This is a genomic window from Pseudomonas sp. OA65 (assembly GCF_017498305.1).
Classification (GTDB): Bacteria; Pseudomonadota; Gammaproteobacteria; order Pseudomonadales; family Pseudomonadaceae; genus Aquipseudomonas; species Aquipseudomonas zanjanensis.
In genome coordinates this window covers 1-57,135 of record NZ_JAGDEZ010000036.1, presented here as the reverse complement: position 1 = coordinate 57,135, position 57,135 = coordinate 1, and the positions used below count along the sequence as shown (strand labels likewise).

The window sequence follows — 57,135 nt, the reverse complement described above, 5'->3', positions numbered from 1 at the left end:
TCAAGCCGATCGCCCGGGCGCCGTCCTGGGTGGCAGGGGTGTTTGCCTGGCGCGGCACCGTGGTGCCGGTGATCGACCTGTGCGCCCTGACGTTCGGCCGGAGCGCCGAACCCCGGACCAGCACGCGGCTGGTGCTGGTGCGTTATCAAGGCGATACACAACAAACCGGGCAAGTCCTGGGATTGATCCTGGAGCAGGCGACCGACACCCTGCGCTGTGATCCGGGCGATTTCAAACCCTATGGCCTGGACAATCGGCAGGCGCCGTACCTCGGGCCGGTCCGCGAAGATGCCCTTGGGTTGCTGCAATGGGTGCGGGTCAATGACCTACTCGACGAATCCGTTCGGGCGCTGCTGTTTCCTGCTACGCCGCTTAACCTCGACGACCTCGAGGCAACGCCATGAACAACGACCAACGGTTTTTCGATTTCCTCAAGGAGCGCATCGGCCTCGATGTGACCTCCGTCGGCACCGCGATTATTGAGCGGGCCGTGCGCCAACGGATCAGTGCCGTGCCTGGGCGAACCGCCGAGGAGTATTGGCAGGCCCTGCAGCATTCGGCCCCGGAACAGCAGGCGTTGATCGAAGCGGTGATCGTCCCGGAGACGTGGTTCTTCCGCTACCCCGAGTCCTTTGCGACCCTCGCCAGGCTGGCCGTCAAGCGCCTGGCCGAGATCAAGCACCTACGTGCGCTGCGCATCCTCAGTTTGCCGTGCTCCACCGGCGAAGAACCCTATTCCATCGCCATGGCCTTGCTCGACGCCGGCTTGGGGCCCCATCAATTCAAGGTGGACGGCATGGACGTCAGTCCGCTGTCGGTGGCGCGAGCCAAGGATGCGCGTTACGGCCGGAACTCCTTCCGTGGCGCCGACCTGGGTTTCCGCGAGCGGCACTTCGACGCCGAAGACGAAGGCTACCGCCTCAGCGAGCGGGTGCGCGAACAGGTGCGTTTGCAAGTGGGCAACCTGCTGGATCCGGCCTTGCTGGCGAACGAGGCCCCCTACGACTTTGTGTTCTGTCGCAACCTGCTGATCTATTTCGACCAGCCGACCCAGCAGCAGGTGTTCGAGGTGCTCAAGCGCTTGACCCATCAGGACGGCGTGCTGTTTATCGGCCCCGCCGAAGGCAGCCTGCTGGGGCGATTGGGCATGCGCTCGATCGGGATTGCCCAATCGTTCGCTTTCAGTCGACAGGGGGCGCCGGAACCCCAACCGTTGCCGGCCTTGATACCACCGCCGCTACCGATTCGTCAGCCACCGCCTCGCGTCATCCCGCCAGTGGTTCGGCCGCGGCCGTTTGCCGCGACCGTGACACCGATTGCCCCACCCAACAGCAGCGACGCCGCGAGCTTGCTGGCCAATATCGCGGCCCTGGCCAACGGCGGCAAAAGCGCCGAGGCCCGCGCGGCGTGCGAAGAATACCTGCGCAGCCACGCGCCGAATGCCCAGGTGTTCTATTGGTTGGGCCTGCTCAGCGACATGGCCGGTAGCGCGCTGCAAGCCCAGGGTTTTTATCGCAAGGCGCTTTATCTTGAACCGCAACACGCCGAGGCCCTGGTGCATCTGGCGGCGCTGCTGGCTTCCCAGGGAGACGCGGCCGGAGCCCGTCGATTGCAGGAACGCGCCGCCCGCAGCGGGCGCACGGCAGACAGTGAGCACAAACGATGAGCGGTTCGGCTTCCTACACCATCACCCATGACGATGCCCAGGCCATCGACGATTGCTGGAACCGCATCGGCGTGCATGGCGATAAATCCTGCCCGCTGTTAATCGAGCATATCCATTGCCGCAATTGCTCGGTGTATTCGGCGGCCGCGACTCGGCTGCTCGACCGTTATGCCTTGCCGCAGGATCAGCGGGATTTGTCCCAGGCCCCGGTGGACAACGATGTGGTCACGCGCTCGTTGCTGATGTTCCGCCTCGGCGAGGAATGGCTGGGCCTGACCACGCGCAGCCTGGTGGAAGTGGCGCCGTTGCAGCCGATTCACTCGTTGCCCCACCAACGCTCACGGGCCCTGCTGGGCGTGGCGAATGTGCGCGGGGCGCTGGTGGCCTGCCTGTCGCTGGTGGAGCTGCTGGACCTGGAGCCCGGCGCGGCGGCGGTGGTCGGTACGCGGGTCATGCCGCGCATGTTGATCGTCGCGGCCAAGGGCGGGCCGGTGGTGGTGCCGGTGGATGAGGTGGACGGCATCCACGCCATCGATGAACGTATTTTGGCGAACGCTTCGCCGTCGGCAGGCAAATACACCCGTGGCGTGCTGCCGTATAAGGGGCGCAGCTTGCGCTGGTTGGATGAAGAACAGTTGCTGACCGCCGTGGCCCGGAGCCTGTCATGACCCCCGACCAAATGCGCGACGCCTCGCTGCTGGAACTGTTCAGCCTGGAAGCCGAAGCCCAGGTCCAGGTGCTGAGCACCGGCCTGCTGGCCCTGGAGCGCGATCCGACCCAGGCCGAATACCTTGAGTCATGCATGCGCGCGGCGCATTCCCTCAAGGGCGCGGCGCGCATCGTCGGAGTGGACGCCGGCGTCAGCGTCGCCCACGTGATGGAAGATTGCTTGGTCAGTGCCCAGGAACGACGCCTGGTACTGAGCGCCGAGCATATCGACGCCTTGCTGCAAGGCACCGACCTGCTGACGCGCATCGCCACGCCGGGCAACAACGTCGGCGCCCCGGACATCGACGCCTATGTGGCGTTGATGGGGCGCCTGCTCGATCCTAACGCTGCACAACAACCAGCGCAGGTACCGCCAAACATCGAGACGCCTGTCGAACCCGTCAGCGTCGAGCTGTTCGTACCGGAACCGCTCGCAGCAACGGAGCCGGCTCCCAAGCGCAAACGGGTCACCGAAGGCGGCGAGCGGGTCTTGCGGGTCACGGCCGAACGCCTCAACAGCTTGCTCGACCTGTCGAGCAAGTCCCTGGTGGAGACCCAGCGCCTAAAGCCCTGGCTGGCGGCGATGCAACGGCTCAAGCGCCAGCAAAGCACCGGCTTGCGTGCCCTTGAAGAGTTGAACGTGCACCTCAAGGACCATGCCCTGAGCCTGCAAGCCCAGGAAGCCCTGGGCGATGCTCGCCGCTTGCTCGCCGAAACCCAGCAGTTGCTGGCGCAGAAAACCGCCGAGCTCGATGAGTTCGCCTGGCAGGCCAGCCAGCGGGCGCAGGTGCTGTACGACACAGCGCTGGCCTGTCGCATGCGGCCGTTCGCCGATGTGCTGTCGGGCCAGGCACGCATGGTCCGTGACCTGGGCCGCAGCCTGGGCAAACAGGTGCGCCTGGAGATCGAAGGCGAGAAAACCCAGGTCGACCGCGACGTGCTGGAACAGCTCGAAGCGCCACTGACCCACTTGCTGCGCAACGCCGTGGACCACGGCATCGAAACCCCGGAACAACGGGTACTGGCCGGCAAGCCCGCCGAAGGCCTGATCCGCTTGCGCGCTTCTCATCAAGCCGGCCTGCTGGTCTTGGAGCTGGCGGACGATGGCGCCGGGGTGGACCTGGAGCGGGTGCGCCGCAGCATTGTTGAGCGCGGCCTTTCCCCTGAGCCAACCGCCGCCAGCCTCAGCGAAGAGGAACTGCTGACGTTCCTGTTCTTGCCCGGTTTCAGCCTGCGCGACACCGTCACCGAAGTGTCCGGGCGCGGCGTTGGCCTGGATGCCGTTCAGCACATGGTCCGGCAGTTGCGCGGTGCGGTGGTGCTGGAGCAGACGGCGGGCGAGGGCAGCCGCTTTCACCTCGAGGTGCCGCTGACGCTATCGGTGGTGCGCAGCCTGGTGGTGGAAGTTGGCGGTGAAGCGTACGCCTTCCCCCTGGCCCACATCGAACGCATGTGCGACCTGGCGCCGGACGACATTGTCCAGGTCGAAGGGCGCCAGCATTTTTGGCACGAAGGCCGGCATATCGGCCTGGTCGCCGCCAGCCAGTTGCTCAATCGCCCGTCGACGCAAAACGACAACCAGACCCTCAAGGTCGTGGTGATCCGCGAGCGCGAGACGATCTACGGTGTGGCGGTGGAGCGCTTCATCGGCGAGCGAACCCTGGTGGTGCTGCCCCTGGAGGAGCGCCTGGGCAAGGTCCAGGACATTTCCGCCGGGGCCTTGCTCGATGATGGCTCGGTGGTGTTGATTGTCGATGTCGAAGACCTGCTGCGTTCGGTAGACAAGCTGCTCGATACCGGGCGCCTGGAGCGCATCGTCCGGCAAAACCAGGCCCAGGCACCGCGCAAGCGGATCCTGGTGGTGGACGATTCCCTGACCGTGCGCGAGCTGCAACGCAAGTTGTTGCGGGGTCGCGGCTATGACGTAGCAGTGGCGGTGGATGGCATGGATGGCTGGAATGCATTGCGCTCGGAGGATTTCGACTTGTTGATCACGGACATCGACATGCCACGCATGGACGGCATCGAACTGGTGTCGCTGTTGCGGCGCGACAACCGCTTGCAATCGCTGCCGGTGATGGTGGTGTCCTACAAGGACCGCGAAGAAGATCGCCGCCGCGGCCTCGACGCCGGCGCCGACTATTATCTGGCCAAGGCGAGTTTCCATGACGACGCCTTGCTCGACGCCGTGGTCGAATTGATCGGAGGGGCACGCGCTTGAAGATCGCCATCGTCAATGACATGCCCCTGGCGGTCGAGGCCCTGCGCCGCGCCCTGGCGTTCGAGCCGACGCACCAACTGGTCTGGGTCGCCGCCAACGGTGCCGAGGCGGTGCAGCGTTGCGCCGAATACACTCCGGACCTGATCCTGATGGACCTGTTCATGCCGATCATGGATGGCGTGGAGGCTACCCGGCGGATCATGGCCGACAGCCCATGCGCTATTGTGATTGTGACCGGAGACAGCCAGCAGAATGTCCACCGGGTGTTCGAGGCCATGGGCCATGGCGCGCTGGATGTGGTCGATACCCCGGCCCTGGGCGTCGGTAACCCGGCGGACGCGGCGGCGCCGCTGTTGCGCAAGATCACCAACATCGGTTGGCTGATCGGTGAGCGCAACAAGCGCGAGCGCCCCGCACCGACGGCCCAGCGCGCGGCGGTGTCGCGCAAGAGCCTGGTGGCCATCGGGTCGTCGGCCGGCGGGCCCGCGGCGCTGGAGGTGTTGCTCAAGGCCCTGCCGCGAGACTTTGCCCCGGCGATCGTGCTGATCCAGCATGTGGACGAGGTGTTCGCCGCGGGCATGGCCGAATGGCTGGGCAGTGTGTCGGGCCACACGGTGCGCCTGGCCCGGCACGGCGAGACGCCGCAGAGCGGCACGGTGTTGCTGGCCGGGACCAATCATCACCTGCGCCTGTTGAAGGACGGCACCCTGGCGTACACCGCTGAGCCGGTGAACGAGATCTACCGGCCCTCCATCGACGTGTTTTTTGAAAGTGTCGCCCGGTACTGGAGCGGTGACGCGGTGGGTGTATTGCTCACCGGCATGGGCCGCGACGGTGCGCAAGGGCTTAGACTCATGCGCCAGCAGGGCTATGTGACCATCGCCCAGGACCAGCGCAGCAGCGCGGTGTACGGCATGCCCAAAGCGGCGGCCGCCATCGACGCCGCCGTCCATATTCTTGCCCTGGACGCCATTGCGCCACGGCTGTTGGAGATTGTGACCCCATGAAGAACCCCGCGAGCCTTACCCCAGGCCGTACCCAGGTAAGCCATCATGACTGATTTGCAGCTCGACGAATTCAAGCGCGATGAGAACGCCGCCATGGTCTTGCTCGTCGACGACCAGGCGATGATCGGCGAGGCGGTGCGGCGCGGGCTGTCGAATGAAGAGAACATCGACTTCCACTTCTGTTCTGATCCCCACCAGGCCATCGCCCACGCTGTGCGGATCAAGCCGACGGTGATTCTCCAGGACCTGGTGATGCCCGGCCTCGACGGCCTGAGCCTGGTGCGCGAGTACCGTAACCATCCGTCCACCCGCGATATCCCGATCATTGTCCTGTCCACCAAGGAGGACCCGCTGATCAAGAGCGCGGCGTTCGCCGCCGGGGCCAACGACTACCTGGTCAAATTGCCGGACAACATCGAATTGGTGGCGCGCATCCGCTATCACTCGCGTTCCTACATGATGCTGTTGCAGCGCGACGCGGCCTATCGCGCGTTGCGGGTCAGCCAGCAGCAATTGCTCGACACCAACCTGGTGCTGCAACGCTTGATGAACTCCGATGGCCTGACCGGGCTGTCCAACCGCCGGCACTTCGATGAGTACCTGGAACTGGAATGGCGCAGGGCGATGCGTGACCAGAGCCAACTGTCACTGCTGATGATCGACGTGGACTACTTCAAGTCCTACAACGACAACTTCGGCCACCTGGAAGGCGACGAAGCCCTGCGCAAGGTCGCCACGGCCATCCGCGAGGCGTGCAGTCGGCCGTCCGACCTGCCCGCCCGCTACGGCGGCGAAGAGTTCGCCCTGGTGCTGCCCGGCACCTCGCCAGGCGGCGCCCGGCTGATGGCCGAGAAACTGCGCCAGAGCGTCGTCGCCCTGAAAATCCCCCATGCCACGCCCGACGGCGGCGAGATCCTGACCATCAGCATCGGCGTCTCGACCTTCACCCCCCAGCAGGGTGGCGATAGCCGGCAACTGATCTCGGCGGCGGACAAAGGGTTGTACCTGGCCAAGCACAATGGGCGTAATCGGGTTGGGGTTGAGTAAACTCTGCCTGGCGAGATTGCTTTTGTGGCGAGGGGATTTATCCCCGCTGGGCCGCGAAGCGGCCCCAAATACCAGTCAACTCAATTTGCCTGGCACACCGAGTTGTCGGGTTTTAGGGCTGCTTCGCAGCCCAGCGGGGATAAATCCCCTCGCCACAGGGGTATGTGTAGAACCAACCGCTGAACCTCATTGCCCCTAAAGCCGCCAGGCGGGCTGCCGCTGGCGCTTGATTACGTTATACTCGCCGGCTTTCAAAAGTTCGCCAACGAGTGCTGCCCGCCATGGAAATCAACCCGATCCTTAACACCATCAAGGACCTGTCCGAGCGCTCCGAAACTATTCGGGGGTATCTTTGACTACGATCAAAAGCATGAGCGCCTGACCGAAGTCAATCGCGAGCTTGAAGATCCGAATGTCTGGAACAACCCTTCGTACGCCCAGGAACTGGGCCGCGAGCGTTCTGCGCTGGCGCAGATCGTCGAGACCCTGGATGAGCTGTCCAGCGGCCTGGCCGATTGCCGCGACCTGCTGGACATGGCCGTTGAAGAAAACGACGAAGGCGCGGTCGGCGATGTCGTCGCCGAGCTGACCCGCCTGGACGAGAACCTCGCCAAGCTGGAATTCCGTCGCATGTTCAGCGGCGAGATGGACATGAACAACGCCTACCTGGACATCCAGGCCGGTTCCGGCGGCACCGAAGCCCAGGACTGGGCCAACATCCTGCTGCGCATGTACCTGCGCTGGGCCGACAAACGCGGTTTCGACGCCACCATCATGGAGCTGTCGGCCGGTGAAGTCGCCGGGATCAAGGGCGCCACCGTGCACATCAAGGGCGAATACGCCTTTGGCTGGTTGCGGACCGAGATCGGCGTGCATCGCCTGGTGCGCAAGAGCCCGTTCGACTCCGGCAACCGTCGCCATACATCGTTCTCGGCCGTGTTCGTTTCGCCGGAAATCGATGACAACATCGAGATCGAGATCAACCCGGCGGACCTGCGCATCGACACCTACCGTTCCTCCGGGGCCGGTGGCCAGCACGTCAACACCACCGATTCGGCCGTACGGATTACCCACGTACCGACCAACACCGTGGTCAGTTGCCAGAACGAACGTTCCCAGCACGCCAACAAAGACACCGCGATGAAGATGCTGCGGGCGCGCTTGTACGAGCAGGAAGTGCAGAAGCGCAACGCGGCGTCCCAGGCCCTGGAAGACACCAAATCGGACATCGGCTGGGGTCACCAGATCCGTTCGTACGTGCTCGACGCCTCGCGGATCAAGGATCTGCGGACCAGCATCGAACGCAGCGATTGCGACAAGGTGCTCGACGGCGATATCGATGAATACCTGATCGCCAGCCTCAAGCAAGGGCTGTAACGCGACACCCATGCGGCGGGCAGCCACGCTTCCATAGGAGGCGCGGCTTGCCCGCAAACTCCGGCCCGGGCCGGGGGCAACGAACCTGTGATGGAATCCTTAAAGACATGAGCGACCTAGAACTCGACCCGCAAGCCCTGCAACAGGAAGAAAACTCCCTGATCGCCCTGCGCAAGGAAAAGCTTGCTGCCGAGCGCGCCAAGGGCCAGGCCTTCCCCAACGACTTCCGTCGCGATTCGTACTGCGACGCCTTGCAGAAGAAGTACGCGGACAAGACCAAGGAAGAGTTGGCCGAGGCGGCGATTCCAGTCAAGGTGGCCGGTCGTATCATGCTCGACCGTGGTTCGTTCATGGTGATCCAGGACATGACCGGGCGCATCCAGGTCTACGTCAACCGCAAGACCCTGCCGGAAGAAACCCTGGCCGCCGTCAAGACCTGGGACCTGGGCGACATCATCGCCGCCGAAGGCACCCTGGCCCGTTCCGGCAAGGGCGACCTGTACGTCGAGATGACCAACGTGCGCCTGCTGACCAAGTCCCTGCGCCCGCTGCCGGACAAGCACCACGGCCTGACCGACACCGAGCAACGCTATCGCCAGCGCTACGTCGACCTGATCGTCAACGAAGACGTACGCCAGACTTTCCGTGTGCGCTCGCAAGTCATCGCCCACATCCGCAGCTTCCTGATGAATCGTGACTTCCTGGAAGTCGAGACGCCGATGTTGCAGACCATCCCTGGCGGTGCGGCGGCCAAGCCGTTCGAAACCCACCACAATGCCTTGGACATGGAAATGTTCCTGCGTATCGCGCCGGAGCTGTACCTCAAGCGTCTGGTGGTCGGTGGCTTCGAAAAAGTCTTCGAGATCAACCGCAACTTCCGTAACGAAGGCGTTTCGACCCGGCACAACCCCGAGTTCACCATGCTCGAGTTCTACCAGGCCTACGCCGACTACGAAGACAACATGGACCTGACCGAGGAACTGTTCCGCGAACTGGCGCAACTTGTTCTCGGGACGACCGACGTGCCGTACGGCGACAAGGTGTTCCACTTCGGCGAGCCGTTCGTGCGCCTGTCGGTGTTCGACTCGATCCTCAAGTACAACCCTGAACTGACTGCCGATGACCTGAACGACATCGATAAGGCCCGCGCCATCGCCAAGAAGGCCGGCGCCAAGGTGCTCGGCTTCGAAGGCCTGGGCAAGCTGCAAGTGATGATTTTCGAAGAACTGGTCGAGCACAAGCTGGAGCAGCCGCACTTCATCACCCAGTACCCGTTCGAAGTGTCGCCGCTGGCCCGTCGCAACGACGAGAACCCAAGCGTGACCGACCGTTTCGAGCTGTTCATCGGTGGTCGTGAAATCGCCAACGCCTACTCCGAGCTCAACGATGCCGAAGACCAGGCCGAGCGTTTCATGGCCCAGGTGGCCGACAAGGATGCCGGCGACGACGAAGCCATGCACTACGATGCCGACTTCGTGCGTGCCCTGGAGTACGGCATGCCGCCGACGGCTGGCGAAGGCATCGGCATCGATCGCCTGGTGATGTTGTTGACCAACTCACCGTCGATCCGGGATGTGATCCTCTTCCCGCACATGCGGCCCCAAGCGTAATTGTTTCAAATAAAAAGCCGCCTCGATGGGCGGCTTTTTATTGCCTGTCTGGTACAAACGTATCAATTGGTTACTTTTTCAAAGAGCGAGGAAGACCTGTCGTGAATCGTGCAATGGCTTCAGAAGGTGCAGCGGGCGTCGCCACGGCTGTCGCTGAAAGTGTTCAGTACCAGGGCCGCAAGGCCAGCCGACAGGGCAGTGAGCAGCGTCGCCAGGAGATTCTCGATGCGGCCATGCGTATTGTCGTGCGCGATGGCGTACGTGCGGTGCGGCACCGCGCGGTGGCTGCCGAAGCGGGCGTGCCGCTGTCGGCCACTACGTACTATTTCAAGGACATCGATGATTTGCTCACCGACACCTTCGCCCAATACGTGGAGCGTAGCGCGGCGTTCATGGGCAAGCTGTGGGCCAACAACGAAGGCCTGCTGCGGGAAATGGTCGCCTATGGGGACGGCAGCGCCCAGTCGCGCTCGCAACTGGCGGACGACATCGCGCGGATGACCGCCGACTACGTGCGGCATCAACTGGACAGCCGTCGCGAGTACCTGATGGCCGAGCAGGCCTTTCGCCAGGAAGCCCTGCTCAACCCGCGCCTGGCGGAGTTGGTGCGTTCCCACCAGCAGATTTTGCTGCACGGCACCTGTCAGTTTTTCCAGGTTTTAGGCTCTCGCGAGCCGCAACAGGATGCCAAAGTGTTGACGGCGATTATCGGACGGATGGAATATCAGGGCTTGCTCAATGGCGCCGAGCCGGTAGCCGATGAAGACATGCTCGGCATCCTGACCCGTTACATGCACTTGGTACTGGCGTCGGTGTAGTCCCTTGTGGGAGTAGGTTATGTGGGAGCAAAGCTTGCTCGCGATGAACGATAACGCGGTTTCTTGATAGACCGAGGTGCCTTCATCGCGAGCAAGCTTTGCTCCCACACACACCTGCTCTCACATGTAAGGACAAGGTGCTGTGCCATAGGGAGTTCAAATGAAAGCCTGGCCTGCCGTTGTATTGGCCGTGTCGTTGCTACTGCTTAGTGGTTGCCTGGTGTCCTTCAAGACACCGTTGCCTGACAGCGAAGCCGCGCCCGCGGGCCTGCTCGGCCAGTGGACCAGCACCAATGCCTGGGGCGAACCGTTGAACCTGGAGCTGACGCAGGTCGGCAAGCACCGCTACCAGGCCATCAGCTACTTCAGGGCCAAGCCCCATGAGCGCGAAGCCATCCCCCTGACCGTTTCCCGTCACGGCAGTCGCTGGTACCTGTCGGCCAAGGTGCCGGCCCGCTACGGTGGACATTTCCTGATCGCCGGTTTCGAATTGACCGATAAACAGGAACTGGTGGTCTACAACCTGGACCTGGAGCAGATCAATCAGGCCATCGGCCAGAAGATCCTCAGCGGCCAGCCGAACCAGAGCGAAGAGGGCGACGGCGTATTGGTGGACAGCGACATGAACAAGGTTTTCAGCTACCTCGACGACCCGGCCAATTCCGATGTGTTCTCGGAAGCCGTGCGTTACCAGCGACTGGCCAAATCCCAATAATTGCTACAAGCGGACGTTTTTTCACAGGAGTTCCGGGTGGACGATTACCAGCAGACGATACGCACCTTGTCCGATCGCATTGTGCTGGCGCAAACGCCGATTCGCATTCTCGACGCGGTGAAGTGGGACGAGAACATTCGTAAGGGGTTTCTCAAGGCCAAGGGCAAGGAAATGCCCGCGGTGGATCGCGACTATTACCTCAACCGGCCGCTGTCCTTCGATTCCAGCAAAGTGAAGCTGGAGTTCCAGAACATCGAGCGCGACATCACCCGCCAACTGGGGCAATTCAACCCGGTGGGCCAGATCATGCGCCGCATGTGCAAGGAATACCGCATGGTGGTGCGCATGCTCGAAGCGCGTGGCACCGAGGATTTCGGGCTGATCTCCCAGGAACTCTATGGCGCCGCCTCCGATGCGTTCCACGCCGGCGACCCGACCCTGGCCGACCTGGGCTTGATGCTCTCCGACTACCTGAACAACATCGATGGCCGTGGCGACCTCAAGGACGAGCCGAAAGTCCTCAGTGCCAAGGAAGCCGTCAGCCTGTTGCAGCATCGCCTCAACCGGGTGTTCGGCGAAGCCGAGGAAACCATCCGCGTGTTCGAGTCCGACGGTATCGTCGCCGACGCGGCGGCGGGCGCCGACTACATCAAGATCCGCACCGATGCGATGTTCAACGAGCGCGACGTACGGGCGCTGGAGGTCCACGAAGGGCTGGTGCACGTCGGCACCACCCTCAATGGGTTGAACCAGCCGATCTGCACCTTCCTGTCCAAGGGCCCGCCCTCGTCCACGGTGACCCAGGAGGGCCTGGCGATCCTGATGGAGATCATCACCTTCGCCTCTTACCCGAGTCGCCTGCGCAAACTGACCAACCGCACCCGGGCCATTCACATGGTGGAGGAGGGCGCCGATTTCCTGCAGGTCTTCGAGTTCTTCCGCGAGCAGGGTTTTGAAATGGCCGAAAGCTACGGCAACGCCAGTCGGGTGTTCCGTGGCTCGGTGCCCACCGGGCTGCCATTCACCAAAGACTTGTCCTACCTCAAGGGCTTCATCATGGTTTACAACTACATTCAGCTGGCCGTGCGCAAAGGCAAGCTGGAGCAGGTGCCGCTGCTGTTCTGCGGCAAGACCACCCTCGAGGACATGCGCACGTTGCGCCAGTTGGTGGACGAAGGCCTGGTCGTACCGCCTAAATATTTGCCCGAGCAGTTCCGTGACATGAACGCCCTGTCGGCCTGGATGTGTTTCTCCAACTTCCTGAACCACCTGAGCCTGGACCGGATCGAAGCGGATTATTCCAATATTCTTTGAGCATCACACTGTCCGAAAAATGTGGGAGCGAGCCTGCTCGCGAAAGCGATTGAACATTCAACATCAATGTTGACTGCAGTACCGCTTTCGCGAGCAGGCTCGCTCCCACAGGAATGGTGTTCCAACCCTGATTTTTTGCGAGGCTTCACCGGATGCGAACCCTCGGCATCATCTGCCTGCTGCTGGCCCTGGGCGGTTGCAGCTCCCTGCTGTTCTACCCCGAACGCGGCCTGCCGTTTACCCCGGCGCGGGCCAAGCTCGAGTACCGCGACGTCACCCTGACCACCGCTGACGGTCTCAAGCTCCACGGCTGGTGGCTGCCGGTCAAACCGGGGGTGGAGGTCAAGGGTACGGTGCTGCACCTGCACGGCAACGGCGGCAACCTGGCCTGGCACCTGGGCGGGAGCTGGTGGTTGCCAGAGCAGGGCTACCAAGTGTTGATGGTCGATTATCGGGGTTATGGCGTGTCCGAAGGCGAGCCGAGCCTGCCGGCGATCTACCAGGACATCGACGCGGCCTTCCAATGGCTCGACCAGTCGCCCGAGGTCCAGGGCAAGCCGCTGGTGCTGCTCGGCCAGAGCCTGGGCGGCGCGCTGGCGGTGCATTACCTGGTCGAACATCCCCAGCGGCAACGGCAGCTCAAGGCCCTGGTGCTCGATGGCGTGCCCGCCAGCTATCGCGACGTCGGGCGTTTTGCCCTGAGTACCTCGTGGCTGACCTGGCCGTTCCAGGTGCCGTTGTCCTGGCTGGTGCCGGACGGTGACAGCGCGATCAGCTCCGTGGCGCAATTGAATGGCGTGCCGAAATTGATCTACCACAGCCTCGACGATCCCATCGTGCCCCTTTCCAACGGCATCCGCTTGTATCAAGCTGCGCCGCCGCCGCGGGTCCTGCAGTTGACGCGCGGTGGCCATGTGCAAACCTTCGCCGACCCGACCTGGCGCACCGTGATGCTGCGCTACCTCGACGATCCCCAGCACTTCGATGGCCTGCGCCGCCTGGGCGAGGTCCCGAACTACCCGAAATCACCCGTTGAACCACCAGAGAACCCGCAATGAGCGAAGAACGTAACGCCATCCCCCTGATCATCACCGGTATCTGCAGCATCCTCGGCACCGTGGGGGTGCTCTGGTACTACGGTTACCTGCACTTCGCCAAGCCCGAGGATGCGTTGCTGCTCAACCAGTTCACCATGCTCAAGACCGTGCCGGGCGAGGACTACAAGGTGTCCCTGGAACCGGCCCCCCAGGTCGCCCAGTGCATCGACGGTGTGCTGGTCCTGTTCGACACCGAACAGAAAGGCCTGACCGGCGTGTTGATCAACGAGAAGAAACGCGCGGTACGTTGCATGGGGCAGGAAACGCCGCAGAAGCTTCAGCCGTAATCCAATCCCAACGACACCACAAATCCCCTGTGGGAGCGGGCTTGCTCGCGAAGGCGTCAGGTCAGTCGACATAGGTGTTGACTGAAGCACCTCTATCGCGAGCAGGCTCGCTCCCACAGGGAATATGACCGACTCGACACAATGTGTACGGCCATGAAAAAGCCCCGCCTGATAGAAACCAGGCGGGGCTTTTTTGTTGCACTCAGCCGATCAGTTGGCGCTCATGGTCGAGCGCGGGGCCACTGGCTGGTTGTCGTTGGAGATGGTCACTTCCACGCGACGGTTCATGGCTCGGCCCGAGACGCTGGTGTTATCCGCCACCGGGAATTCCTTGCCATAGCCCTGGGTCACGATGCGAGCCGGGTCTACGCCCATTTTCACCAGGGCGGTACGCACGGAGCTGGCGCGGCGTTCGGACAGCGATTGGTTGTAGGAGTCCGAGCCGGTGCTGTCGGTGTAGCCTTCGATGATCACCTTGCGGTCCGGGTTTTCCTGGAGGAACTGCGCCAATTTGCTCACATTCGTCATGCCGCTGGCGCGCAGGTCGGACTTGTTGGTGGCGAACAGCACGTCGCCGAAAGTCACCAGCGTACCGCGTTCGGTCTGCTTGGCGTTGAGGCTGTCTTGCAGTTGCTTGATCTGCGCGTTGCGCGCGTCGAGCAGGGCACGGGCGCGTTCGTCGCCGGCGTTTTTCAGTTCGGCTTCGGCGTTGCGCAGGGCGATGGTCTGCTTGGCCACTTCGACGCGCTGGTTGGTCAGGTAGGCCAGTTGGTCGACCTTGGCTTCGTCTTCCCTGTCCAGGTAGGCCTTGTCGGCCTTGGCCAGGAAGTCCGCCGCGTCCTTGGTTTCCAGGGCCGCCACTTTGGTCGCCGCCGGGTCGGCTTGCAGGCCGTTATAGTTGGTGCGCGCCTGTTCCAGGTTGGCGTTCGGGTCGTGGGAGCAAGCGGCCAGGGCTACGCAGGCAGCAAGCAGGGCGGGCATCATGAAATGTTTGTGCATCATAGTCTGTCGTCCTTTTATCAATGAGAAGTACGTCGTGGCGTGAACGGTTTACTGAACCTTGTTCATGCCTTCCTGACGCAGTTCCTGAACCCCTTTCTGAGAATCCTTGAGGGCTTGCTCGGCCTTGGCGGCCTGGGCCTTGCGCTCGGCGACGCGGGCATCCCACTCGGCTTGTTCGGCCAGTCGCTTGGCTTCTTCGTAGTTTTCGTCATGCATGGCGATTTCGGCTTGCTTGAGCTTGTCCTGGGCCGATTTCATTTCCACGGCGGCAAATTCGGTACCACCGGCGCTGACGGCGCTGTTGACCGCCGATTGGGTCACCGCGTACTGCTCCGAAGGTGGATTACCGGCGCAACCGGCGAGAATGAAGCTGCTACCGATCGCCAGGGCAGCCAACTTCAAGCCGCGCAGGCCACTGGATGAGGGTTTGGCAGTGCAGGTATTCATAGGCTTCAACTCCATTGGAAAACTCCTGAAAAAAACGACAAATCCATGCTGGGACCGAAGCCATGACGTCTGGTTTGGTGTTGGCGCCAAGGCGCGTTTATTTAAACGACCGTTCCAGTATGGTTACTCGGTGTGACCCGAGGCGTTTTTCAAAAGTTCAGCGAGGATGGCCATTCGCCAAAAGAATTACTGACTGATCGGTCAGCGACAGAAAAGCTGAACTTTCAAGGCGCGCAGCGGTATTCCCGGCGTAGGTGGGAAAGGCCCCGCGCCGGAAAACCGCAACCTGGAGTGAAGGGAATCAGTGTTTGGATTTGTCGTTCTGCGAGGAAAGTTCGTGCAGATGCCGGCGCGACAGGGCGAGGAATCGTGGGGTCGGGCCCACGTCTTCGTACAGCGGGTCGCCTTCTTCATCGGTGGCGACGACCTGCGAGCCCTTGATGTAGGGAAAGCTGGCTTCCAGCTCCTCCAGCGCCGCCCCGATCAACTCGCCCAGCAGCTCTTCGGGCTGGCGCTTGGGGTACATGTCGCAGATCGCTGCCAGGCGTGCGGCGGCTTCGACATCCAAATGGATCGTGTAACCCGTCTGGGTCAGGTGGCCCTTGGCGTTTTCTTCCCAATGCTGGGCAAGTTCACGAATTTTCATGATGACCTCAATCAGCCTGCTCGTGGCAGGCGCGGTGAGTGACAAGCCGTTGCGTGGCTTACCCATGAGACTAGCTTTGTTGTGCAAGGTTTAAAGTCCCTTCGTCGCTTGTCATAAGCGGCGGGCATCGGCACTCTCTAGGCCAAGAGCTGTCCGGACTTTTTTGCTGGAGAAATGCTGATGACCGATATCGATGCCCGCTTGCGCGAGGATGTCCACCTGCTCGGCGAACTGCTGGGCAATACCATCCGCGAACAGTACGGAGACACGTTTCTCGACAAGATCGAGCAGATCCGCAAGGGCGCCAAGGCTGACCGGCGCGGTTCCGTGGATGCCGAACTCAGCGCCAGCCTCAACCAACTGAGCGAGGACGAATTGCTGCCGGTGGCGCGGGCGTTCAACCAGTTCCTCAACCTCGCCAACATCGCTGAACAGTACCAACTGATCCATCGCCGCGAAGAATCGCAACCGGCGCCTTTCGAGGCACGGGTCCTGCCTGAGTTGCTTGCCCGGCTGCGGGCCGAAGGCCATGGCGCCGAGGCCCTGGCCCGACAGTTGGGACGCCTGGAAATCGAACTGGTCCTCACCGCCCACCCCACGGAAGTTGCCCGCCGTACGCTGATCCAGAAATACGACGCCATCGCCGCGCAACTGGCGGCCCAGGATCACCGCGACCTGACCAGCGCCGAGCGCGCGCAGATCCACGAGCGCCTGCAACGCTTGATCGCCGAAGCCTGGCACACCGAAGAAATTCGCCGTACCCGGCCGACCCCGGTGGACGAGGCCAAGTGGGGGTTCGCGGTGATCGAGCATTCGCTGTGGCAGGCCATCCCCAATTACCTGCGCAAGGCCGACCAGGCCCTGCATGCCGCCACCGGGCTGCGCCTGCCGCTGGAGGCCGCGCCGATCCGCTTTGCCTCGTGGATGGGCGGCGACCGTGACGGCAACCCGAATGTCACCGCCGCCGTGACCCGCGAGGTGCTGTTATTGGCGCGGTGGATGGCGGCGGATCTGTACCTGCGTGACGTCGACCAACTGGCGGCCGAGCTGTCCATGCAAAACGCCAGCGAGGCCCTGCGGGCCCAGGCCGGCGACAGCGCCGAACCGTATCGCGCCGTGCTCAAGCAACTGCGTGAACGCCTGCGCGCCACCCGCAACTGGGCCCACGCCTCCTTGAGTGCCGCCACGCCGCCAGGCGCCGAGGTGTTGCAGCACAACCGCGAACTGCTGGATCCCCTTGAGCTGTGCTACCACTCCCTGCACGAATGCGGCATGGGCGTGATTGCCGATGGGCCGCTGCTCGATTGCCTGCGACGGGCGGTGACCTTCGGCTTGTTCCTGGTGCGCCTCGATGTGCGCCAGGACTCGACGCGCCATACCGCCGCCATGACGGAAATCACCGACTACCTGGGCCTGGGTCGCTATGAGGATTGGAACGAGGAGCAGCGCATCAGCTTTTTGCTGGAGGAGCTGAACAACCGGCGTCCACTGCTTCCGGCCCATTTCAAGCCCTCGGCCGACACGGCGGAAGTGTTGGCGACGTGCCGGGAAGTGGCCGCGGCGCCGGCGGCGTCCCTGGGTTCCTACGTGATCTCCATGGCCGGCGCGGCGTCCGATGTCCTCGCTGTGCAATTGTTGTTGAAGGACGCCGGGGTGTTGCGGCCGATGCGGGTGGTGCCGCTGTTCGAGACCCTGGCTGACCTGGATAACGCCGGGCCGGTGATCGAGCGGCTGTTGCTCCTGCCGGGCTATCGCTCACGGCTGCAGGGTCCGCAGGAAGTGATGATCGGCTATTCCGATTCGGCCAAGGATGCCGGGACCACGGCGGCGGCCTGGGCGCAGTATCGGGCCCAGGAACGGCTGGTGGACATCTGCCGCGAGCAGCAAGTCGAACTGTTGTTGTTCCACGGTCGTGGCGGCACCGTGGGCCGTGGTGGCGGTCCGGCGCACGCGGCGATCCTGTCCCAGCCACCGGGCTCGGTGGCCGGGCGTTTCCGCACCACCGAGCAGGGCGAAATGATTCGTTTCAAATTCGGCCTGCCGGACATCGCCGAACAGAACCTCAACCTGTATCTCGCCGCGGTGCTTGAAGCGACGTTGCTGCCACCGCCGCCACCCACGCCCGAGTGGCGACACCTGATGGACGAATTGGCTGCCGATGGCGTCAACGCCTACCGCGCCGTGGTGCGCGAGAACCCGCAATTTGTCGAGTACTTCCGCCAGTCCACCCCCGAGCAGGAACTCGGGCGCCTGCCGCTGGGCAGCCGTCCGGCCAAGCGTCGGGCCGGTGGCATCGAAAGCCTGCGGGCGATCCCGTGGATCTTCGGCTGGACCCAGACCCGCCTGATGTTGCCGGCCTGGCTCGGCTGGGAAACCGCACTGAGCAAGGCCTTGGAGCGTGGCGAAGGCGAGTTGCTGGGGCAGATGCGCGAGCAATGGCCGTTCTTCCGGACTCGCATCGACATGCTGGAGATGGTGCTGGCCAAGGCCGACGCCGATATCGCCCGCTCTTATGACGAGCGTTTGGTGGAACCTGGGCTGCTGCCTTTGGGGGCGCATTTACGCGACCTATTGTCGCAGGCCTGCACGGTGGTGCTTGGTTTGACCGGTCAGTCGCAGCTACTGGCACATAGCCCAGCCACGCTGGAATTCATCCGTCTGCGCAACACCTACCTCGATCCGTTGCACCTGTTGCAGGCCGAACTGTTGGCGCGCTCACGGCAGCAGGATGTTGCCCAAGGCAGCCCCGTGGAACAGGCATTGCTGGTGTCTGTGGCGGGGATTGCCGCCGGTCTGCGCAATACCGGCTAAGATCAGGCAGCGCACCGAAACGGCTCGCCCGGCGTTCCCGGGCGTTGTCCGCAGGAGGAGGGAGCAGGTCGGCCAGGCGACAGTCTGTTGCCCGGTTGCGACGCTTGCTACCCCCTCCGAAGGTCGTATCGGGGGCGGGTTCCTCCGACTTTCGGCGGCTTGTGTGGGTCGGGCCTGCTGTGTATCTTGATCAGCCTTTGGCCGTTTGGGCGGTCACGATCCAGTTTTTCGAAGATTGGCCCCACGAGGCGAATCCGAGCGTTTTACATAAAAAAATTGAGGAGCACATCGATGCGCGTCATTCTGCTGGGAGCTCCCGGGGCCGGTAAAGGTACTCAGGCAAAGTTCATCACCGAGAAATTCGGTATCCCGCAAATCTCCACCGGCGACATGCTGCGTGCCGCAGTCAAGGCGGGCACCCCACTGGGCGTGCAAGCCAAGAGCATCATGGATGCCGGCGGCCTGGTGTCGGATGACCTGATCATCGCCCTGGTCAAGGATCGCATCGCTCAAGCCGATTGCGCCAACGGCTTCCTGTTCGATGGCTTCCCGCGCACCATTCCCCAGGCTGAAGCCCTGGTGACTGCCGGTGTCGAGCTCGATCACGTGGTTGAGATCGCCGTTGATGACGAAGAAATTGTCCAGCGCATTGCCGGCCGTCGCGTTCACGAAGCGTCCGGCCGTGTCTATCACACTGTCTACAACCCGCCAAAAGTCGCCGGCAAGGACGACGTGACGGGCGAAGAGCTGGTGCAGCGCAAGGACGACACCGAAGAAACCGTGCGTCATCGCCTGTCGGTCTACCATTCCCAGACCAAGCCGCTGGTGGACTTTTACCAGAAGCTGTCCGAGAAAACCGGCGGCAAGCCGAAGTACAGCCACATCCCGGGCGTTGGCTCGGTCGATGCGATCACCGGCAAGGTGCTTGAAGCGCTGAGCTGAAAAGCCTTATCAGTTGCATCAACTACGGCCCGCTTGCGGGCCGTAGTTGTTTATACTGGCGCACTTTTTTTCACCTGATTGACGGACACATCGATGAGCACCTTGCTGGCCCTGGACACCGCGACTGAAGCTTGCTCCGTTGCCTTGCTGCACGACGGCAAGGTCACGAGCCATTACGAGGTGATCCCGCGCCTGCATGCGCAGAAGCTGCTGCCGATGATCCAGAAACTGTTGAGCGACGCCGGCACAACCTTGCAGGCGGTGGACGCGATTGCCTTCGGTCGTGGGCCAGGGGCTTTTACTGGCGTGCGCATCGCCATCGGCGTAGTGCAAGGGCTGGGATTTGCCCTGGAGCGCCCGGTGCTACCGGTATCGAACCTGGCGGTGCTGGCCCAGCGTGCCTTGCGTGAACAAGGTGCCCGCCAGGTCGCCGCGGCCATCGATGCGCGCATGGATGAGGTGTACTGGGGCTGCTACCGCGAAACCGACGGCGAGATGCGCCTGGTCGGTGCTGAAGCGGTGTTGCCGCCCGAAGCGGCGGCGTTGCCGGGCGATGCCAGCGGTGATTGGTTCGGCGCCGGCACCGGTTGGGGCTATGGCGAGCGGATCGGTGTCAGCCTCATCGGCCAGGACGCCTCGATGCTGCCCCATGCCGAGGACCTGCTGGCCCTGGCACGTTTCGCCTGGGAACGCGGCGAGGCCATTCCAGCCGATGATGCGCAGCCGGTGTACCTGCGGGACAAAGTCGCAACCCCCAAGTCCGAGCGGTAAACCCAGACTTGACCGCATTCCCAAGTGGGCACAGTTGTGGCGAGGGAGCTTGCTCCCGCTGGGGCGCGAAGCGGCCCTAAAATTTCATTCGCACCTTATCTTGCCAGATTGAAACCAATTTTTTTGGGGCCGCTTCGCAGCCCAGCGGGAGCAAGCTCCCTCGCCACAAAGTCATTTTCGCCGCAAAAAGTCACACTCAAATAATGCCAGTCGTCACTTTTTCCGCCCGTTTTTAAACCTTTTTGACTTTATGTGTTCTAGTTATCACTTGCGCATTTGCGCGGCTGCGAAAGTGCCGCTAAATTGCCATCATTGATACCGAGCATTCTGTCATGCGTATAGACGGCGTTTCATCCCAGTCCTACCCCATCAAGCGTCGGCCTCGTGCGGGTAAAGCCACCGAGCCGGAAAACTTCGATGACATCGATGGCGAACTGGAATTTCCGTCTGAAGAGCAACTGGCCGCCCGTGCCGCCAAAGCCTCCGCACAACGCTTGAGCAATCTCCCCGCCCGTCAGCAAGACATGCTTTATCACCGTGCGATGAGCCGCAGTGTCTCCACGGCACTGGCAAGCTACCTGAGCACCGCCGGTTTCGTCGATTGGGATATGGAAGTGCTGGGACTCGATCTCTACATCTGATGGTCTTGCCTTACTACCTGGGCTGTCCGTCCTGGAGCGAAAACGCCTGGCGTGATTACCTTTATCCCCAGGATGCGAAAAGCACCGACTTCCTCGATCTCTATTCCCAAGTGTTCAATGCCGTAGAAGGCAATACGACCTTCTATGCCAGCCCGTCTGCAGCCACCGTGCAGCGCTGGGCCGAGATCATGCCCGAGCACTTTCGTTTCACTGCCAAGTTTCCTGGCGACATCAGCCACAATGGTGATCTGCGCGAGCGCCTGACGGCCACCGAAACCTTCCTGCAGTTGCTCAGCCCCTTGGGCGAGCGCGTTGCGCCGTATTGGCTGCAATTGTCCAAGGCCTTCACGCCGAATCGCTTGCCGGAGCTGGCGGGGTTCATCGATGCCTTGCAGCGTCCCTTGGCCGTGGAGGTCCGACACGACGATTTTTTTGCCAAGGGCGACGCCGAACGGCGGCTCAATCGCCTGTTGCTCGATCGTGGCGTCGAACGCATTTGCCTCGATCCCCGAGCCTTGTTCAGTTGCACCTCCCTTGATCCCGCCGTGCTCCACGCACAATCGAAAAAGCCCCGCGTGCCGCCCCGGCCCGCGGCGTTCACCCAATGTCCGCAAGTGCGTTTCATCGGTCATCCGGTGCTCGAAGCCAACGAGCCGTTCCTGACGCCGTGGGTGGAGAAAATCGCCGGCTGGATCGAAGAAGGGCGCACACCCTATGTCTTCCTGCACACCGCCGACAACGTCCTGGCGGCCCGGCTCGCGCAACGCTTTCACGAGCGCTTGATGAGCCGTTTGCCTGGCTTGCCGGCGCTGCCTGCGCTATATAGAGAGCCCGCCGCCGAGCAACTGGGTTTGCTCTGAGGCCCATTCCCTCTCTGCTCAGGAGCGAACTACATGGAAGCGCACATTCGTCGAGCCCAGGCGTTCAAGGCCTTGCACGAACGCGAAGGGGCTTTTGTCATTCCCAACCCGTGGGACGCCGGTTCGGCCAAGATGCTCGCCAGCCTCGGCTTTGAAGCCTTGGCGACCACCAGTGCCGGCCACGCCTTTTCCCTGGCCCGCCCCGATGGCGCGCTAGGCCTGGAGGACACGCTGGCCAACGTGCGGGCGATTGTCGCGGCCACTGACCTGCCGGTGGCCGTCGACCTGGAGAACGGTTTTGCCGATGCCCCCGATGAGTGCGCCCGTAGCCTGCTCCGAGCGGCAGAGGCCGGCGCGGTGGGTGGTTCGATCGAGGACGCCACGGGGCGTGAAGACAGCCCGATCTATTGTTTTGACCATGCCGTGGCACGGGTCAAGGCTGCCGCCGAGGCCGTGCGCAGCTTGCCGTTTCCATTCTTGCTGACGGCCCGGGCGGAAAACTTCCTGCACGGCAATCCCGACCTGGACGACACCATTCGCCGGCTGAAGGCCTTCGCGGACGCGGGGGCCGACGTGTTGTACGCCCCGGGGCTGAGCAGCGCCGAACAAGTCCTCGCGGTGGTGCAGGCCGTGGCGCCAAAACCGGTGAACGTGCTGATGTCCGGGGCGCTGGACCTGACGGTGGCGCAGTTGAGCGAGCTGGGCGTCAAGCGCATCAGTGTCGGCTCGGCGCTGGCCCTGGCCGCGTATGGCGAGTTCTTCCGCGCCGCCGAGGAGATCCAGGAGCAGGGCACATTCACCTTCACGCGCCGCTCGATGCCGTTCAAGCAGGCCAACCAATTATTCAAGGGTTGATGCCCGAGGCAACGTCGTGCGGTTTTTGAAAGTTCTTGCGGTCGTGGCGCTGCTCGTGGGCGTTGCCGTGCTGGGGGTATGGCGCGGCTGGGTGGCGCTGCCGCCCCAATGGAATCCCTGGGCGCCGTTGGACGTCAACCTGGCGCCCAACTTGCTGACCCGCTTCAAGCTCATGGCCCTGCGCAACGACCCGCAGCTGTGTGACCAGGCCCTTGCCACGTCGGGCCTGCGCACCGTGCGCCAGGCCGACAGCGGCGCCAATACCACATGCCCGTTGACCAATGTGTTGCGGGTCCAGGGTGGTGAGGTGGCGTTGAGCAGCAGCTTCCTCGCCAGTTGCCCGCTGGCCGTGGCGTTCGCGCTGTTCGAGCGTCACGGGTTGCAGCCGGCGGCAATGGCGGTCTACGGGCAGAAAGTGACGCGGGTCGACCACCTCGGCAGTTTCGCCTGCCGCAACATGTACGGGCGTGAGAGTGGGGCGCGCAGTCAGCACGCCACCGCCAGCGCGCTGGACATCGCCGGGTTTCGCCTGGCCGATGGGCGCACGATCAGCGTGCTCAGGGATTGGCCCAAGGACACGGCCGATGCGCGCTTTTTGCGTCAGGCTCGGGATGGCGCCTGCGATATGTTCAGTGTGGTCTTGAGCCCGGATTACAACGCGGCACACCGCAACCATTTTCATCTGGATGTGGGGCCATGGTGGATCTGTCGTTGATAAGCCTCAGGCGGCGATGCGCAGGTTCTGCAGCACGATCGGACGTGCCCAGCGGGTATCGAAGTCCAGTTGTTTTTGCTGTGCCACCAATTCCTCTTCCGGGAACGGCGGGAATGGCTTGTCCAGCAGGTCGAGTTCGAACTCGGCAATTGGCAAGTGCAATGCACGCGGTTGTGGCGCCGGGCCCGGTTCCGGCAGCGGTTGACCGGCGGTGAGGACGAGTGGGCGGACCCAGCTGCTTTCGAAGGTCTGCTGCTTTTGCTGGGCAGCGATTTCTTCTGGCGGGAACGGCGGAAAGGGTTTGTCCAGCAGGTCGAGTTCGAATTCGGCGATGGGCAAGAACAGCGGCTCTGGCGGCTTGACCGGTGTTTCGATCACTTCGCAGGTGCGCTGGCTGACGATGTGCGCCAGGAGTTCGGCGCCGAGGGTCGGTTCAACGGCCTCATCAAGGGGCTCTGGCTGGTAGCTGCCAGGTGCCGGTGCGTTATCACCCAGTTGATCGGCCAGGGCCCGGGCAAAAAAATCCTGCCACAGGTGACTGACGCCGCTCAGCGCTTGGGTGTTACGCAGGCTGTAATCGCCGTAAGGGGAGATAACGCCTATCGATGTGGATTGAATGTCTGACATTTTTCTCGGTCGACGCTCAGCTCTGGCAAAATGCCGTTCACCGTTGTTATCGGCCGTTTTTGCCGATCCTTAATTTTTTGAGCATGTTTCCATGAATGAACAACTTCCATGAGTGAGCAACCCGCGGTCTGCCGCATCCATGTCGAGGCCTTGGCCCCAGCCTTTCAACCGCAGGCCGAGCACTGGGCCGAGCGGCTTGGCCTGCCTTTGCAAGTGGACGATGGCGAGTTTGCCTTGCAGGTCGGTGAACAGGGGTTGCAGTTGCAGCAGTTGGGGCCGGATGCGCCAGGCCCGGTGCGCGTGGACTTCGTCGAAGGCGGGGCGGCCCATCGGCGTCTGTACGGCGGCGGCAGCGGCCAGATGATCGCCAAGGCGGTCGGGATTGCCCAGGGCGTTCGTCCGCGGGTGCTGGATGCCACGGCCGGGTTGGGCAAGGACGCGTTCGTGCTGGCCAGCCTTGGGTGCGAAATGAGCCTGATCGAGCGTCAGCCGCTGATCGGTGCCTTACTGGAGGATGGCCTGGCCCGTGGCGCAGAGGACTTCGACGTGGCGCCGATCGTGGCGCGCATGCGTTTGCTCAAGGGCAATTCCATCGAGGTGATGCGCAACTGGGAAGGCGAACCGCCCCAGGTGATCTACCTCGACCCGATGTTCCCTCATCGTGAGAAAACTGCCCTGGTGAAGAAGGAAATGCGCCTGTTCCGGCCCCTGGTGGGCGATGACCCGGACGCCCCGGCGCTGCTCGCCGCGGCCCTGGCCCTGGCGACGCACCGAGTGGTGGTCAAGCGCCCGCGCAAAGCTCCCTGCATCGAAGGGCCGAAGCCGAGCCATGGGCTGGATGGCAAGTCCAGTCGCTATGACATCTATCCGAAGAAAGCGCTCAAGCCTTGAGACCGAGTTGCCTGCATCGCGAGCAGGCTCGCTCCCACAGGGGCCGGTGGCGGGCGCTGATTCTGTGAACCCCGTCGATCAAACTGTGGGAGCGGGCTTGCTCGCGAAAGCGGTGGGTCAGTTGGTGAAGGTGTTGAATAGGCCGCCGTCTTCGCGAGCAAGCCCGCTCCCACATTGGATCTGTGGTGTTCATCAAGCCCTGTGGGAGCGAGCCTGCTCGCGATGAGGCCCTGACGGCCAGCGAAAATCCCACTGGCTGGCCTACGGCCGATAAGCCCGCATGAACAACCCCACCACTTCCTGCACATGGGCCTCGGCGGCTTCAGGTTCCGGGGTCGGGGCGCAGCCAATCAACAAGCGGAAGTTCGCCGCACCCTTGATCAGGCAGAAGAAATGCTCGGCGGCATTGCGCGGTTTATCGATGCTCAGGGCGCCGCTCTGGTTGACCTTGCTCAGCAGCCGCTCCATGCCTGAGAGCATCCGCTGCGGACCGGCTTCGTAGAAAATCGTCGACAGCTTCGGGTCCTGGCTGCCCAAGGCCATGATCAGGCGATGCAGGTTCAACGACTCATCGCTGTTGATCAATTGATTGAACCCGCGGGCAATATTCAGCAACACATGTTCGATCGGAACACCGTCCGGCCATTCGTAAAACAGCGACGGCACCTGCTCTTCACATTTGGCCATCACGGCAGCGGAAAACAGCGTCTCCTTGTCGTTGAAATGGCTGTAGACCGTCAGCTTCGAAACCCCCGCCTCGGTGGCAACGGCGTCCATGCTGGTATTGGCGTAGCCCATCCTCAGGAACAGGCGTTTCGCCGCGTCGAGAATGGCCTGGCGCTTGGCCAGGTCCTTGGGGCGACCAGGGCCGCTGGGTGTTGGAGGATTGTTCGACATTCTTCGCTTTTAATACTGGACTGGTGAGTTTGCTATTAATAACATACTCGCCAGTATAATTATTCCAAGCACCATTAGCGAAAGGTCACTCGCCATGTTCCGCTATGTCCTGCCCCTCGCCCTGCCAGCCGCCCTGGTTTTTTTATTGTCTGCGTGCGGTCATGACGAGCCGGTGCCCGTCGCCGTGCGTCCCGCCATGGTGGTCAAGCCTGAGCCGTCGGCCCAGGCGATGGACAGTTACCCGGGCGAAGTGCGGGCACGTTTCGAGCCTGAACTGGCCTTTCGCATTGGCGGCAAGGTGAGCCGGCGACTGGTGGAAGAGGGGCAGCGGGTCAAGGCCAATCAACCGCTGGCCGAACTCGATCCCGAGGACGTGCGCCTGCAACTGGAAGCGACCCGTGCCCAGGTCGCCGCCGCCGAGGCCAACCTGAACCTGGTCCGTGCCGAACGTGACCGCTACAAGACCTTGATGGAGCGGCAGATGGTCAGCCGTTCGCAGTACGACAACGCTGAAAACCTTTACCGCTCCGGCACTGCGCGGCTCAAACAGATCAAGGCCGAGTTCGATGTCGCCAACAACCAGGCCAGCTATTCGGTGCTGCGTGCGCCCCAGGATGGCGTGGTAGCCCGGCGCTCCGTGGAAGTCGGGCAGGTGGTCTCGGCCGGGCAAACAGTCTTCACCCTGGCCACCGATGGCGAGCGCGAGGTGTTGATCAGCCTGCCGGAACAGGGCTTCGGCCGGTTCAAGATCGGCCAGCCGGTGTCGGTCGAACTGTGGAGCCAGCCTGACCAGCGCTTCAGCGGGCGTATTCGTGAGCTGTCGCCGGCTGCCGACCCCAAGTCCCGCACCTTCGCCGCCCGCGTGGCCTTCACCGCCGGCAGTGTTCCGGCGGAACTGGGCCAAAGTGCCCGGGTGTTTATCCAGACCACCGACAACGTACCGCTGTCGGTGCCCTTGTCAGCGTTGACCGCGGAAAACGGCGCAACCTATGTCTGGGTGGTCAACGCCAACAACACCTTGAAGAAAGTCCCGGTGCGGGTCGGCCCCTTCGGCGAGAGGACTGTGCCGGTACTGGAAGGCCTCAGCCCCGATGACTGGGTGGTGGCGGCTGGCGTGCATGTGCTCCTCGACGGCCAGCAGGTGCGGCCAGTGGATCGCTCCAACCGTTTGGTCAACCTGACGGCCAAGGAGTAATCCGCGATGGGCTTCAATCTTTCCGAATGGGCGCTGCGTAACCGCCAGATCGTACTGTTCCTGATGCTGTTGCTGGCCATCGTCGGCGCGCTTTCCTACACCAAGCTCGGCCAGAGCGAAGACCCGCCGTTCACCTTCAAGGCGATGGTGATCCGCACCACGTGGCCAGGCGCCACGGCCGAGGAAGTTTCGCGACAAGTCACTGAGCGCATCGAAAAGAAACTGATGGAAACCGGTGACTACGAGAGGATCGTCTCGTTCTCCCGGCCGGGGGAGTCCCAGGTGACCTTCATGGCCCGCGACTCGCTGCATTCGGCGCAGATTCCCGAGTTGTGGTACCAGTTGCGCAAAAAAATCGGCGATATCCGCCACACCTTGCCACCGGGTATCCAGGGGCCGTTTTTCAACGATGAGTTCGGCACCACCTTCGGCAATATCTACGCACTGACCGGCGACGGCTTCGACTACGCCGTGCTCAAGGACTACGCCGATCGCATCCAGCTGCAACTGCAACGGGTCAAGGACGTGGGCAAAGTCGAACTGCTCGGGTTGCAGGACGAGAAAATCTGGATCGAGCTGTCGAATGTGAAGCTGGCGACCCTCGGCCTGCCCTTGGCGGCGGTCCAGCAGGCCCTTGAGGAACAGAACACCGTCTCTACCGCCGGCTTCTTCGAAACCAGCAGCGAGCGCTTGCAGCTACGGGTTTCGGGGAATTTCCAGACCGTGGAAGAGATCCGCAACTTCCCCATCCGGGTCGGCGACCGGACGTTCCGTATCAGTGATCTGGCGGACGTGCGCCGTGGTTTCAACGACCCGCCGGCGCCACGCATGCGCTTCATGGGCGAGGACGCCATCGGCTTGGCCGTCGCGATGAAGGAAGGCGGGGACATCCTGATTCTGGGCAAGGCCCTGGAAGTTGACTTCGCCCGCATCCAGAACACCCTCCCGGCCGGCATGCAACTGCGCAAGGTGTCGGATCAACCCGCGGCGGTAAAGACCGGGGTCGGTGAGTTCGTCCGGGTGCTGGTCGAAGCGCTGACGATTGTATTGCTGGTGAGCTTCTTCTCCCTCGGGTTGCGCACCGGGATGGTGGTGGCCCTGGCGATTCCGCTGGTGTTGGCGATGACCTTCGCCGCGATGTATTACCTGGGGATCGGCCTGCACAAGATTTCCCTCGGTGCGCTGGTATTGGCCCTGGGGTTGCTGGTGGACGACGCGATCATCGCGGTGGAAATGATGGCGATCAAGATGGAGCAGGGCTTCGACCGGATCAAGGCGGCCAGCTTCGCCTGGACCAGCACCGCATTCCCGATGCTCACCGGTACCTTGATTACGGCGGCGGGCTTCCTGCCGATCGCCACCGCGCAATCGGGCACCGGCGAATACACCCGCTCGATTTTCCAGGTGGTGACCCTGGCGTTGCTCGCCTCCTGGGTGGCTGCGGTGGTGTTCGTGCCGTATCTGGGGGAAAAGCTCCTGCCGGACCTGGCGAAAATTCACGCGGCCAAACATGGCACGACTGACGGCCAGACCGACCCTTACGGTACGCCGTTCTATCGGCGTGTCCGACGGATGGTGGAGTGGTGCGTGCGTCGCCGCAAAACCGTCATCCTGCTGACCGTGCTGTTATTCGTCGGCTCGGTGGTGCTGTTCCGTTTCGTGCCGCAGCAGTTCTTTCCGGCATCGGGGCGGCTGGAGCTGATGGTCGACTTGAAGCTGCAGGAAGGCGCCTCCCTGAGCAATACCGCCGAGCAGGTCAAGCGCCTGGAAGCGCTGCTCAAGGACCATGCCGGCATCGACAATTATGTGGCTTATGTCGGCACCGGTTCACCGCGTTTTTACTTGCCCCTGGACCAACAACTGCCGGCCTCCAGCTTCGCCCAGTTCGTGGTGCTGGCCAAGACCATCGAAGACCGAGAGCCGTTGCGCAGTTGGTTGATCACCACGCTGAACGAGCAATTCCCGACCCTGCGCTCGCGGGTCACGCGCCTGGAAAACGGCCCGCCGGTCGGCTATCCGGTGCAGTTCCGCGTCACGGGTGAACACATCGAAGAAGTCCGGGTACTGGCGCGGAAAGTGGCGACAAAGGTTCGCGAAAACCCCTACGTGGTCAACGTGCATCTGGACTGGGAGGAACCGAGCAAGGTGGTGTACCTCAATGTTGACCAGGACCGTGCCCGGGCGCTGGGCGTCAGCACCACCCACCTGGCGAGCTTCCTGCGCAGCTCCCTCACCGGCTCCAGCGTCAGCCAGTATCGGGAAGACAACGAACTGATCGAAATTTTGCTGCGCGGTACGGTGCATGAGCGCACCGAGTTGTCGTTGCTGCCAAGCCTGGCAGTGCCGACCGACAACGGTAAAAGTGTTGCCCTGTCGCAGATCGCCACCTTGGAATATGGTTTCGAGGAGGGTGTGATCTGGCACCGCAATCGACTGCCGAGCGTGACCGTACGGGCCGATATCTACGGCAAGGAGCAACCAGCGACGCTGGTGGCACAGATCTTCCCGACCCTGGACCCGATTCGCGCCGAGCTGCCAGACGGTTACTTGCTGGAAGTGGGCGGTACGGTGGAGGATTCGGCCCGTGGCCAGAAATCGGTAAATGCCGGCGTGCCGTTGTTCATCGTGGTGGTGCTGACATTGCTGATGTTGCAACTGCGCAGTTTCTCCCGCACGGCCATGGTGTTTCTCACCGCGCCCCTGGGGTTGATCGGCGTCACGCTGTTCCTGCTGGTGTTCCGCCAGCCGTTCGGCTTCGTCGCCATGCTCGGCACCATTGCGCTGTCGGGGATGATCATGCGCAACTCGGTGATCCTGGTGGACCAGATCGAGCAGGACATCAAGGCCGGGCTGGCGCCTTGGCAGGCGATCATCGAAGCCACGGTGCGGCGTTTTCGCCCCATCGTGCTCACCGCACTGGCGGCGGTGCTGGCGATGATCCCGCTGTCGCGCAGTTTGTTCTTCGGCCCGATGGCGGTGGCGATCATGGGCGGCCTGATCGTGGCCACGGCGTTGACGCTGTTGTTCCTGCCGGCGTTGTATGCGGCGTGGTTCAGGGTCAAGAAAACCTGATCAACAGGTGTACACCTAACCTGTGGCGAGGGAGCTTGCTCCCGCTCGGTTGCGCAGCAACCGCAAAAGCTTGGGGCCGCTGCGCAGCCCAGCGGGAGCAAGCTCCTCGCCACAGGGTTTGTATTCCATTCCACAAGGGCTGTGTGTTCCTGGCCACAGCGTTTGGGTGTCCTCGCTACAACTCCACCTTCACCCAACTCACCGGCTGATCCAGCCAATCGGCGAATTCATCGATGAACTCCTGCTTGAACCCCGCCTCCAGCCAGTTGTTGAAGATGAACCCGAGGTTGGAGAAGCCGCACGGCTGCAGGAACAGGAAGCCGTTGATGTCATCTTCATGCCCGCACTCGGGACAGGTGAAGTTGTCGGTGCGCCCTGGCATCCACTCCTCCAGGCTTTCGAACAGCGCCTCACCAATCTCCCGGCGACACTCGGCGCAACCGGCTTCTTCAAGAAAGCCCTTGGCCGGCGTATAGATGCAGCGCTTGGTGATGATCTCCAGGCCATTGATCGACTCGCCGAACGGCAAGGCTTCGGGGTGCATGACCACCGCGCGGGCACCGGGGGCGATGGCATGGGCCATGCGATTGCCGGTGCGCCCGCAAGTGGTCAGTTGTTCTTCGACGATATTCTTGCGCACCAGCCAGCGCACGATCGCCCGGGCCCGAGGCTCGTGGACCGGCAGGGTGGAAATTTTCGGGACGATGATGCTTTGCGAATTCATGGCGAGGCCTGGCGGTTTCCCTGGCGGATCTTATAAAGGGCCGGCAGCTTAATCCCTGGCTGGGCCAGGTCAAGCACTCAAGTAACGCCCGATCAAGGCAATGCCGCTGGCGAGCACCAGCCAAGTCACCAAGCGCACGAACGCCTCGCGCGACAACCTCATGGTCAGGCGACGACCTACCCACAGACCCAGCGCCATGGCCGGCAACAAACACAGCGCCAGTGCCAACAAGGGTAGCTCGGCATACACCCCGGCGACGATAAACAGGCTCAAGCGCACCACGGTGCTGCAACTGATCAGGGCACTTTGCGTGGCCCGGGCCGGGTCCTTGGGCAGGCGACTGTTCAGGTAGATCGCATACAAAAAGCCGCCACTGCCAAACAACGCCCCGAACATCCCACCCGCCGTGCCCATCGGGAACGCCCACAATGAAGACAACTGCGCGGGCCGGGTTTTTATCAACAGGCTGTAGATCGCATAAGCGCAGATGAACAGCCCCATCAACAATAGCAACAGATCCGACTTGAGGTTGAGCAGGAAAATCACCCCCAGCGTGCAGCCCACTGCCATGCAGGGCAGCAACCGCAGCAGCTCCGGCCGGGACACGTCCCGCCGCGATGGCAACAGGTTGCCGAAGGCCGCGACAAAATCGAGCAAGACCAGCAGCGGGACGATTTTCGACAGGGGCATGAACAACAGCAGGACGGGCGCGGCCACCAGCGCCGTGCCGAACCCGGCGATGCCGAACACGATGTAGGCCAGGGCAATGGCCGAGGCGATCACCAGCCATTCCATCGGGGCAAATGCCCACTGGCCCAACCATGGGAGAAGATTCATCCGGCACTTCTTTGATGAGGAGAGCCGGGACTTTAGCCAGAGGTCGGGGGCATATCCAGCATTTATGGTGGCTGCACCACCGCTATCGCGAGCAGGCTCGCTCCCACATTGGATTTCCATTGGATTCAAATGCTGTGTACGACGCAGAACCCTTGTGGGAGCGAGCCTGCTCGCGATGCAGGCGACTCGGTCTAATTCTCTGTACACATGGAGATTCAGCCACAAATGCCCTTATTATGCCGCCCATGATTAAAGATCCCTTTGCCCGACTGGGCCTGGACCGCGAGGTCCTGACTGTCAGCCAGCTCAACGGCCGTGCGCGGGTGTTGCTTGAAGACGTGTTCAGCAACATCTGGGTCGAGGGCGAGATCTCCAACCTCGCCCGCCCCGCCTCAGGCCATGTGTATTTCACTCTCAAGGACAGCGGCGCCCAGGTGCGTTGCGCGCTGTTCCGACAGAACGCCGCACGGGTGCGCCAAGCCTTGAAGGACGGGCTGGCGGTGAAGGTGCGCGGCAAGGTTTCGCTGTTCGAAGGTCGTGGCGACTATCAACTGATCCTCGACACCGTGGAACCGGCCGGCGATGGCGCCCTGCGCCTGGCCTTCGATGCCCTGAAGGAAAAGCTCAGCGCCGAGGGCCTGTTCAGCGCCGAGCGCAAGGTGCCGTTGCCGGCCCATCCACAACGCATTGGCATCATCAGTTCACCCACCGGCGCGGTGATCCGCGACATCATCAGCGTGTTCCGCCGCCGCGCGCCGCAGATATCCCTGACTTTGATTCCCACCGCCGTGCAAGGCCGCGAAGCCACCGCGCAAATCGTCCGCGCCCTGAAACTGGCCGATGCCCGCGGTTTCGATGCGCTGATCCTGGCCCGGGGCGGCGGTTCGCTGGAAGACTTGTGGTGCTTCAACGAAGAAGCCGTGGCCCGGGCGGTGGATGCCTGCGTCACGCCGATCGTCAGCGCCGTGGGCCATGAAACCGATGTCTCCATCAGTGACTTCGTCGCCGACGTCCGCGCGCCGACTCCGTCCGCCGCCGCCGAGCTGCTGGCGCCAGATGCCGGCGACCTGGTGCGCCGGGTCGAAAGCCTGCATCGCCGGTTGGTGATGCGCATGCGCGACCGGCTGATGCGCGATCAACTGCGCCTCGAAGGTCTTACCCGACGCCTGCGCCATCCCGGTGAACGCCTGCGCCAGCAGGCCCAACGCCTCGACGACCTGGACATGCGCATGCGCCGGGCCTTCGAACGCAGCCTCAATACTCGCCGCGAACGGCTGATCCGCCTGGAAACCCGCCTGGCCGGGCAGCATCCGGGACGCCAACTGGCGATGTTGCACCAGCGCCTGGACAGCCTCGCCGAACGCCTGCCCCGGGCCATGCGCGAAGGGCTCAAGACGCGACGCGTGCAATTGCACAACCAGATGCAGACGCTGCACATCGTCAGCCCCCTGGCGACCCTCGGTCGCGGCTACAGCATTTTGCTCGACGAGCGCGGCCATGCGATCCGCAGCGCCGAACAAACCCAGACCGGCCAGCGCCTGACCGCCAAGCTCGGCGAAGGCGAACTGCTGGTGCGGGTCGAAGACAATCACCTGACGCCGGTCACCCTTTCTTTACTGGATTGATTCATGCCGCGATATCTCGCCCCCTTGTTCTTGCTATGCCTGACCTTCAATGCCCACGCCGACAGCTACATCACTCGTTTGTTGAACAAACCGGTACCCGGCGGCGTGGCCGTGGTGGACCTGGGCAGCGCAGCCAAGGCACCGAAAGCCAGTTACCAGGGCAAGCCGGTGCTGGTGGTCAAGGAACAGAACAACTGGCTGGCAATTGTCGGCATCCCGCTGACGGTCCAACCCGGCACCCAGCAGATCAGCAGTGGCGGCAGCACCCAGCCGTTCGTGGTCGGCTACAAGAAGTACCCCGAGCAGCACATCACCCTGAAGAACAAACGCCAGGTCAACCCGAACCCGGCGGACCTCAAGCGCATCGACGCCGAACTGGCGATGCAGTTGAAGGCCTATCGCAGCTTCAGCCCGAACATCCCTAGCAACCTGTTGCTGGACAAACCGGTCAACGGTCCGCTGTCGAGCAAGTTCGGTGTGCGCCGTTTCTTCAATGGAGAAGAGCGCAACCCCCACGCCGGCCTGGACTTCGCCGTACCCGCCGGCACACCGATCAAGACCCCAGCCGCCGGCAAGGTGATCCTCACCGGCAATTACTTCTTCAATGGCAACACCGTGTTCGTCGACCACGGCCAAGGCTTTATCAGCATGTTCTGCCACATGTCAAAGATCGACGTGAAAGTCGGCCAGCAACTGGCCCGGGGGACCGTGGTCGGCAAGGTCGGCGCCACGGGACGGGCGACCGGGCCGCACATGCACTGGAACATCAGCTTGAATGATGCTCGCGTGGACCCGGCGATTTTTATCGGGGCGTTTCAACCCTGAGTGTTTGTGGTGAGGCTACTGGCCTCTTCGCGAGCAGGCTCGCTCCCACATTGGGATCTGCGGTGAACACAACATTGGCAACCACAAAGATCCCTTGTGGGAGCGAGCCTGCTCGCGAAGACGTAGGCCCTGGCACCACCATCCTTGGAATTGCCGAGCCCTAAATATCGGCGCAATCCTTAAGACTCATTCTGCACAGTCACGCGATTAAATCTCGCAAACCCTCCTAAAAGCAGAACTTCTCTCAATTTTTTCCGACTGCTTGCAACCCTCTCCTCACGCGGTTAGGGTTGAAAGCATGAAAACCTCTCACACCCTCATCCAGCTTCGCCAGCACCGCAGCCTGTGCCTCGTCAGCGCACGACTGCCAGGCTGAATCGCGGCACCTCGTCCCGGCTGTGAAGCCACCCCCATCGAACCACCGGCAGGCCGCCTTTTTCCGGCCACGACAATAAGGATTTCCCCATGAGCATGCTCAAAGACCCGTCTTCCAAGTACCGCGCCTTTCCGACCATCAACCTGCCGGATCGCACCTGGCCGTCGAAGACCATCACCGCCGCGCCGATCTGGTGCAGCTCCGACCTGCGCGACGGCAATCAGTCGCTGATCGAGCCGATGGACGCGGTCAAGAAGCTGCGCTTCTGGAAAACCCTCGTTGCCGTGGGCGTGAAGGAAATCGAAGCATCGTTCCCAGCCGCTTCGCAAACAGATTTCGACTTCGTACGCACCCTCATCGAGGAAGGCCACATCCCGGACGACACCACCATCCAGGTGTTGACCCAGGCCCGTGAAGACCTGATCGCCCGCACGTTCGAATCCCTGCGTGGCGCGAAAAAAGCCATCGTCCACCTGTACAACGCCACCTGCCCGTCGTTCCGCCGTATCGTGTTCAACCAGGACAAGGAAGGCGTGAAGGAAATCGCGGTGAACGCGGCCAAGCTGTTCGTCAAATACGCGGCGCAACAGCCGGAAACCCAATGGCAGTTCGAGTATTCGCCAGAGACCTTCAGCGCCACCGAGCTGGAATTCGCCAAGGAAGTCTGCGACGCGGTGATCGAAGTCTGGAACCCGACCCCGGCGCGCAAGGTGATCCTCAACCTGCCGGCCACCGTGGAAGTCGCCACCCCGAACATCTACGCCGACCAGATCGAGTGGTTCCACCGCAACATCACCCGTCGTGACAGCGTGCTCATCAGCCTGCACACCCACAACGACCGTGGCACCGGCGTGGCCGCTACCGAGCTGGGCCTGATGGCCGGCGCCGACCGTGTCGAAGGCTGCCTGTTCGGCAACGGCGAACGCACCGGCAACGTCGACCTGGTAACCGTGGCGCTGAACCTCTACACCCAGGGCATCAACCCTGAGCTGGACTTCTCCGACATCGACGGCGTGCGCAAAGTGGTCGAGGAATGCAACCAGATCCCGGTGCACCCGCGTCATCCGTACGTCGGCGACCTGGTTCACACCGCGTTCTCTGGTTCGCACCAGGATGCGATCCGCAAAGGTTTTGCCCAGCAGAAATCGGACGCCCTGTGGGAAGTGCCGTACCTGCCGATCGACCCAGCCGACATCGGCCGCAGCTACGAGGCGGTGATTCGCGTGAACAGCCAGTCGGGCAAAGGCGGTATCGCCTACCTGCTGGAACAGGAATACGGCATCAGCCTTCCGCGTCGCATGCAGATCGAATTCAGCCAGGTGGTGCAGCGCGAAACCGATCGCCTGGGCCTGGAAATGACCGCCCAGCAGATCCACGCCCTGCTGCAGCGTGAATACCTGCAAGCCAACACCCCGTACGCGCTGGTCAGCCATCGCCTGCAGGAAGAAAACGGCAACAGCGCCGTGGAAGTGGAAGTGGCGAGCAAAGGCCAGGGCGAGACCAACCTGCACTGGCGCGGCCGAGGCAACGGCGCCCTGGAAGCACTGGTGGCCGGCCTGCCGATTCCGGTGGAGATCATGGACTACAACGAACACGCCATCGGCGCCGGCACCAATGCCAAGGCCGCGGCGTACATCGAACTGCGGGTCAACGGCGAGCGTGCGGTGCATGGTGTGGGCATCGATGAGAACATCACCACCGCGAGCTTCAAGGCGCTGTTCAGTGCGCTGAACCGGTCGCTGAGCCAGCCAGAGGCCAAGGCGGCTTGATCGGTCGCTGAAAATCAAAAAGGCCCCGGGGTGTGAATCCTGGGGCCTTTTTGTTTGGCTGATGGTTTTGTGTGGCCTGTTCCGGCCTCATCGCGAGCAGGCTCGCTCCCACACTGGTCGGCATTATGCAAAACCCTGTGGGAGCGAGCCTGCTCGCGATAGCGGCCTGTCAGGCAACGCAAGTCTCAGGCATGGGTATCGATCGAAATAGTCATCGCCTGCAACAGCGCGGCCTGCAAGGTTTGCAGAGTCGCCTGGGTCGCCATGATCTGGGTCTGGATCGCCATGGTTTCCTGAGCTTTCTGCTCTTCATCGGCGCGGCTTTTTTGCACCCGTGCCAGCTGGGCTTGCTGCTCGGCCAGCAGCTTCTGGGTCTGTTCGATCTGCTTCTTCAGTTGCTCGATGACATCGCCGGTGCCGCTGCTGCCACCCGCACCAGCGATATTCGCGCCGCTGGTGTCGACTGCCAGTTTCTTGTCTTTGTCTTCGCTGCTGTCAGTCGATGCCACTGGGCTGACTGCTTTCTCTTCTTCAGCCCCGCGGATGGAGACCTTTGGGGCCGACAATGGATAAGGGTTAACGGTCGTTGCGCTGATACTGGTCATAGGGACTCCTCCTTGGCTGACCCGTTATCGGCACCCGACAGCGTTTCTTGAGGCTGAATCGTTTCAATAAATGAATTCGAAGCGATCGGCATCCAGGTTCGCCGGAAACCGCGTGCGATACGCCGCCAGGTCCGCCGCCTTCAAACACACCCGGAACACGCCATCGGCTTCGCCAGCACTGAGCAAGCTCTCGCCCTGAAAGTCCAGTACCTGGCTGTCCCCGGTGTAGGCGAAGCCCTTGCCGTCGGTGCCCACACGGTTGACCGCCGCCACGTAGCACAGGTTCTCGATCGCCCGGGCCGGCAGCAGCCGATTCCAGTGCTGACGCCGGGCCCCGGGCCAGTTGGCGGTGTACAACAGCAGGTCGGTGTCCTCGGCATCCCGACTCCACGCCGGAAAGCGCAGGTCATAGCAGATCAACGGCCGGATCCGCCAACCCTGGAGTTCGAACAGCACCTGCTGGTCACCCGGTGTGTAGTGGTTATGCTCGCCGGCCATGCGGAACAGATGGCGCTTGTCGTAATGCAGCACTTCACCGTCCGGCCGCGCCCACAGCAAGCGATTGCGATGGCTGCCGTCGCCGGCCTGGATGATCACGCTACCGGTGATCACCGCGTCCAGTTTCGCCGCCTGGTCCTTGAGCCAACGGCTGGTGGGCCCGTGCTCAGGCTCCGCCAGGGTCTCGGATTCCATGGAGAAACCGGTGGTGAACATTTCCGGGAGGATGATCAGGTCAGCCCCGCGCGCCTGTTCGAGCAGCGCTTCGAAATGTTCCAGGTTGGCCTCGCGGTCATGCCAGGCCAAGGTGGTCTGGACCAGGGCAATGTCGAGGTCCGGCAACGCGCTCAAATCACGCATAGTTTTTCCGCCGCTTCGCGCAGCGTCTCCTCGCGTTTGGCAAAGCACAGGCGCACCAGGCGCTGGCCTTGTGGTGGGTTCTCGTAGAACACCGAGATCGGAATCGTCGCCACGCCATGCTCGCGGGTCATCCACAGCGCCATGTCGACGTCATTCAGGTCCGGGCGGATCTGTGAGTAATCCACCAGTTGAAAATACGTGCCGGTCACGCGCTTGAAGCTGAACCGCGACGGGGCCAGCAGATCGCAGAACAGGTCACGCTTGGCCTGGTAGAAGTCCGGCAGTTCGTCGACGTGTTCCGGATGCTCGGCCATGAAGTCAGCCAGGGCGTACTGCAACGGCGTCACGCCGCAGAAACTGACGTACTGGTGCACCTTGCGCAGCTCCGCGGTCAGCGCCGCTGGCGCCACCACGTAGCCGGTTTTCCAGCCCGTGACGTGATAGGTCTTGCCGAACGAACTGACGACAAAGGCCCGGCGGTACAGCTCTTCATGGGCCAGGACACTGGCGTGGGCAACGCCGTCGAACACCAAGTGCTCATAAACCTCGTCGCTGACCAGATAGATGTCGCGGTCGCGAATCAGCGCCGCCAATTGATCCAGTTCGGCGCGGCTGATCAGGGCGCCGCTGGGGTTGTGCGGCGAGTTGAGGATGATCATGCGCGTGCGCGGGCTCAGGGCTTCGCCGAGCTTCTCGAAATCGATGGCGAAGTCATCCAGGCCCAATGACACATGCACGCAACGCCCACCGGCCAATTGCACGGAGGGCTCGTAACTGTCGTAGCTGGGGTCGAAGACGATCACTTCGTCACCGCTGTGGACCACCGCCGAGATGGCGCAGAAAATCGCTTGAGTCGCGCCCGGGGTCACGGTGACTTCCTGGTCGGCATCGACGTTGGTGCCATAGCAGCGGGCAATCTTCGCTGCGATCTGCTGGCGCAGCGCCGGCAGGCCGGTCATGGGTGAATATTGGTTGTGGCCTTGGGCGATGTGCCGACCGACCGCGTCGCGCAAGGCCTGCGGACCATCGAAATCGGGAAACCCCTGGGACAGGTTCAACGCGCCCGTCTGCGCGGCGAGCTGGGACATCTGGGTAAAAATCGTGATGCCGACGTTCGGCAACTTGCTGGTGATCATGGCGTGTCCCTGCTCTGCACCCGGCTCTGGTGCGGCGCGGGAGAGCTCGAGGATAGCCCAAAAAAAGCTGCAAGCAGCAAGCTATAAGCTACAAGCCACAAGCCGGTGCGCCGGAACTTGTAGCTTGCAGCTTACAACTTGCCGCTGCTTCTATTTCTTATCGCGGCGCTTCTTGTCGGCTTTCTTGTGGTGCGACATCAAGCGGCGCTTCTTGTTGACCTGGCGGTCGGTGAGCGTGTTCTTGTTGCCTTCGTACGGGTTCTCGCCGCCCTTGAACTCGATGCGGATCGGCGTGCCGACCAGCTTCAGGACGCGACGGTAGGTGTTCTCCAGGTAGCGAACGTACGACTTGGGCACCTTCTCGATCTGGTTACCGTGGATCACGATAATCGGCGGGTTGGCACCGCCCAAGTGGGCGTAGCGCAGCTTGATCCGACGGTTGTTGACCATCGGTGGTGCGTGCTCGCCGACCGCATCTTCGAGGATCTGGGTCAGGCGGTTGGTCGGCCAGCGGGTCACTGCAGACTTGAACGAGTTCTGCACCGAAGCGTAGAGGTTGCCCACGCCCGTGCCGTGCAAGGCCGAGATGAAGTGGATATCCGCGAAGTCGACGAAGAACAGCCGACGCTGGAGTTCGACTTTCACAAAGTCGCGCTCGCTCGGCGTCATGCCGTCCCACTTGTTGATCGCGATGACCAATGCACGGCCGGCTTCCAGGGCGAAGCCCAGCAGGTTCAAGTCGTGGTCGACCACGCCTTCGCGGGCGTCCATCACGAAGATCACCACGTTGGCGTCTTTGATCGCCTGCAGCGTCTTGACCACGGAGAACTTTTCAACTTCTTCGTGGATCTTGCCGCGCTTGCGCACACCGGCGGTGTCGATCAGCGTGTACTTCTCCTCGTTACGCTCGAAGGGAATGTAGATGCTGTCACGGGTGGTGCCGGGCTGGTCGTAGACGATAACCCGGTCTTCGCCGAGCATGCGGTTGACCAGGGTCGACTTGCCCACGTTCGGGCGGCCGATGATCGCGATCTTGATCCCGTCTTTTTCGCTCGGGCCCGGAATGCGCTTGGCTTCCTCGCCTTCGGCAACGACTTCTTCCTCGCCCTCTTCCGGCTCTTCGGCGTCGTCCTTGGGGAAACTCTCCAGGGCGATTTCCAGCATCTGGGTGATGCCACGGCCGTGGGCGCCGGCGATCGGGATCGCCTGGCCCATGCCCAACGGGGCGAACTCGGCGCGAGCCATGTCCGGGTCGATGTTGTCGACCTTGTTGGCGACCACGTAGGAACGCTTGTTACGCTTGCGCAAATGCTCGGCGATCATCTGGTCAGCGGCGGTAAAACCAGCCTTGGCGTCTACCAGGAACAGCACCACATCGGCTTCTTCAATGGCGAGCAGCGACTGCTCGGCCATCTTTTCGTCCATGCCGTGTTCATCACCGGAGATGCCGCCGGTGTCGACCAGAATATAGGTACGCCCTTGCCACTTGGCCTCACCGTATTGGCGATCACGGGTCAGACCGGACAAGTCGCCGACAATGGCGTCGCGAGTCCTGGTCAGGCGGTTGAACAAGGTGGACTTGCCGACGTTCGGTCGGCCCACCAGGGCGATTACGGGAACCATGCGGCTCTCCACTTCGTTATTTCAGAAAATACAAAAGCCGCTGCGAGGCAGCGGCTGGTGCTCGGGGCCAACCTGTAGGAGCGGGCTTGCTCGCGAATGCGGTGGCCCAATGAGATGGATGTCAACTGATCCACCGCTTTCGCGAGCAAGCCCGCTCCCACATGAATGAAGCCGCTTGGGGGATTAGCCCCAAGCATAGTCTTACTTGATGGTCAGGGCTTCCAGTTTGCCGCTGTTGCCATACACATAGATCATGTTGCCCACCACCAGCGGACGGGCACGCAGGCCGTCGCTGTCGATGCGCTCACGGCCGACGAAACGACCGTCCACCTGGCTGAGCAGGTGCAGGTAACCTTCCAGGTCACCCACTGCGACGTAGCTGGAGAACACTTCCGGGGCCGACAGTTGACGACGGGCCAGGGAGTCGTTGCTCCACAATGCGGTGGTGGAACGCTCGTCGACGCCTTCGACGGTGCCCGAGGACAGGCTCACGTAGACGCTGCCAAAGCCCTGGGCGACACCAGCGTAGCTGGAGGCATCGCGCTGCCACAGCGGACGACCGGTTTCCAGGTCCAGTGCCGCCACGCGACCCTGGTAGCTGGCGACGTACAGCGTACCGCCGGACAGCAGCAAGCCGCCGTCGATGTCGACCACGCGCTCCAGTTCCGAACGACCTTGCGGGATCGCTACGCGCTGTTCCCAGACCGGCACGCCGTTGGAGATATCCAGGGCCACCACTTTACCAGTCGACAAGCCAGCCACCGCCAGGCGGTTGGTGACGATCGGCGCACTGGTGCCACGCAGGGTCAGTACCGCCGGGGTGCTGTCGTACAACCAGCGCTGGTTGCCGGTGGCGGCATCCAGGCCGATCAGACGGTCATCCTGGGTCTGCACCACCACCACGTCACCGTTGGTGGCGGGCGGTGCGAGGACTTCGCTGGTCACGCGGGCGCGCCATTTCTCTTCACCGCTGCTCGCGTCCAGGGCGACGATCTCGCCCTTGAGCGTGCCGATCATGACCAGGCCGTAACCCACGCCAACGGCGCCGGAAACGGGCAGTTCAAGGTCCTTTTCCCATTTGACGTCGCCGTTGGTGCGGTCCATCGCCATTACCACGCCGGTGACGTCGCCTGCATAGATGGTGTCGCCGTCGATGGCCGGCACCAGCATGTTGTAGGTTTCACCCTGGCCATCGCCGATGGAACGGCTCCACTCCTTCTGCAGCACGACTTCTTCTTTGAAGTCGGTCAGTTCGGCCGGCGGCAGTTCTTTCTTGCTGTTGCTGCTGCAACCCGCGGCCAGAATGGCCAGGGCCAGCAATGCTGCATGTTTCCAACGAATCACGTCACGCATCCCCTTTGGCCAGGTCGTCCAGCTTGATTTGCAGGCCACCGACTGCGGCTTCATCCGACAGCGCAGCCTTGGCTTTTTGGTAGGCCGCATGGGCCTCATCGGCACGGCCCAGCTGTACCAGCAGGTCGCCCTTGAGTTCTTCGCGGGTCGCCAGGAACGCCTGGTCGGCATCGCCGTCGAGCAGCTTCAAGGCGTCTTCGGCCTTGTTTTGCGCCGCCAGCACCTGCGCCAGGCGCTGACGCGCCACTTCGCCCAGGGTCGGGTTGACCGGCTTGTCGACGATGGCTTTCAGCTCGGTAGCCGCGTCGTCCAGCTTGCCGCTGTCAACCGCCACCTTGGCCACGAACAGGCGACCGTATTGTGCGTAGGCAGTGCCGCCGAATTCCTTGTCGAGCTTGCCGGCCAGGTCCGCCACGCGGGCCGCGTCAGGCTTGCCGTCCGGAGTCAGGGTGGTTTCCAGCAATTGCTGGTAGAGCACCGAGGCGCCTTGCGACTGGTTGCTCTGGTATTTCTGGTAGGCCTGCCAGCCGAACACGATGACCAGCGCCAACAGGCCGCCAGTGACCAGCGGCTTGCCGTTGCGCGTCCACCAGTCCTTCAAATCCGCCAGCTGTTCATCTTCAGTACTCGACACCCCAATACTCCTTAATCGCTAAATCGGCTGTTTGACAGCTTCAACCCTGCACGACGCAGGTGGCCAGGTGTGCAGCAAGCGCATCCCAGGCAATGCTTTGTTGTTCGCCCTGGCCACGCAGGGGTTTGAAACCTACCACTTGTTGGGCCAGTTCGTCGTCACCGAGGATCAGTGCATACAGCGCACCGCTCTTGTCGGCTTTCTTGAATTGGCTCTTGAAGCTGCCGGCGCCGGCGTTGATCTGCAGGCGCAGGTTGGGCAACTGGTCGCGGATCCGCTCGCTCAACGACAAGGCAGCCAACTCGGCGGCCTCGCCAAAGGCGCACAGGTAGACGTCGACCTGACGGGACAGCTCTTCAGGCACTTTATCCAGCGCCTCAAGCATCAGCACCAGGCGCTCGATGCCCATGGCAAAGCCCACGCCCGGGGTCGGCTTGCCGCCCATCTGTTCCACCAGCCCGTCGTAGCGGCCGCCGGCACACACAGTGCCCTGGGCGCCGAGTTTGTCGGTGACCCATTCGAAGACGGTCTTGCTGTAGTAGTCCAGGCCACGGACCAACTTGGGGTTGATCACATAGGGAATGCCCACGGCGTCGAGGCGTGCCTTCAGCCCCTCGAAGTGCGCACGGGACTCGTCGTCGAGGTAGTCGGCCATTTTCGGCGCGTCCACCAGGATCGCTTGGGTCTCGGCGTTCTTGGTGTCGAGCACGCGCAGCGGATTGGTCTTCAGGCGGCGCTGGCTGTCTTCGTCCAGCTTGTCGATGTGAGCGGACAGAAATTCCACCAACGCTTCACGATAGCGGCCACGGGATTCGCTGGTGCCCAGGCTGTTGAGCTCGAGCTTGACCGCGTCACGCAACCCCAACTCTCCCCACAGGCGCCAGGTCATGACGATCAGCTCGGCGTCGATGTCCGGGCCGTCGAGGTTGAACACTTCGAGGCCGATCTGGTGGAACTGGCGGTAACGGCCTTTCTGCGGGCGCTCGTGACGGAACATCGGGCCGATGTACCAGAGTTTCTGCACCTGGCCGCCGCCAGTGATGCCGTGTTCGAGCACCGCCCGCACGCAGGCCGCGGTGCCTTCGGGGCGCAGGGTCAGGGAATCGCCGTTGCGGTCGTCGAAGGTGTACATCTCTTTTTCGACGATATCGGTCACTTCACCGATGGAGCGCTTGAACAGCTCGGTGAACTCGACGATCGGCATGCGGATCTGCCGGTAACCGTAGTTATCCAGCAGGCGCGCCACGGTGCCCTCGAAATAGCGCCACAGGGGCGTCTGCTCGGGCAGGATGTCGTTCATGCCACGAATGGCTTGCAGAGACTTGCTCACGTGTATTCCTTAATCTTTCGACTTAACCGCGCGCGATGACCGCTGCGTCGGCTTCGACCTTTTCGGCCGCTTTCTGGCGAATCAGCCGTTCCAGCTCATCCACCAGATTGTCATTCGTCAATTTCTGCGACGGCTTGCCGTCGATGTAAATCAGGTTCGGCGTACCGCCCGTCAGGCCGATATGGGCCTCCTTGGCTTCGCCCGGCCCGTTGACCACGCAACCGATCACCGCGACATCCAGCGGCACCAGCAGGTCTTCTAGGCGCCCTTCCAGTTCGTTCATGGTCTTGACCACATCGAAGTTCTGCCGCGAGCAGCTCGGGCAGGCGATGAAGTTGATGCCACGGGAACGCAGGTGCAGGGACTTGAGAATGTCGTAGCCGACTTTCACTTCCTCGACCGGGTCGGCCGCCAACGAGATGCGGATGGTATCGCCAATCCCTTCGGCGAGCAGCATACCGAGGCCGACGGCGGATTTCACCGTGCCCGAGCGCAACCCACCGGCTTCGGTGATGCCCAGGTGCAGCGGCTGGACGATTTCCTTGGCCAGCAGACGGTAGGCTTCGACGGCCATGAACACGTCGGACGCCTTCACGCTGACCTTGAAGTCCTGGAAGTTCAGGCGTTCGAGGTGTTCCACATGGCGCAGCGCCGACTCCACCAGCGCCGCCGGGGTCGGTTCGCCGTATTTCTTTTGCAGGTCTTTTTCCAGGGAGCCGGCGTTGACGCCGATGCGGATCGGGATGCCCCGGTCGCGGGCGGCATCCACCACGGCACGCACACGGTCTTCACGACCGATGTTGCCCGGGTTGATGCGCAGGCAGTCCACGCCCAACTCGGCCACGCGCAAGGCGATGCGGTAGTCGAAGTGGATGTCGGCGACCAAGGGGACCTTGACCAGTTGCTTGATCTTGCCGAACGCCTCGGCGGCATCCATGTCCGGCACCGATACCCGCACGATGTCGACACCGGCGGCTTCCAGGCGGTTGATCTGGGCGACCGTGGCGGCCACGTCATTGGTGTCGCTGTTGGTCATGCTCTGCACAGCGATTGGCGCATCGCCGCCCACGGGCACGTTACCGACCCAGATTTTCCGGGATTCGCGACGCTTGATTGGAGATTCGCCGTGCATGACTTATTGACCCAACTTCAGGCGAGCGGTCTCGCCACTGGTGAACGGAGCGATGTCGACTGGCTGGCCGTTGTAGCTGACCTGCGCGCCACGGGCATAACCCAGGCGCACGGCAAACGGCGGCTTGCCGTTGACGGCCGTGCTGTCGCCCTTGCGCTTGAGGCCGCTGAACAGCACCTTGCCGTTGCCGTCGGTGATTTGCGTCCAGCAGTCGGCGGTGAACTGGATTTGTACCTGGCCATCACCGGGTGCAGGCGCCGGGGCCGCTGGGGTTGCAGGAGCAGCCGGCACGCTCGGAGCGGCAACGGTTGGCGCTGGCGTGGCGGGAGCCGGAGCTGGAGCCGCCGGTGCAGCGGGAGCAGCCGGCGCACTGCCAGCGTGAGCCGGAGCGGTCGGTGCGGCCGGCGCAGGAGCGGGTGCCGGAGCGGATGGCACGGTCGGCTCGGTGCCAGCGGTGGAATCGGCTTCGCCATTACCCTCGCCTTGAGGCAACGCCAGGGCGGTTTCGCCTTCGGCCTGGCCTTCAACGACAGCCTGGTCTTCCGGCTCGTCCAATGGATGGATCTGGGTGGTGCCGTCAGCGCCCTCGACTTCGACGTGCTCGGGGTTCATGGCGACCGGCTCCTTGTTGCGCAAGGAAGCCTGGTCCTGCCACCAGACAAAACCGCCACCGATCACCGCAATCAGCAGCAATAAGCTGACGATTCGCAAAATGGTGTGGGAAACGCGAACCGGCTCCTCGATGCGCCCCAGGCTGTGCACGTTGCTGCCCTGGGCATCGGAACCGGTGTATTGATCGAATTGCTGGACCAGCACGGTCTGGTCCATGCCGAGCAACTTGGCATAGGCGCGGATATAGCCGCGGGCGAAGGTGTGCCCAGGCAGCTTGTCGAACGCGCCCGCTTCCAGGTTGCCCAGGGAAGCCACGGTGAGATTGAGCTTGAGGGCCACTTCGGCCAGCGACCAACCATTGCTTTCGCGGGCTTGACGCAGGGTCTCACCGGGATTTACGCGAGTCGCTGCTACAACTTCGGGATGCGCCGCTTTCATCATTGCTCCGACAGGTATTGCTGATATTCCGGCGTACCGGGATAGAGTCTTTTGAGTTGCAAGCCATAGCTTGCAGCTTTGTCGCGATCTTCAAACACATGTGCCAGCCGAACGCCGAGCAATAGACTACGTGCATTTTGCTCGCTCAGCAGGCTAAAACGCTCGTAGTAGTCACGCGCGGGCACATAATGCCTGTCTTCGTAGGACAACTCAGCCATTTCCAGCAGCGCCCGCGGTTGCTGGCGATTGAGCCGCAGGGCTTTTTCCAGCTGTTGGCGGGCCAGGTCACGCTGGCCCATCTGCGCAGCCGTCATGCCGAGATTTTCGAACACCCGCGAACGCTCAGGGTAAAGGGTATCGGCGGCAGCCTGCTCGAAGCGCTCGTAGGCTTCCTTGTAGCGTTTCTGCTCGAAAAGAAAGCTGCCGTAGTTGTTCAGGATCCGTGCGTCTTGCGGCCGGCCAGACAGCGCCTTGCGAAAATGCTGGTCGGCCAGTTCCGGCTCCATCTCGGCCTGGAACACCAGGGCCAGGGCCGCGTTGGCATCCGGGTCGGAATCGTCCAGCTCCAGGGCTTTCTTGAGCGGTACCTTGGCCCGCTCGGTCATGCCCTGTTGCAGGTAGCCGATGCCCAGTTGCACATAGGCCACACGTGCTTCGTCGCGCCCTTTGCTGGTCTTCATCGGATTGTAGTCACCCGACAGGACGCAACCGGAACAAAGGCCGGCCAACAGCAAAACGAGCGCGAAGCGCAGGGACATAGAGATCCTCTCTTAGTGACTGTTCGCAGCGTTTTGCACCGCATCGTCCGCGGCGTTCAACTCACGCACGGCAATGTAGCGTTCGCTGCGACGGGTGCGATCCAGCACCTGTCCTACCAATTGGCCACAGGCGGCGTCGATGTCTTCGCCGCGGGTGGTGCGCACGGTGACGTTGAAGCCAGCGTGGTGAAGCTGATCCTGGAAGCGACGAATCGCGTTGTTGCTCGGACGCTCGTACCCGGAATGCGGGAACGGGTTGAACGGGATCAGGTTGATCTTGCACGGGATATTCTTGAGCAGCTCGATCATCTCGACCGCGTGTTCGACCTTGTCGTTCACATCCTTGAGCAGCGTGTACTCAATGGTCAGCACGCGCTTTTCGCCCAGGGACGACATGTAGCGCTGGCACGACTCGAGCAGCATCTTAAGCGGATATTTCTTGTTGATCGGCACCAACTGGTTACGCAATGCGTCATTGGGTGCGTGCAGCGACAACGCCAGGGAGACGTCGATGTGCTTGGCCAGCTCATCGATCATCGGCACCACGCCGGAGGTGGACAGGGTCACGCGGCGCTTGGAGATGCCGTAGCCCAGGTCGTCCATCATCAGGTGCATGGCGGAAACGACGTTATCGAAGTTCAGCAGCGGCTCACCCATGCCCATCATCACCACGTTGGTGATGGCACGGTCGACGGTCGCCGGGACGCTGCCAAAGGATTTGTTGGCAATCCACACCTGGCCGATCACTTCGGCGGCGGTGAGGTTGCTATTGAAGCCTTGCTTGCCGGTGGAGCAGAAACTGCAATCCAGGGCACAGCCTGCCTGGGACGAAACGCACAAGGTGCCGCGTTTGCCCTGGGGAATGTAGACGGTCTCGACGCAGCTGCCGGACGCCACGCGCACCACCCACTTACGGGTGCCGTCGCTGGAGATGTCCTCGCTGACCACTTCGGGGCCGCGAATCTCGGCAACAGCCTTGAGCTTTTCGCGCAGGGCCTTGCCGACATTCGTCATGGCGTCGAAGTCGTCGACGCCAAAGTGGTGAATCCATTTCATCACCTGGCCGGCACGGAAACGCTTCTCCCCGATCGAGTCGAAGAATTTCTCCATTTCCGGCTGGGTCAGGCCCAACAGGTTGGTTTTGCCGTTCGATGTAGTCATGGATTCACCTTCACTCAAAAGCCTGGGCTTAGCGAGTGGTTACTTCAGTAGCGGAGAAAAAGTAAGCGATTTCGCGAGCAGCGGCGGCTTCGGAGTCCGAACCGTGGACGGCGTTGGCGTCGATGGACTCAGCGAAGTCAGCACGGATGGTGCCGGCAGCAGCTTCTTTAGGGTTGGTAGCGCCCATCAGCTCACGGTTACGAGCGATAGCGTTTTCGCCTTCCAGCACCTGAACGACAACCGGACCGGAAGTCATGAAGGCAACCAGCTCACCGAAGAAACCGCGCTCGCTGTGCTCAGCGTAGAAGCCTTCGGCTTCGGCCTTGGACAGTTGCTTCATTTTCGAAGCTACAACGCGCAGGCCAGCGTCTTCGAAACGGGTAACGATCTTGCCGATCACGTTTTTAGCAACGGCGTCAGGCTTGATGATGGAGAAAGTACGTTGAACAGCCATGGTGTAACTCCAGAAACGGTAATTTGCGAAAAATTAAACCCGCGAATTATACGCGGGTTCTTGGGTATTGCCTAACCTGCGAGGCGATCAGTCCAATTCGGCGGCCCAGAGCTCCTGAACCGCTTCCAACACTTTCTCGCCGACTCGGCCAGAGGTGGCATCGAAGTCAGGCAGATCCAGGATCATCTGCTGCAAACGGACGAAACCTACAGAGTATGGATCGAGACCCTCGTGGGCTTCGGCCAACTCTTCTGCGATGCGTTGTACATCATTCCAACCATAGCTCATGACAGTGTCACCATCAGTGCGGCGCTTCGGCCGCATGGTTAAGCGAATATTTCGGGATTTCGACGGTCAGGTCTTCGGTGCCGACGATGGCTTGGCAGCTCAGGCGCGATTGTGCCTCCAGCCCCCAGGCCCGATCGAGGAAGTCTTCTTCCAACTCGTCTGCCTCTTCCAGCGAATCGAAGCCCTCACGAATGATGCAATGGCACGTCGTGCAAGCACAGACGCCGCCACAAGCACTCTCTATCTCGATATGGTGCTCATGGGCCAGCTCGAGAATGGAAGTCCCGGGCTCAGCCTCCACGACCATGCCCTCCGGACAGAACTTCTCGTGGGGCAGAAAAATCACCTGCGGCATCAGTTATTCCTCGATTTCATTCAGGTTGCGCCCCGCCAGGGCGGCTTTCACCGTCGAGTCCAGGCGGCGGGCAGCAAAGGCATCGGTGACCTGCGACAGACGCTTGGTCTGCTGCTCGATGGCATAACCATCGGCGCCTTTGATCAATTCGGACAATTCCTGCATCTGCAGCTCGATGACCATGCGCTCTTCAGCGTCGAGCAACCGGTCGCCGTCGGCTTCAAGGGCACCTTGCACGGCTTCGATCAGGCGCTGGGCATCGACCTGTTGCTCGCGCAGTACACGGGCGACCTTGTCGTCGCTGGCGTGCTGGAAGGAATCCTTGAGCATCTTGGCGATTTCGCCGTCGGTCAGGCCATAGGACGGCTTGACCTGGATGCTCGCCTCCACGCCCGAACCCAGTTCGCGGGCAGAAACATTGAGCAAGCCGTCGGCGTCGACTTGGAAGGTCACGCGGATTTTCGCCGCACCGGCAACCATGGCCGGGATGCCGCGCAATTCGAAGCGGGCCAGGGAGCGGCAGTCGCTGATCAGTTCACGCTCGCCTTGCAGCACGTGGATCATCATGGCCGACTGGCCGTCTTTGTAGGTGGTGAAGTCCTGGGCGCGGGCAACCGGGATGGTGGTGTTGCGCGGAATCACCTTCTCCATCAAGCCACCCATGGTTTCCAGCCCCAGGGACAACGGAATCACGTCGAGCAACAGCAGTTCGCCGCCGTCGCGCTTGTTGCCGGCCAGGGTATCGGCCTGGATCGCGGCGCCGATGGCCACCACCTGGTCCGGGTCGATTTCGGTCAGCGGCTGGCGGCCAAAGGCCTCGGCAACGGCTTCGCGAACCCGAGGCACGCGGGTCGAACCACCGACCATGACCACGGCCTTGACGTCTTCCAGCTCCACGCCGGAATCACGCACGGCACGGCGGCAGGCCTTGAGGCTACGGGCGACCATGGGTTCGATCAGGGCATCGAAGGCTTCGCGGGTCAGCGCGGCTTTCCACTCGCCATAAGCCACTTCAACCGTGGCGGCGTCGGTCAAGGCTTCCTTGGCGGCGCAGGCGGTTTGCAGCAGGTGGCGTTGCGTACCCGGGTCGAGGTCGGCGGACAAGCCCGCCTGCTCGATGATCCAGCCAGCGATGGCATGGTCGAAGTCATCGCCGCCCAGGGCACTGTCGCCACCGGTGGCCAGGACTTCGAAGACACCGCCGGTCAGGCGCAGGATCGAAATATCGAACGTACCGCCGCCCAGGTCGTAGATGGCGACCAGGCCTTCGGCATGCTGGTCCAGGCCATACGCGACCGCCGCAGCGGTCGGCTCGTTGAGCAGGCGCAGCACGTTCAGGCCGGCCAGCTTGGCTGCGTCCTTGGTGGCTTGGCGCTGGGCGTCGTCGAAGTAGGCCGGGACGGTGATGACCGCACCCACCAGTTCACCGCCCAACGCCGCTTCGGCGCGCTGGCGCAGGACCTTGAGGATGTCGGCGGAAACCTCGACCGGACTTTTCGGCCCTTGCACGGTTTCGATGAACGGCATGTGGGATTCGCCACCGACGAAGCGGTACGGCAGCTGGTCGCCCAATTGCTTGACGTCGGACAGTCCACGACCCATCAAGCGCTTGACCGAGACAATGGTGTTCAGCGGGTCGGTGGCGGCGGCCAGCTTGGCCGACTCGCCCACTTCGACGCGATCGGCGTGATAACGCACGGCGGACGGCAGGATCACCCGTCCCTGCTCGTCGGCCAGCGGTTCGGAAAGACCGCTGCGCAAGGCAGCGACCAGGGAATTGGTGGTACCCAAGTCGATCCCGACAGCCAGGCGACGCTGGTGCGGTTGTGGACTTTGGCCGGGTTCGGCGATCTGCAGTAGGGCCATCGTAATCAGGACTTATCTGTAATCAGGCGTGCGACCGGAGCGGCACTGGGTTAATCGTCGAGGCGCTCTTCTAACTGGCGCACTTCGTAGGTGAGCTTGTCGAGGAACTGCATGCGCCGCATCAGGCGTTCGGCCTGTTCGCGTTGCACGGTATCGTTCCAGCAGGCTGCGAAGCTTTCGTTCAGTGTTTGCTGGGCGTCCTTCAAGCGGCGCTTGAATACCGCGACACCGGCCAGGTCGGCGCTGTCCTGCAGGTCCTCGAGCTCTTCGCGCCATTGCATCTGCTGCAACAGAAACTCGGGATCATGGACCGTGACCTCCAGCGGCAACTCATGGCCGCTGATGGCGAGCAGGTAACGCGCGCGCTTGGCCGGGTGCTTGAGCGTCTGGTAAGCCTCGTTGAGGTTCGCCGACTGCTCGAGCGCCCGCCGCTGCTCCGCCTCGGAAGCATCGGCAAAGCGGTCGGGATGGACGCCACGGGCCAGTTCAAGGTAACGCGCGGACAGCTGCTCGAGATCCAGCTGGAACGCCGGCTGCATCTGGAACAACGCAAAATGACAAGGAGTACCCACAAGCCGCCTCAGATGTTGAAGCTTTCGCCGCAGCCACATTCACCGCGCACGTTGGGATTGTTGAACTTGAAGCCTTCGTTCAACCCTTCCTTGACGAAATCCAGCTCGGTGCCGTCCAAGTACGTCAGGCTTTTCGGGTCAATGATCACTTTCTGACCATGACTCTCGAACACCTGATCGTCTTCGCCCACTTCGTCGACGAACTCCAGTACATAGGCGAGGCCAGAACAGCCCGTGGTGCGAACACCCAGGCGGATACCCTCGCCCTTGCCGCGCCCCGCAAGGGAGCGCTGGATATGGTTAGCTGCCGCTTCTGTCATCTGGATAGCCATGGAAAACTCCTTACCGTAACGCGGATCAGATCAAGCCTTTCTTCTGCTTGTAATCGCGAACGGCGGCCTTGATGGCGTCTTCGGCGAGTACCGAGCAGTGGATCTTCACTGGCGGCAGGGCCAGTTCTTCGGCCAGCTGGGTGTTCTTGATGGTTTCGGCTTCATCAAGGGTCTTGCCCTTCATCCACTCGGTGGCCAGGGAGCTGGACGCGATGGCGGAACCGCAGCCATAGGTCTTGAACTTGGCATCTTCGATGATGCCTTGCTCGTTGACCTTGATCTGCAGGCGCATCACGTCGCCGCACGCCGGAGCGCCGACCATGCCGGTGCCGACATCAGGATCCTGCGCGTCCATCTTGCCGACGTTGCGCGGGTTCTCGTAGTGGTCGATGACCTTTTCGCTATATGCCATTTGCTTCAATCCTCATCAGTGGAGCCGCTCTGGTGGCGACTTCTCAGTGCGCCGCCCATTCGATTTTCGAAATGTCGACGCCGTCTTTGTACATGTCCCACAGCGGCGACAGAGCGCGCAGCTTGGTAACGGCCTCGCAGACTTTCTGCGCGGCGTAATCGATTTCTTCTTCGGTGGTGAAACGACCGAAGGTGAAGCGGATCGAACTGTGGGCCAATTCGTCGTTGCGCCCCAGGGCGCGCAGTACGTACGAAGGCTCCAGCGACGCCGAGGTGCACGCCGAACCGGACGACACGGCCAGATCCTTGAGCGCCATGATCAGCGACTCGCCTTCAACGTAGTTGAAGCTCAGGTTCAGGTTGTGCGGCACACGGGCGGTCAGGCTGCCGTTGACGTAAAGTTCTTCGAGGTGCTCGACCTGCTTGAAGAAACGGTCGCTCAGGGCCTTGATGCGTACGTTCTCGGCGGCCATGTCTTCCTTGGCAACACGGAAGGCTTCGCCCATGCCGACGATCTGGTGGGTCGCCAGGGTGCCGGAACGCATGCCACGCTCGTGACCGCCGCCGTGCATGGTCGCTTCGAGGCGAACACGCGGCTTGCGGCTGACGTACAGCGCGCCGATGCCTTTAGGGCCATAAGTCTTGTGGGCGGAGAACGACATCAGGTCGACTTTCAGCTTGGACAGGTCGATGTCGACCTTGCCAGTGGACTGCGCGCCGTCGACGTGGAACAGCACACCCTTGGAGCGGGTCAGTTCGCCGATGGCGGCGATGTCGTTGACGGTGCCGATTTCGTTGTTCACGTGCATGATCGAGACCAGGATGGTGTCGTCGCGCAGGGCGGCTTCAACCATGGCTGGGGTGATGATGCCGTCTTCACCAGGCTCGATGTAGGTGACTTCGAAGCCTTCACGCTCCAGTTGGCGCATGGTGTCCAGGACAGCCTTGTGCTCGATCTTGGAGGTGATCAGGTGCTTGCCCTTGGTGTGGTAGAAATGCGCGACACCCTTGATTGCCAGGTTGTCGGATTCGGTGGCACCGGAGGTCCAGACGATTTCACGCGGGTCGGCGTTGACCAGGTCGGCGACCTGGCGACGGGCGTTTTCGACCGACTCTTCGGCCTTCCAGCCGAACACGTGGGAACGGGACGCCGGGTTGCCGAAGTTTCCGTCGACCAGCAGGCATTCACTCATTTTTTGCGCAACACGCGGATCAACCGGGGTGGTCGCTGAGTAATCAAGGTAAATCGGCAATTTCATGGACTCTCTCCTAAATCAGGCTGGCTGGCGTTCCGCGTGCTCTGCGGCGGTCATTCGACGGCGGACGCTTCAATCTTGTCCAGGTGCAGCGACTTGCTATTGCAACGACGCTGGTCCTGACGCTGGGCTACTTCTTGCACCTCACGGCGAGTTACAAGGTCAGCCAAGCTGATACCGCTTAGAAATTCGTGGATCTGCAGGCTGAGGTCGCACCACAAATGGTGGGTCAGGCAAGTATCGCCGCCATGGCAGTCGCCAAGGCCTTGGCATTTGGTCGCATCGACCGATTCGTTCACCGCATCGATCACCTGGGCGACCTGGATGCCCTGCATGTCGCGCGACAGCTGGTAGCCGCCGCCGGGGCCGCGAACGCTGGAGACCAGGTTGCTACGGCGCAGCTTGGCAAACAGCTGTTCAAGGTAGGACAGGGAAATGCCCTGGCGCTCGGAGATATCGGCCAGGGACACCGGCCCGTGCTGCGCATGCAATGCCAGATCCAGCATTGCGGTCACGGCGTATCGGCCTTTTGTAGTCAGTCGCATGGACAATTACCACGGAGTTCGGAATGGGGGCGAGTATGCAATTCCCGAGTATTTAAGTCAAGTATAAGACCTAGTGCTTTACTCAGGTTTACCCGCGAAAGAGCGCGCGAATGATAGCAAAGGTAGGCGGCTAACGACCAGCTATACCGCGTTATCGTTCATCGCGAGCAGGCTCGCTCCCACAGGCGCTTTGGTGGATGCACAATTCGTGTACACCACAGATCCCTGTGGGAGCGAGCCTGCTCGCGATAGGGCCAGCCTCGGTTTCAGCTGGCCTGGGTCTCATCCTTGTCCTTCACACACGCAAAGTCTTCCTCGCGCAGTTCAGGCAGGTCCTTGGCGCAGTAATTACTGCCCAGGTCCTTCAGGGCGCCGCACATCCCCTCCAGACGCCCATCGACGGCTTGCAGGTGATCGAGCAACTGGTTGATGGCGCGGGCGACCGGGTCGGGCATGTCTTCGCCGACACCGTAGGCATCGAAGCCGATCTTCTCGGCCATGGCCTTGCGGCGGGCGTCCTGCTCGTCGTCGGACTTGACGATGATCCGCCCCGGAATGCCCACCACGGTCGCGCCCGGCGGCACGGCCTTGGTCACCACGGCGTTGGAACCGACTTTCGCCCCCGCCCCGACCGTGAACGGCCCGAGCACCTTGGCGCCGGCACCGACCACCACGCCGTCTTCCAGGGTTGGGTGGCGCTTGCCTTTATTCCAACTCGTGCCGCCGAGGGTCACGCCCTGGTACAGGGTCACGTCGTCGCCGATCTCGGCGGTTTCACCGATGACGATGCCCATGCCATGGTCAATGAAGAACCGACGGCCGACCTTGGCACCCGGGTGGATCTCGATCCCGGTCAGCCAGCGGCCGAAGTTCGAGACCAGCCGCGCCAGCCACTTCCAACCCAGGTTCCACAAGGCGCCGGACAGACGATGGATCCAGATGGCGTGCATGCCCGGGTAGCAGGTCAGCACTTCAAAGGCATTGCGCGCCGCCGGGTCACGATGGAAAACACTTTGGATATCTTCACGCAAACGTTCGAACATTTTATTTCTTCCGCTTAATCAGCTCGCCACGGGCCGCTTTCTGGGTTTCCGTGAGGATGCCGCGCAATATATTCATCTCCGCCCGGCTCACCGAGCTTCGTCCGTACAACCGACGCAGGCGCGCCATCAAGTGCCGCGGCTTTTCCGGGTCGAGGAATTCGATGTCCACCAGGGTCTGCTCCAGGTGTTCGAAGAATCGTTCCAACTCGTCCATGGTCGCCAGTGTCTCACTGCGCGGCGACGTCACCTCGGTTTTTTCGACTTTGCTGGGCTTGCCTTCGGCCGCCAGCCAAGCCATGCGCACTTCATAGCTCAACACCTGCACCGCCGCCCCCAGGTTCAAGGAACTGAACTCGGGGTCGGAAGGGATATGCACGTGAAAGTGACATCGCTGCAGCTCGTCGTTGGTCAGGCCGGAGTCTTCACGGCCGAACACCAGGGCGATCTCGAAGCCTTGCGCGGCCTCCTCGACCACTTTGGTGCCGCATTCGCGGGGGTCGAGCAGCGGCCAGGGGATGCGGCGATCGCGGGCGCTGGTGCCGAGCACCAGGTTGCAACCGACCAGGGCATCTTCCAGGGTGGCGACGACCTGGGCGCTGGCAAGGATGTCACCGGCGCCGGAGGCCCGGGCATCGGCTTCGTGATGGGGAAACAAGCGCGGCTCGACCAGCACCAGGCGCGACAGGCCCATGTTCTTCATGGCCCGCGCAGCTCCGCCGATGTTACCCGGATGGCTGGTATTGACCAGGACGACACGAATGTTCTGCAACAAGGGAGGCGCTCTCGAACACGATAAAGGGAGCAAATCTTACCTAAGCACCTACCGTTAAGCTATGAAAGCGAACACCAACCTTCTCCTGAGAAAACTTTCTGATAGAATGCGCGGCTTTCTTTAACAACCTTAGGTGACACATCCATGCAGCCCATGCTGAATATCGCGCTGCGCGCCGCCCGCAGCGCCAGTGAACTGATCTTCCGCTCCATCGAGCGCCTGGATACCATCAAGGTCGATGAAAAAGACGCCAAGGACTACGTGTCCGAGGTTGATCGCGCCGCCGAGCAGAAAATCGTCGACGCCCTGCGCAAGGCTTACCCCAACCACTCCATCCTCGGTGAAGAGACCGGCATGCACGCCGGTACTGGCATCGAAGGCGAAGAGTACCTGTGGATCATCGATCCGCTGGACGGCACCACCAACTTCCTGCGCGGCATTCCTCACTTTGCTGTCAGCATCGCCTGCAAATACCGAGGCCGCCTGGAACACGCCGTCGTGCTGGACCCGGTTCGCCAGGAAGAATTCACCGCCAGCCGTGGCCGTGGTGCCCAACTGAACGGTCGTCGCCTGCGCGTCAGCGGCCGTACCAGCCTGGACGGCGCCCTGCTGGGTACGGGCTTCCCGTTCCGTGATGACCAGATGGACAACCTGGACAACTACCTGGGCATGTTCCGCGCCCTGGTCGGCCAGACCGCCGGCATCCGCCGCGCCGGCGCTGCGAGCCTGGACCTGGCTTATGTGGCGGCTGGCCGTTTCGATGCGTTCTGGGAGTCGGGCCTGTCCGAATGGGACATGGCTGCAGGCGCCTTGCTGATCCAGGAAGCCGGTGGCTTGGTGAGCGACTTCACTGGCGGCCATGACTTCCTTGAAAAAGGTCACATCGTTGCCGGCAACACCAAATGCTTCAAGGCTGTGCTGACGGCCATCCAGCCGCACTTGCCGGCTTCGTTGAAGCGTTAAGTCGCTCGGCTAGAAAAAAGCACCTTTCGGGATGCTTTTTTTATGCCTGCTTCACACCACCACCCAGCTCAGAGGCGGACATTGTGGCGAAGGGGGGTGCTCCCCCCCCCCTGCGCCGCCGCCCCCCCCACTTTGGTCTGGCTCCCCGCCCCCCCCGGGGGAGGCCCCCCCCCCCCCCCCGCTTCACCCTTGACCCTGGTGGAGGGCGGGACCACCCCTCCTCCCGCCCACCTTTGTCCCCCC

General features: G+C 62.3%; 56 protein-coding genes (1 of these 56 only partly in view). 27 read left to right on the top strand and 29 right to left on the bottom strand.

The window, feature by feature from the left end:
- The 13 genes from J3361_RS23535 to J3361_RS23475 form a co-directional block, all read left to right on the top strand.
- On the top strand, positions 1-404 hold the 3' portion of the coding sequence (locus J3361_RS23535) for a chemotaxis protein CheW (protein ID WP_207966540.1). The gene continues 133 nt to the left of window position 1, outside the view; the window shows 404 of its 537 coding nt (coding positions 134-537); the start codon falls outside the window, past its left edge; its stop codon occupies positions 402-404.
- Positions 401-1,666, top strand: a complete 1,266-nt coding sequence (locus J3361_RS23530) for a CheR family methyltransferase (protein ID WP_207966539.1) — start codon at positions 401-403, stop codon at positions 1,664-1,666. Before J3361_RS23535 ends, J3361_RS23530 begins: the two co-directional genes overlap by 4 nt.
- Positions 1,663-2,334 carry a chemotaxis protein CheW gene (locus J3361_RS23525; RefSeq protein WP_207966538.1) on the top strand — a complete coding sequence of 224 codons (672 nt, stop codon included), beginning with the start codon at positions 1,663-1,665 and terminating at the stop codon, positions 2,332-2,334. The genes J3361_RS23530 and J3361_RS23525 overlap by 4 nt, the downstream gene beginning before the upstream one ends.
- Positions 2,331-4,595, top strand: a complete 2,265-nt coding sequence (locus J3361_RS23520) for a hybrid sensor histidine kinase/response regulator (RefSeq protein WP_207966537.1) — start codon at positions 2,331-2,333, stop codon at positions 4,593-4,595. The genes J3361_RS23525 and J3361_RS23520 overlap by 4 nt, the downstream gene beginning before the upstream one ends.
- Positions 4,592-5,602 carry a chemotaxis response regulator protein-glutamate methylesterase gene (locus J3361_RS23515; RefSeq protein ID WP_207966536.1) on the top strand — a complete coding sequence of 337 codons (1,011 nt, stop codon included), beginning with the start codon at positions 4,592-4,594 and terminating at the stop codon, positions 5,600-5,602. The genes J3361_RS23520 and J3361_RS23515 overlap by 4 nt, the downstream gene beginning before the upstream one ends.
- A 45-nt stretch (positions 5,603-5,647) precedes the next feature.
- Positions 5,648-6,649 (top strand): diguanylate cyclase, encoded by a 1,002-nt coding sequence (locus tag J3361_RS23510; RefSeq protein WP_207966535.1) that lies wholly within the window; start codon positions 5,648-5,650, stop codon positions 6,647-6,649.
- Positions 6,650-6,930: 281 nt separating this feature from the next.
- Positions 6,931-8,026 (top strand): peptide chain release factor 2 gene (gene prfB, locus J3361_RS23505; protein ID WP_095963568.1). Its coding sequence is split into 2 segments (ribosomal slippage): positions 6,931-7,002 and positions 7,004-8,026, totalling 1,095 coding nucleotides; the frame shifts between segments, so codons are not numbered across the junction.
- Between the two features lie 107 nt (positions 8,027-8,133).
- Positions 8,134-9,636 carry a lysine--tRNA ligase gene (gene lysS / locus J3361_RS23500; RefSeq protein WP_207966534.1) on the top strand — a complete coding sequence of 501 codons (1,503 nt, stop codon included), beginning with the start codon at positions 8,134-8,136 and terminating at the stop codon, positions 9,634-9,636.
- A gap of 101 nt (positions 9,637-9,737) precedes the next feature.
- Complete coding sequence (locus J3361_RS23495) at positions 9,738-10,454, top strand: TetR family transcriptional regulator (protein ID WP_053118752.1); 717 nt, start codon at positions 9,738-9,740, stop codon at positions 10,452-10,454.
- 160 nt (positions 10,455-10,614) lie between these two features.
- A complete protein-coding gene (locus J3361_RS23490; protein ID WP_207966533.1) occupies positions 10,615-11,169 on the top strand; it encodes a hypothetical protein in 555 nt (184 codons plus the stop codon).
- Between the two features lie 36 nt (positions 11,170-11,205).
- Positions 11,206-12,483, top strand: a complete 1,278-nt coding sequence (locus J3361_RS23485; RefSeq protein ID WP_003185001.1) for a flavohemoglobin expression-modulating QEGLA motif protein — start codon at positions 11,206-11,208, stop codon at positions 12,481-12,483.
- A 152-nt stretch (positions 12,484-12,635) separates the two neighbouring features.
- Positions 12,636-13,541: an alpha/beta hydrolase gene (locus J3361_RS23480; RefSeq protein WP_207966532.1), complete on the top strand. Its 906-nt coding sequence runs from the start codon at positions 12,636-12,638 to the stop codon at positions 13,539-13,541.
- Positions 13,538-13,867, top strand: a complete 330-nt coding sequence (locus J3361_RS23475; RefSeq protein WP_014336759.1) for a hypothetical protein — start codon at positions 13,538-13,540, stop codon at positions 13,865-13,867. The genes J3361_RS23480 and J3361_RS23475 overlap by 4 nt, the downstream gene beginning before the upstream one ends.
- Before the next feature lie 210 nt (positions 13,868-14,077).
- Here the strand turns inward: J3361_RS23475 and J3361_RS23470 are convergent, their stop codons facing one another.
- From J3361_RS23470 to J3361_RS23460, 3 genes are all read right to left on the bottom strand, one after another.
- Entirely contained in the window at positions 14,078-14,866 is a 789-nt protein-coding gene (locus J3361_RS23470) for an OmpA family protein (protein ID WP_207966545.1), read from the bottom strand.
- Between the two features lie 51 nt (positions 14,867-14,917).
- A complete protein-coding gene (locus tag J3361_RS23465; protein WP_186705469.1) occupies positions 14,918-15,331 on the bottom strand; it encodes a DUF4398 domain-containing protein in 414 nt (137 codons plus the stop codon).
- Between the two features lie 286 nt (positions 15,332-15,617).
- Complete coding sequence (locus J3361_RS23460; protein WP_207966531.1) at positions 15,618-15,962, bottom strand: pilin assembly protein; 345 nt, start codon at positions 15,960-15,962, stop codon at positions 15,618-15,620.
- Positions 15,963-16,142: 180 nt separating this feature from the next.
- Here J3361_RS23460 and ppc point away from each other — a divergent pair, with 180 nt between their 5' ends.
- The 7 genes from ppc to J3361_RS23425 all read left to right on the top strand — a co-directional run bounded on the left by ppc (position 16,143) and on the right by J3361_RS23425 (position 23,557).
- Complete coding sequence (gene ppc / locus J3361_RS23455) at positions 16,143-18,773, top strand: phosphoenolpyruvate carboxylase (RefSeq protein WP_207966530.1); 2,631 nt, start codon at positions 16,143-16,145, stop codon at positions 18,771-18,773.
- A 291-nt stretch (positions 18,774-19,064) separates the two neighbouring features.
- Positions 19,065-19,715, top strand: a complete 651-nt coding sequence (gene adk, locus J3361_RS23450; protein WP_207966529.1) for an adenylate kinase — start codon at positions 19,065-19,067, stop codon at positions 19,713-19,715.
- A gap of 93 nt (positions 19,716-19,808) precedes the next feature.
- The gene (gene tsaB, locus J3361_RS23445; RefSeq protein WP_207966528.1) at positions 19,809-20,486 is read left to right on the top strand and encodes a tRNA (adenosine(37)-N6)-threonylcarbamoyltransferase complex dimerization subunit type 1 TsaB; all 678 of its coding nucleotides are present in this window, start codon (positions 19,809-19,811) and stop codon (positions 20,484-20,486) included.
- Positions 20,487-20,818: 332 nt separating this feature from the next.
- Positions 20,819-21,127: a hypothetical protein gene (locus J3361_RS23440; RefSeq protein ID WP_207966527.1), complete on the top strand. Its 309-nt coding sequence runs from the start codon at positions 20,819-20,821 to the stop codon at positions 21,125-21,127.
- Complete coding sequence (locus J3361_RS23435; protein WP_207966526.1) at positions 21,127-21,987, top strand: DUF72 domain-containing protein; 861 nt, start codon at positions 21,127-21,129, stop codon at positions 21,985-21,987. Before J3361_RS23440 ends, J3361_RS23435 begins: the two co-directional genes overlap by 1 nt.
- 33 nt (positions 21,988-22,020) lie before the next feature.
- Complete coding sequence (locus J3361_RS23430) at positions 22,021-22,842, top strand: isocitrate lyase/phosphoenolpyruvate mutase family protein (RefSeq protein ID WP_207966525.1); 822 nt, start codon at positions 22,021-22,023, stop codon at positions 22,840-22,842.
- Positions 22,843-22,858: 16 nt separating this feature from the next.
- Complete coding sequence (locus J3361_RS23425) at positions 22,859-23,557, top strand: extensin family protein (RefSeq protein WP_207966524.1); 699 nt, start codon at positions 22,859-22,861, stop codon at positions 23,555-23,557.
- 6 nt (positions 23,558-23,563) lie between these two features.
- On the opposite strand, the gene J3361_RS23420 is transcribed toward J3361_RS23425, so the two are convergent.
- Positions 23,564-24,184 carry an energy transducer TonB gene (locus tag J3361_RS23420; RefSeq protein ID WP_207966523.1) on the bottom strand — a complete coding sequence of 207 codons (621 nt, stop codon included), beginning with the start codon at positions 24,182-24,184 and terminating at the stop codon, positions 23,564-23,566.
- Between the two features lie 108 nt (positions 24,185-24,292).
- On the opposite strand from J3361_RS23420, the gene J3361_RS23415 reads away from it, so the two are divergent.
- Complete coding sequence (locus tag J3361_RS23415; RefSeq protein WP_207966522.1) at positions 24,293-25,075, top strand: class I SAM-dependent methyltransferase; 783 nt, start codon at positions 24,293-24,295, stop codon at positions 25,073-25,075.
- Positions 25,076-25,336: 261 nt separating this feature from the next.
- On the opposite strand, the gene J3361_RS23410 is transcribed toward J3361_RS23415, so the two are convergent.
- Positions 25,337-25,972, bottom strand: a complete 636-nt coding sequence (locus tag J3361_RS23410; RefSeq protein ID WP_207966521.1) for a TetR/AcrR family transcriptional regulator — start codon at positions 25,970-25,972, stop codon at positions 25,337-25,339.
- Positions 25,973-26,066: 94 nt separating this feature from the next.
- On the opposite strand from J3361_RS23410, the gene J3361_RS23405 reads away from it, so the two are divergent.
- Together J3361_RS23405 and J3361_RS23400 are read left to right on the top strand one after the other, a co-directional pair.
- Complete coding sequence (locus J3361_RS23405; protein ID WP_207966520.1) at positions 26,067-27,167, top strand: efflux RND transporter periplasmic adaptor subunit; 1,101 nt, start codon at positions 26,067-26,069, stop codon at positions 27,165-27,167.
- Between the two features lie 6 nt (positions 27,168-27,173).
- A complete protein-coding gene (locus tag J3361_RS23400) occupies positions 27,174-30,239 on the top strand; it encodes an efflux RND transporter permease subunit (RefSeq protein WP_207966519.1) in 3,066 nt (1,021 codons plus the stop codon).
- Positions 30,240-30,414: 175 nt separating this feature from the next.
- On the opposite strand, the gene J3361_RS23395 is transcribed toward J3361_RS23400, so the two are convergent.
- Positions 30,415-30,963, bottom strand: coding sequence for a sugar ABC transporter ATPase (locus tag J3361_RS23395; RefSeq protein WP_207966518.1), 549 nt, complete (start codon positions 30,961-30,963; stop codon positions 30,415-30,417).
- Positions 30,964-31,032: 69 nt separating this feature from the next.
- Complete coding sequence (locus J3361_RS23390; protein ID WP_207966517.1) at positions 31,033-31,800, bottom strand: sulfite exporter TauE/SafE family protein; 768 nt, start codon at positions 31,798-31,800, stop codon at positions 31,033-31,035.
- Between the two features lie 245 nt (positions 31,801-32,045).
- On the opposite strand from J3361_RS23390, the gene xseA reads away from it, so the two are divergent.
- The 3 genes from xseA (at position 32,046) to leuA (ending at position 36,395) form a co-directional block, all read left to right on the top strand.
- A complete protein-coding gene (xseA, locus tag J3361_RS23385) occupies positions 32,046-33,425 on the top strand; it encodes an exodeoxyribonuclease VII large subunit (protein WP_207966516.1) in 1,380 nt (459 codons plus the stop codon).
- Between the two features lie 3 nt (positions 33,426-33,428).
- Entirely contained in the window at positions 33,429-34,250 is an 822-nt protein-coding gene (locus J3361_RS23380) for a peptidoglycan DD-metalloendopeptidase family protein (RefSeq protein ID WP_207966515.1), read from the top strand.
- 465 nt (positions 34,251-34,715) lie between these two features.
- A complete protein-coding gene (gene leuA, locus J3361_RS23375; RefSeq protein ID WP_207966514.1) occupies positions 34,716-36,395 on the top strand; it encodes a 2-isopropylmalate synthase in 1,680 nt (559 codons plus the stop codon).
- 185 nt (positions 36,396-36,580) lie between these two features.
- Here leuA and J3361_RS23370 read toward each other — a convergent pair whose 3' ends face one another.
- The 22 genes from J3361_RS23370 to trmJ form a co-directional block, all read right to left on the bottom strand.
- Positions 36,581-37,000 (bottom strand): hypothetical protein, encoded by a 420-nt coding sequence (locus tag J3361_RS23370; RefSeq protein ID WP_207966513.1) that lies wholly within the window; start codon positions 36,998-37,000, stop codon positions 36,581-36,583.
- 63 nt (positions 37,001-37,063) lie between these two features.
- On the bottom strand, positions 37,064-37,858 hold the full coding sequence (locus J3361_RS23365; protein WP_186730000.1) for an amidohydrolase: 795 nt from the start codon (positions 37,856-37,858) through the stop codon (positions 37,064-37,066).
- Positions 37,846-38,994, bottom strand: a complete 1,149-nt coding sequence (locus J3361_RS23360) for a pyridoxal phosphate-dependent aminotransferase (RefSeq protein WP_207966512.1) — start codon at positions 38,992-38,994, stop codon at positions 37,846-37,848. The genes J3361_RS23365 and J3361_RS23360 overlap by 13 nt, the downstream gene beginning before the upstream one ends.
- 150 nt (positions 38,995-39,144) lie before the next feature.
- Positions 39,145-40,617 (bottom strand): ribosome biogenesis GTPase Der, encoded by a 1,473-nt coding sequence (der, locus tag J3361_RS23355; RefSeq protein ID WP_207966511.1) that lies wholly within the window; start codon positions 40,615-40,617, stop codon positions 39,145-39,147.
- Between the two features lie 201 nt (positions 40,618-40,818).
- On the bottom strand, positions 40,819-41,970 hold the full coding sequence (bamB, locus tag J3361_RS23350; RefSeq protein WP_207966510.1) for an outer membrane protein assembly factor BamB: 1,152 nt from the start codon (positions 41,968-41,970) through the stop codon (positions 40,819-40,821).
- On the bottom strand, positions 41,963-42,604 hold the full coding sequence (locus tag J3361_RS23345; RefSeq protein ID WP_207966509.1) for a tetratricopeptide repeat protein: 642 nt from the start codon (positions 42,602-42,604) through the stop codon (positions 41,963-41,965). Before J3361_RS23345 ends, bamB begins: the two co-directional genes overlap by 8 nt.
- Before the next feature lie 40 nt (positions 42,605-42,644).
- A complete protein-coding gene (gene hisS / locus J3361_RS23340) occupies positions 42,645-43,934 on the bottom strand; it encodes a histidine--tRNA ligase (RefSeq protein WP_207966508.1) in 1,290 nt (429 codons plus the stop codon).
- A 22-nt stretch (positions 43,935-43,956) separates the two neighbouring features.
- A complete protein-coding gene (ispG, locus tag J3361_RS23335; protein WP_003185136.1) occupies positions 43,957-45,066 on the bottom strand; it encodes a flavodoxin-dependent (E)-4-hydroxy-3-methylbut-2-enyl-diphosphate synthase in 1,110 nt (369 codons plus the stop codon).
- A gap of 3 nt (positions 45,067-45,069) precedes the next feature.
- Positions 45,070-46,116, bottom strand: a complete 1,047-nt coding sequence (locus J3361_RS23330; protein WP_207966507.1) for a RodZ family helix-turn-helix domain-containing protein — start codon at positions 46,114-46,116, stop codon at positions 45,070-45,072.
- Complete coding sequence (pilW, locus tag J3361_RS23325; RefSeq protein WP_207966506.1) at positions 46,116-46,874, bottom strand: type IV pilus biogenesis/stability protein PilW; 759 nt, start codon at positions 46,872-46,874, stop codon at positions 46,116-46,118. Before pilW ends, J3361_RS23330 begins: the two co-directional genes overlap by 1 nt.
- Before the next feature lie 12 nt (positions 46,875-46,886).
- Complete coding sequence (rlmN, locus tag J3361_RS23320) at positions 46,887-48,035, bottom strand: 23S rRNA (adenine(2503)-C(2))-methyltransferase RlmN (protein WP_207966505.1); 1,149 nt, start codon at positions 48,033-48,035, stop codon at positions 46,887-46,889.
- Positions 48,036-48,063: 28 nt separating this feature from the next.
- Complete coding sequence (gene ndk / locus J3361_RS23315; protein WP_042727994.1) at positions 48,064-48,489, bottom strand: nucleoside-diphosphate kinase; 426 nt, start codon at positions 48,487-48,489, stop codon at positions 48,064-48,066.
- Positions 48,490-48,576: 87 nt separating this feature from the next.
- Complete coding sequence (iscX, locus tag J3361_RS23310) at positions 48,577-48,777, bottom strand: Fe-S cluster assembly protein IscX (protein ID WP_207966504.1); 201 nt, start codon at positions 48,775-48,777, stop codon at positions 48,577-48,579.
- Positions 48,778-48,790: 13 nt separating this feature from the next.
- Positions 48,791-49,132, bottom strand: coding sequence for an ISC system 2Fe-2S type ferredoxin (gene fdx / locus J3361_RS23305; protein ID WP_207966503.1), 342 nt, complete (start codon positions 49,130-49,132; stop codon positions 48,791-48,793).
- A 3-nt stretch (positions 49,133-49,135) separates the two neighbouring features.
- Positions 49,136-50,998, bottom strand: coding sequence for a Fe-S protein assembly chaperone HscA (hscA, locus tag J3361_RS23300; protein WP_207966502.1), 1,863 nt, complete (start codon positions 50,996-50,998; stop codon positions 49,136-49,138).
- A gap of 50 nt (positions 50,999-51,048) precedes the next feature.
- The gene (gene hscB, locus J3361_RS23295) at positions 51,049-51,570 is read right to left on the bottom strand and encodes a co-chaperone HscB (RefSeq protein WP_207966501.1); all 522 of its coding nucleotides are present in this window, start codon (positions 51,568-51,570) and stop codon (positions 51,049-51,051) included.
- Between the two features lie 8 nt (positions 51,571-51,578).
- Positions 51,579-51,902, bottom strand: a complete 324-nt coding sequence (gene iscA / locus J3361_RS23290) for an iron-sulfur cluster assembly protein IscA (protein ID WP_003185155.1) — start codon at positions 51,900-51,902, stop codon at positions 51,579-51,581.
- Positions 51,903-51,927: 25 nt separating this feature from the next.
- A complete protein-coding gene (gene iscU, locus J3361_RS23285; protein WP_003185157.1) occupies positions 51,928-52,314 on the bottom strand; it encodes a Fe-S cluster assembly scaffold IscU in 387 nt (128 codons plus the stop codon).
- A 43-nt stretch (positions 52,315-52,357) separates the two neighbouring features.
- Positions 52,358-53,572 carry an IscS subfamily cysteine desulfurase gene (locus J3361_RS23280; protein WP_060739094.1) on the bottom strand — a complete coding sequence of 405 codons (1,215 nt, stop codon included), beginning with the start codon at positions 53,570-53,572 and terminating at the stop codon, positions 52,358-52,360.
- Positions 53,573-53,622: 50 nt separating this feature from the next.
- Positions 53,623-54,114 carry a Fe-S cluster assembly transcriptional regulator IscR gene (iscR, locus tag J3361_RS23275; protein ID WP_041475746.1) on the bottom strand — a complete coding sequence of 164 codons (492 nt, stop codon included), beginning with the start codon at positions 54,112-54,114 and terminating at the stop codon, positions 53,623-53,625.
- 266 nt (positions 54,115-54,380) lie between these two features.
- The gene (gene cysE, locus J3361_RS23270; RefSeq protein WP_207966500.1) at positions 54,381-55,157 is read right to left on the bottom strand and encodes a serine O-acetyltransferase; all 777 of its coding nucleotides are present in this window, start codon (positions 55,155-55,157) and stop codon (positions 54,381-54,383) included.
- Position 55,158: 1 nt separating this feature from the next.
- Complete coding sequence (gene trmJ, locus J3361_RS23265; protein WP_207966499.1) at positions 55,159-55,929, bottom strand: tRNA (cytosine(32)/uridine(32)-2'-O)-methyltransferase TrmJ; 771 nt, start codon at positions 55,927-55,929, stop codon at positions 55,159-55,161.
- Between the two features lie 144 nt (positions 55,930-56,073).
- Here trmJ and suhB point away from each other — a divergent pair, with 144 nt between their 5' ends.
- Complete coding sequence (gene suhB / locus J3361_RS23260; RefSeq protein WP_003185165.1) at positions 56,074-56,892, top strand: inositol-phosphate phosphatase; 819 nt, start codon at positions 56,074-56,076, stop codon at positions 56,890-56,892.
- The last annotated feature ends 243 nt before the right edge of the window (positions 56,893-57,135 follow it).

Coding starts and splice junctions, on each gene's coding strand:
- J3361_RS23520 (WP_207966537.1), top strand. CDS start 2,331: ATGACCCCCGACCAAATGCGCGACGCCTCGCTGCTGGAACTGTTCAGC.
- fdx (WP_207966503.1), bottom strand. CDS start 49,132: ATGCCGCAGGTGATTTTTCTGCCCCACGAGAAGTTCTGTCCGGAGGGC.
- leuA (WP_207966514.1), top strand. CDS start 34,716: ATGAGCATGCTCAAAGACCCGTCTTCCAAGTACCGCGCCTTTCCGACC.
- suhB (WP_003185165.1), top strand. CDS start 56,074: ATGCAGCCCATGCTGAATATCGCGCTGCGCGCCGCCCGCAGCGCCAGT.
- J3361_RS23280 (WP_060739094.1), bottom strand. CDS start 53,572: ATGAAATTGCCGATTTACCTTGATTACTCAGCGACCACCCCGGTTGAT.
- der (WP_207966511.1), bottom strand. CDS start 40,617: ATGGTTCCCGTAATCGCCCTGGTGGGCCGACCGAACGTCGGCAAGTCC.
- lysS (WP_207966534.1), top strand. CDS start 8,134: ATGAGCGACCTAGAACTCGACCCGCAAGCCCTGCAACAGGAAGAAAAC.
- J3361_RS23370 (WP_207966513.1), bottom strand. CDS start 37,000: ATGACCAGTATCAGCGCAACGACCGTTAACCCTTATCCATTGTCGGCC.
- J3361_RS23420 (WP_207966523.1), bottom strand. CDS start 24,184: ATGTCAGACATTCAATCCACATCGATAGGCGTTATCTCCCCTTACGGC.
- bamB (WP_207966510.1), bottom strand. CDS start 41,970: ATGCGTGACGTGATTCGTTGGAAACATGCAGCATTGCTGGCCCTGGCC.
- J3361_RS23405 (WP_207966520.1), top strand. CDS start 26,067: ATGTTCCGCTATGTCCTGCCCCTCGCCCTGCCAGCCGCCCTGGTTTTT.
- J3361_RS23395 (WP_207966518.1), bottom strand. CDS start 30,963: ATGAATTCGCAAAGCATCATCGTCCCGAAAATTTCCACCCTGCCGGTC.
- J3361_RS23460 (WP_207966531.1), bottom strand. CDS start 15,962: ATGAAAATTCGTGAACTTGCCCAGCATTGGGAAGAAAACGCCAAGGGC.
- adk (WP_207966529.1), top strand. CDS start 19,065: ATGCGCGTCATTCTGCTGGGAGCTCCCGGGGCCGGTAAAGGTACTCAG.
- J3361_RS23380 (WP_207966515.1), top strand. CDS start 33,429: ATGCCGCGATATCTCGCCCCCTTGTTCTTGCTATGCCTGACCTTCAAT.
- iscA (WP_003185155.1), bottom strand. CDS start 51,902: ATGGCTATCCAGATGACAGAAGCGGCAGCTAACCATATCCAGCGCTCC.
- J3361_RS23510 (WP_207966535.1), top strand. CDS start 5,648: ATGACTGATTTGCAGCTCGACGAATTCAAGCGCGATGAGAACGCCGCC.
- J3361_RS23490 (WP_207966533.1), top strand. CDS start 10,615: ATGAAAGCCTGGCCTGCCGTTGTATTGGCCGTGTCGTTGCTACTGCTT.
- ndk (WP_042727994.1), bottom strand. CDS start 48,489: ATGGCTGTTCAACGTACTTTCTCCATCATCAAGCCTGACGCCGTTGCT.
- rlmN (WP_207966505.1), bottom strand. CDS start 48,035: ATGACTACATCGAACGGCAAAACCAACCTGTTGGGCCTGACCCAGCCG.
- J3361_RS23470 (WP_207966545.1), bottom strand. CDS start 14,866: ATGCACAAACATTTCATGATGCCCGCCCTGCTTGCTGCCTGCGTAGCC.
- J3361_RS23430 (WP_207966525.1), top strand. CDS start 22,021: ATGGAAGCGCACATTCGTCGAGCCCAGGCGTTCAAGGCCTTGCACGAA.
- J3361_RS23475 (WP_014336759.1), top strand. CDS start 13,538: ATGAGCGAAGAACGTAACGCCATCCCCCTGATCATCACCGGTATCTGC.
- J3361_RS23360 (WP_207966512.1), bottom strand. CDS start 38,994: ATGATCACCAGCAAGTTGCCGAACGTCGGCATCACGATTTTTACCCAG.
- J3361_RS23390 (WP_207966517.1), bottom strand. CDS start 31,800: ATGAATCTTCTCCCATGGTTGGGCCAGTGGGCATTTGCCCCGATGGAA.
- iscX (WP_207966504.1), bottom strand. CDS start 48,777: ATGAGCTATGGTTGGAATGATGTACAACGCATCGCAGAAGAGTTGGCC.
- tsaB (WP_207966528.1), top strand. CDS start 19,809: ATGAGCACCTTGCTGGCCCTGGACACCGCGACTGAAGCTTGCTCCGTT.
- J3361_RS23365 (WP_186730000.1), bottom strand. CDS start 37,858: ATGCGTGATTTGAGCGCGTTGCCGGACCTCGACATTGCCCTGGTCCAG.
- cysE (WP_207966500.1), bottom strand. CDS start 55,157: ATGTTCGAACGTTTGCGTGAAGATATCCAAAGTGTTTTCCATCGTGAC.
- J3361_RS23400 (WP_207966519.1), top strand. CDS start 27,174: ATGGGCTTCAATCTTTCCGAATGGGCGCTGCGTAACCGCCAGATCGTA.
- pilW (WP_207966506.1), bottom strand. CDS start 46,874: ATGTCCCTGCGCTTCGCGCTCGTTTTGCTGTTGGCCGGCCTTTGTTCC.
- hscA (WP_207966502.1), bottom strand. CDS start 50,998: ATGGCCCTACTGCAGATCGCCGAACCCGGCCAAAGTCCACAACCGCAC.
- J3361_RS23465 (WP_186705469.1), bottom strand. CDS start 15,331: ATGGAGTTGAAGCCTATGAATACCTGCACTGCCAAACCCTCATCCAGT.
- J3361_RS23525 (WP_207966538.1), top strand. CDS start 1,663: ATGAGCGGTTCGGCTTCCTACACCATCACCCATGACGATGCCCAGGCC.
- ispG (WP_003185136.1), bottom strand. CDS start 45,066: ATGCACGGCGAATCTCCAATCAAGCGTCGCGAATCCCGGAAAATCTGG.
- J3361_RS23480 (WP_207966532.1), top strand. CDS start 12,636: ATGCGAACCCTCGGCATCATCTGCCTGCTGCTGGCCCTGGGCGGTTGC.
- J3361_RS23330 (WP_207966507.1), bottom strand. CDS start 46,116: ATGAAAGCGGCGCATCCCGAAGTTGTAGCAGCGACTCGCGTAAATCCC.
- iscU (WP_003185157.1), bottom strand. CDS start 52,314: ATGGCATATAGCGAAAAGGTCATCGACCACTACGAGAACCCGCGCAAC.
- ppc (WP_207966530.1), top strand. CDS start 16,143: ATGACCGATATCGATGCCCGCTTGCGCGAGGATGTCCACCTGCTCGGC.
- xseA (WP_207966516.1), top strand. CDS start 32,046: ATGATTAAAGATCCCTTTGCCCGACTGGGCCTGGACCGCGAGGTCCTG.
- J3361_RS23530 (WP_207966539.1), top strand. CDS start 401: ATGAACAACGACCAACGGTTTTTCGATTTCCTCAAGGAGCGCATCGGC.
- iscR (WP_041475746.1), bottom strand. CDS start 54,114: ATGCGACTGACTACAAAAGGCCGATACGCCGTGACCGCAATGCTGGAT.
- J3361_RS23415 (WP_207966522.1), top strand. CDS start 24,293: ATGAGTGAGCAACCCGCGGTCTGCCGCATCCATGTCGAGGCCTTGGCC.
- J3361_RS23440 (WP_207966527.1), top strand. CDS start 20,819: ATGCGTATAGACGGCGTTTCATCCCAGTCCTACCCCATCAAGCGTCGG.
- J3361_RS23410 (WP_207966521.1), bottom strand. CDS start 25,972: ATGTCGAACAATCCTCCAACACCCAGCGGCCCTGGTCGCCCCAAGGAC.
- J3361_RS23435 (WP_207966526.1), top strand. CDS start 21,127: ATGGTCTTGCCTTACTACCTGGGCTGTCCGTCCTGGAGCGAAAACGCC.